Origin of the sequence: Adlercreutzia shanghongiae, assembly GCF_035830635.1 — a bacterium.
In the GTDB taxonomy this organism is placed as follows: domain Bacteria; phylum Actinomycetota; class Coriobacteriia; order Coriobacteriales; family Eggerthellaceae; genus Adlercreutzia; species Adlercreutzia shanghongiae.
In genome coordinates this window covers 1-57671 of record NZ_JAYMFI010000024.1, presented here as the reverse complement: position 1 = coordinate 57671, position 57671 = coordinate 1, and the positions used below count along the sequence as shown (strand labels likewise).

The following is a 57671-nucleotide window of genomic DNA, read 5'->3' as shown; positions in this document are numbered from 1 at the left end:
TTCGCCGAAGATCATGGCGAACTCGGTGGACATCCACCCGGCCCTTACCCTCATCGCCTTGATGGTGGGCTCGGCGCTGGGCGGCGCCATGAGTGGCCTTATGGGCTCGCTTGTGGGCATGCTTGCTTCCATTCCGCTCGTGGCGGTGGCCAAATCGGTGTTCGTGTACTACTTCGAGAAGAACACCGGCCGTCACCTGGTGGCCGAAGATGGCGTGTTCTTCAAGGGAACGCCCGCCGACAACGACGAGGTGAACCCCATCGCCGACGCCACCTCCCCGGGCACCACCACCGGGTCGCTGAAGCCTATCAAGCTGGAGGACACGCCGCTGTTCCGCAAGGGGCTGCCTAAGATCCACTCCCAGGCCCACGGCAAGGTGACGGCGCGCCACTCCCACGACGACGGGCAGTCTCCCAAAAAGTAGCGCCTAAGTAGCGCTATAATCTCCGACAACTGTTTTCTTTGACCGTAAAGGACGGGCAGGACACCTATGCACTATATGACCACCGCTGAAATTCGCGAGAAATACCTGAGCTATTTCGAGGAGAAGGGCTGCAAGCGCATGCCGTCCTCCTCGCTCATTCCCGACGATCCGTCCCTTCTTCTGACGAGCGCCGGCATGGTGCAGTTCAAGCCGTACTTCCTGCAGCAAAAGCAGCTGGAGGCGCCCTATATCGGCACCACCACGGTGCAGAAGTGCGTGCGCACCAACGACATCGACATCATCGGCACTACGGGCCGCCACTTGAGCTTCTTCGAGATGCTCGGCAACTTCTCCTTCGGCGCCTACTTCAAGGAGGAGATGTGCGCCTGGGCCTACGACTTCTCCGTGAACGTGCTGGAGCTTCCTCCGGAGCGCTTGTACTTCACCGTGTTCGAGGACGACGACGAGACCATCGAGATTTGGAAGAGCCTCGGGGTGCCCGACGACCACATCTCCCGCCTCGGCGAGGACGACAACTTCTGGCGCGCCGGACCCACCGGTCCTTGCGGCCCCTGCTCGGAAATCTATTTCGACCAGGGTCCCGAGTTCGGCTGCGGCAGCCCCGACTGCGCGCCGGGCTGCGATTGCGACCGCTTCCTGGAGTACTGGAACTGCGTGTTCACCCAGTACGACGGCCAGGAGGACGGCACCCTGCTGCCGCTTCCCAAGAAGAACATCGACACGGGCATGGGCTTGGAGCGCATGGCCGCCATCATGCAGGGCGTGCAGTCCAACTACGAGACCGACGTGCTGCGCAGCCTGGTGGCGGTAGGCGAGCGTTTGGCCGGTGTGACCTACGGCGATAACGCCGATACCGACCTGTCGCTGCGCATCATCGCCGACCATTCCCGCGCCGTCACCTTCATGATCGCCGACGGCATTCTGCCCTCCAACGAGGGCCGCGGCTATGTGTTGCGCCGCCTCTTGCGCCGCGCCATTATGAAGGCCCATCTCATCGGCGTCGAGGGACACTTCCTGAACGAGTACGTGGACGAGATCGTCCGCCTCATGGGCGATGTGTATCCTGAAATCGTGGAGAACCGCGAGCTGGAGCGCAAGCTCATCCTGGCCGAGGAGGAGCGCTTTGGCGCCACCCTGCGTCAGGGTCAGGCCTATTTGGAAGATGCCCTGGGCAAACTGGAGGGCACCACGCTTTCCGGCGAGGAGGCCTTCACCCTGCACGACACCTACGGCTTCCCCGTGGAAGTGACCCAGGAGATTGCCGAGGGTCGCGGCATCGCCGTGGACATGGAGGGCTTCGAGGCTGCCATGGAGGCCCAGCGCGAGCGTGCCCGTGCTGCCGGCGCCAAGGACGCCGAGGCTGCGTGGTCCACTTACGGCGGCATCTACGCCGACCTGCTGCGCGAGTTCGGCCCCACGAAGTTCACCGGGTACGCGGCCACTGCCGCCGAGGCGAAGGTGCTTGCCGTGCTCGTCGATGGCGAGCGCGTGGGCACCTTGGCTCCCGGCCAGACCGGCGAGGTGGTGCTCGATGGCACGCCCTTCTACGCTGAGATGGGCGGCGAGGTGGGCGACACCGGCGTCATCGAGAATGGTGAGGGCCGCATTTACGTGCTGGACACCAAGGCGCCCGAGAAGGGGCTGTTCGTCCACGCCGTGCGCGCCGATGAGGCGGGCCTGGCCGAGGGCGATACCGTGGTGGCCCGCGTGGACGCCAACCGTCGCGCCGCCATCGAGCGCAACCACACCGCCACCCACATCCTGCACGCCGCCCTGCGCCGCGTGCTGGGCGATCACGTGAAGCAGGCCGGCTCCTACGTGGGTCCCGACCGCCTGCGCTTTGACTTTACCCACTTCGAGGCCACTACGGCCGAGCAGCTGGCTGAGGTTGAGCGCGAGGCCAACATGCACATCATGAGCGCCACGCCCACCACCATTTACGAGACTTCCCTGGAAGAGGCCCGCGCCGCCGGCATTACCGGCCTGTTCGGCGAGAAGTACGGCGACGTGGTCCGCGTGGTGGAGGCGGGCGACTTGTCCCGCGAGCTGTGCGGCGGCTGCCATGTGTCCAACACCGCCGAGATCGGCTTTTTGAAGATCACGAGCGAGTCGAGCGTGGGCGCCAACGTGCGCCGCATCGAGGCCGTGACGAGCTACGGCGCGCTCGCCTACGTGAACAAGGTGGAGGCCGAGCTGAAGGAAGCGGCCGCCACGCTGCGCGTGCCGATGTTCGACGTGTCCGAGCGCGTGGCCGCCGACCAGAAGGCCATGAAGGAGATGCGCGCCAAGGCCAAGCGCGCCAAGGAGATGGTGGGCGACGACATGTTCGCCGCGCTGCTCTCCCAGGTGCAGGACGCACCGGCGGGCTACCCGGTCATCATCGCCCGCACCGAGGTGACAGACGGCGGCCAGATGCGCAACATGTGGGATATCGTCCGCAGCCGTATGAGCGCCCCGGGCGCGATGGTGGTGGCCGCGGTGAACGACGGCAAGCCCGTGCTCATGGCCGCCGGCACCGACGAGGCAGTGGCCGCCGGGTTCAACGCCGGGGCCATCATCAAGGCCATGGGACCGGCCATCCAGGGCGGTGGCGGCGGCAAGCCCACCATGGCCCAGGCCGGCGGCAAGAACCTCGACGGCATCGACGACGCCCTGGAAATTGCCCGCAACATGATTCTGTAGCGGCGGACGTCCATTCGGCCCGCTAGCCCCCGGAGGCCCGGCAGATAATCTGCCGGGCCTCCGTTTATGACTGCCCTTTTGAGGCTCACGCTGTAGAACAGTGTTAGTTATAATGAATCGATCTGCGCTGAGATTTGAAAGGGAACCGCATGAACAAGCAACAGCTCGCTGCGAAAATCTGGGAGTCCGCCAACCGCATGCGGGGCAAGGTGGATGCGAGCGAGTACAAGGACTTCATTCTCGGCTTCATCTTCTACAAGTACCTGTCCGAGAAAGAGGAGCAGTTCTTTCTGAGCGAGGGCATGACGGCTGCCGATATGGTGCAGTTGGTGGAAGAGGATCAGGAGACGGTGGGCTACACCCAGAACCGCCTCGGCTACTTCATCTCGTACCAGAACCTGTTCTCTACCTGGGTCAAGGCTGGCAACGACTTCGCCGTGTCGCAGGTATATGAGGCGCTCTCAGCGTTCAGCCGCCTTGTGAGCCCTCTTTACAAAAGGGTGTTCGACGGCATCTTCATCACCCTGCAGACGGGCTTGAGCAAGCTGGGCGACAACACCGGCTCGCAGACGAAGGCCGTGCGCGACCTCATCCACCTCATTCAGGCCATCCCTATGAGCACGCGCCAGGATTATGATGTGCTCGGGTACATTTACGAGGAACTGATCTCGAAGTTTGCTTCCAGTGCAGGCAAGAAGGCCGGCGAGTTCTACACGCCCCACGAAGTGTCGGTGCTCATGGCCGACATCGTCACGCACCACCTGCGAAGCCAGGACGAGATCCGTATCTACGACCCCACGAGCGGTTCCGGCTCCCTGCTCATCACCATCGGCGATGCGGTGAAGCGTCGCATGGGGGACGAGGACGGCATCGCCTACTATGCCCAGGAGCTCAACCAGTCCACGTACAACCTTACGCGCATGAATCTCGTCATGCGCGGCATCAAGCCGTCGAACATCACCGTTCGCAACGGTGACACCCTGGAAGAGGATTGGCCCTATTTCGACGATTCCGATCCTTCGGGAACCTACGACCCGCTCTACGTGGACGCGGTCGTTTCGAATCCGCCCTACTCGCAGCGCTGGGAGCCGGAGGGTAAGGAAAACGATATCCGGTTTGCCTACGGGGTGGCCCCTCGCTCGAAGGCGGATTACGCGTTCCTCCTGCACGATCTCTACCATCTCAAGCCCTCTGGCATCATGTGCATCGTTTTGCCCCATGGCGTGCTGTTCCGCGGAGGTGAGGAAGGAGCGATCCGCCGCAACCTTATCGAGAACGACAAGATCGCCGCTATCATCGGCTTGCCGGCAAATATCTTCTTTGGAACTGGTATCCCTACCATCATCATGGTTCTGCGCCAGAAGCGCGAGGAGAGCGACGTGCTCATCATCGATGCGTCGAAGGATTTCGAGAAGGTCGGGAAGAACAATCAGCTGCGCTCGTCCGACATCCGGCGCATCGTCGATACGGTAACGGCTCGCCAGACCGTTGAGGGCTACGCTCGCTTGGTGACGAAAGAGGAAATTCGGGACAACGGCTATAACCTGAACATCCCGCGCTACGTGGACTCTTCGGAGCCTACGGAAACGTGGGATTTGTACGCATCGATGTTCGGCGGCGTTCCGGTTCAGGAGATTGATGCTCTTGGCAAATATTGGGAGGCGCTTCCCGGCCTTCGCGGGGAGTTGTTTGATGCGACTAATGGACACTGCGCCCAGCCTCGCTGCGCCGATATTGCCGATGTCGTTTGGGGGCACGAGTCGGTTGTGGGCTACATGGGCCGTTACGAGGATGCTTTCTCGACCTTGCGTCGCCAGCTCGTCGCGACGCTTATCGGCAATTGGGAACAGGTGGATGCTCCCAGTGCGGAAGCCTCGGTGGCGAGCGAGATATTCAATCTGGTGGAGCCGTTTGCCCTGGTCGACAAGTACGATGCCTATCAGGTGCTCGATAACGCTTGGAGTGTCATCGCCGCTGATTTGGAGATGCTCCAAACGGAAGGCTTTGATGCCGCGAGGAAGGTCGATCCGGAGTACGTTCTTAAGAAGAAGGGTGGCAAGGATGTCGAAGTCCAGGACGGCTGGAAGGGCCACATCCTGCCCTTTTCCCTTGTGCAGGATGCCCTTCTGGGCGCCGAGGCTTCGCAACTGCGCGATTTGCAAGATGAATTGACTCGAGTAAATGGCGAGTGCGAGAGCCTGAAAGAAGAGCTACCCAAGGAAGACTCGGAAGAAGGCGAAGCGGACGACTCGTGTGAGCTGACCGAGGAGGAAATCGTCGCGAAGCAGAAGGAGCTCGCCTGCCTCCAGAAAAAGTTGAAGAGCCTGAAAAAAGAGGTTAAGGCGCAGGAGCTGTCGATGGAGGAGCGGACTCGCGAGCTTATTGGGGCTTTGACTGATGAGCAGGTGTACGAGCTGCTTGAGACAAAGTGGGTGACGCCCCTCATGGACAACTTGAACGCGCTTCCGCAGTCGTCTATTGAGCACCTGATCAAGAAAGTGAACGCTCTCGAGGAGAAGTACCGAGACACGTACGCAGATGTGGCGGAGCAGATTAGCGAGACCGAACGAGAGTTGGATGCCATGCTCGGTCAGCTTGTGGGTGATGAGTTCGACATGCTCGGCATCGCAGAGCTGCGTAAGCTTTTGGGCGGTGAGTAGCATGGGAGAGCAGCGTAAGTCAGAAAACGAGCTTATTCCCGCTCTTCGCTTTGAAGGATTCACCGACCCTTGGGAACAGCGTAAGCTGGGGGAGCTTATGCTGTTTCAGAACGGGTTCAACGGCGGTCGCGAATCATTCGGGAGCGGATTACCGCTAATTAGCGTCATGGATGTTCTGTCTGAATCATTCATCACATATGAATCGATTCGCGGCAAAGCGCTTGTTAGCTCTGCCGAGCGGGAGCGCTATCTTGTTGAATACGGAGACGTTCTTTTTCAGCGAAGCTCCGAAAACCAAGAGGATGCTGGCACGTCAAATGTGTATATTGACCAGGGTAGACCTGTCATATTTGGCGGCTTCGTTATCCGCGGGAAGCGGATTGCCGACTATGATCCTTTCGCAATGAAATACTTATTAACTTCGCGATTGGTGCGTATGCAGATTACATCCTGTGCCCAAGGCGCACAGCACATCAACGTCTCCCAAGACACTCTCCAAAACGTCGAGGTCTTCCTTCCCGCGCTCGCAGAGCAATCCCGCATCGGCGCCCTTTTCGCCAAGCTCGACTCGCTCATCACCCTTCATCAGCGTAAGTACGAGAAGCTGAAAACGGTAAAACAATCACTGCTTGAGAAGATGTTTCCAAAAGAGGGCGAGGATGTCCCCGAGCTTCGTTTCGAAGGTTTTACTGATCCTTGGGAACAGCGTAAGCTCATTGATCTTGTCGAAAGACGCAACCGCTACTCGGACAATCCTGAATTGCCACGTGTCGAATACGAGGATATCGTATCGGGTATGGGCGCATTAAATAAGGATGTTTCCAAGAAGCAGGATGACCGTGGTGGAATCGCTTTTGAGGCAGACGACGTGTTGTACGGAAAGCTGCGTCCCTATTTGCGGAATTGGCTTAATCCTCAGTTCAAGGGGATTGCGCTAGGCGATTTCTGGGTTCTGAACCCAACCAATATTGATTCGAAGTTCTTGTTCGCCCTCATACGGACTTCCGCTTTTGAGCGCGTTGCAAACGAATCGACTGGAACAAAAATGCCGCGTGCTGACTGGCAGAACGTCTCGAACACCGCGCTTGCCATTCCGGGCTCTAAGGAAGAGCAATCTCGCATCGGCGCCCTCTTCCAGAAGCTCGACTCGCTCATCACCCTTCATCAGCGTGAGTTGGATATTCTCAAAAACCTCAAGCAAGCGTTGCTTGAGAAGATGTTTGTCTAGGAGTTGTCATGACCCTCAAAAACAAATTGGGTATCCATAACGCTGTAGAGCTTTCTCGCCAAGAGGAGAGGCTTTCGAAGCAACGAGCACTGGAGTTGTTCGACGAGGGACTGCTCAATACCTTCGAAGTGGGAACTTTCGCTGGTTTACAAGCGATTCACGCGCATCTCTTTTGCGACGTCTATGACTTTGCGGGAGAGGTGAGAACGGGCAATATCGCCAAGGGGGGCTTCCGATTCGCTCCTTCTCTCTACTTAGATGCCGCTCTTGAGAGCATTAGCGCCATGCCGCAAAGTACGTTCGATGAGATCGTCGAAAAATACGTTGAAATGAACGTGGCGCATCCTTTTTGGGAGGGCAATGGCCGAAGCGCGAGAATTTGGCTCGACGCCATGCTTCGCCAGGAGTTGGGGGTTGTGGTGGACTGGAGTCAGATCGATAAGGAGGATTACCTTTTCGCCATGGAACGCAGTCCTGTGCGCGACAAGGAGATAAAAGCTCTTCTCGAAACGGCGCTGACCGATAAGGCAGCTGACCGCGAGGTGTTCATGAAAGGCATCGACGCGAGTTATCGCTACGAGGGGCTCGAGGAATACGAGACGGGAAACCTGCCCGAGGAGAATGAGGATTAATCCATGGTTTTCGATACGGAAGCGGCATTCGAGGAAGCGGTTGTCGAGAAGCTGAAGGCCTATGGCTGGGACGATGCGGGTGGGGTGATCAAGCGCCCGACCGAGCAGCAGCTCTTAGAGAACTGGGCGGCCATCCTCTTCGAGAACAACAAGCATCGCGACTGCCTCAACGGCGCCCCGCTGACGCAAACCGAGATGCAGCAAGTTGTGGAGCAGATTCGTGCGAAGCGCACCCCAGTGGCCATCAACGAGCTGATCAACGGCAAAGAGATTATCATTAAGCGAGATAATGCCGACGATGAGCTGCATGTTGGTAAGGAAGTGGCTCTCAAGATATTCCACCGTGACGAGATCGCCGGTGGTCAGAGCCGCTATCAGATAGCCCAGCAGCCGGTGTTTCCCTCTAAATCGAAGCTGGGCCACGATCGTCGCGGCGACCTCATGCTGCTCATCAACGGGATGCCCCTGTTCCATATCGAGCTGAAGAAGAGCGGGGTGCCGGTGTCGGAAGCCATCGGTCAGATTCGCAAGTATGCCGCCGAAGGCGTGTTCGAGGGACTGTTCTCCTTGGTGCAGATCTTCGTCGCCATGAACCCGGATGAGACGAAGTACTTCGCCAACCCGGGCCCCGACGACACCTTCAACGAGAAGTTCCAGTTCCACTGGGCCGACTTCAACAACAACCCTATCAACCAATGGAGCGAGGTGGTCAAGCACCTGCTGAGCATTCCCATGGCGCACCAACTCATCGGCTACTACACGGTGGCCGACGATTCTGACGGCGTGCTCAAGGTGATGCGTAGCTACCAGTACTACGCGGCGAGCCGCATTTCCGACCGCGTGACGGTGATCGACCGTGACAAGCTGTGGGGGACGAGGGGCTTGAAGGGCGGCTTTATCTGGCACACCACAGGCAGCGGCAAAACTATGACCAGTTTCAAGTGCGCCCAGCTCATTGCCAACTCCAAGGACGCCGACAAAGTGGTGTTCCTGGTCGACCGCATCGAGCTGGGCACGCAGTCGCTAGAGCAGTACCGTTCCTTCGCCAGCGATTCCGAGACCGTTCAAGCCACGGAGAGCACCGATGTCCTGAAGGCGAAGCTGAAGAGCGGCGATCCCTCCGATACGCTCATCGTCACGTCCATCCAGAAGATGGGCAACATCGACGAGGACGCTATGAATGCCCGCGATTTGGAAATGATTCGCAAGAAGCGCATCGTGTTCATTGTGGATGAGTGTCACCGCTCGACCTTCGGCAAAAATATGGAGACCATAAAGCGCACATTCCCCGATGCGGTGATGTTCGGGTTCACGGGAACGCCCATTCACGAGGAGAACCGCAAGAAGCTGAGCACTACGACGGACGTGTTTGGCGACGAGCTGCATCGCTACAGCATTGCCGACGGTATCCGAGACGGCAACGTGCTCGGATTCGACACCTGCCCGGTGGCGACCTATCCCGAGTTCGACTTGCGCCAGGCGGTGGCGCTGGACGAGGCGAAGGCGAAGACCGTGGAGGAAGTGATGGGTGACCCGCGACGCGAGCGTGTTTACTATCAGATCATGGACGAGATGCCCATGGCTCCGTTCCTCGACGAGATGGGAAACCGCTGCCACGGCGTCGAGAGCATGGTACCGGAGGGCCAGTACGGCACGGCCGACCAGCGCGACGTGACCGAGCATCAGCGGCAGGTGGTGGCCGACATCAAGAAGCACTGGCTCACCCTGAGCCGTGGCGGAAAGTTTCACGCGATTTTCGCCACGCATTCCATTCCTGAGGCGCTCGATTACTACCGCCTGTTTAAGGAGGTGGCGCCCGAGCTGGTGACGACGGTGCTCGTCGACCCCTCGATTGACAACGAGCAGGAGAAGATTGACCAATCTCTCATTAAAGAAGAGGCGCTGAAGGAGGTCATCTCCGATTATAACGAGCGCTTCGGTATGGAGTTCGCGCTGCCGACGTGGCCGGCGTTCAAGGCGGACATTTCCAACCGTCTCGCCCACAAGCGGCCCCATATGGGCATCGAGAAGACTCCTGAGAAGTGCGTGAACATCCTGATTGTGGTGGACCAGATGCTGACGGGCTTCGATTCGAAGTGGATCAACACGCTGTATTTGGACAAGATGCTGCGCTACGAGATGATCATCCAGGCGTTCAGCCGCACGAACCGCCTGTTCAACGAATCGGAAAAGCCGCATGGCACCATTCGCTACTACCGTCGCCCGCATACTATGCGCAAGAGCATCGAGGAGGCGATCAGCCTGTATTCGGGTGACAAGCCCTTCGGCCTGTTCGTGCCCAAGCTGCGCGTGAATCTGATCGGCATGAACCGGGTCTTCGACGATATGGCCAGCCTGTTCGAGGACAATGGCGCAAGCGATTTGTCGAAGCTACCGGACGGCCCCGAGGCGCGCGGCAAGTTCGCATCGCTGTTCCGGGAGTTCAATATGCTTCTCGAGGCGGCGAAGGTGCAGGGGTTCCAGTGGGACGAGCTGGAGTACGAGTTTCCCGTGGGTGATGATGTGGTCGAGGAAGCCGTCGCCGCTGGAGCGTGCGAGGAGGATTACGGTGCGGAACGCGAAGAGCTCTTCGAGGTGATTTCTGTTCCCTACGATGAAACCGCCTATCTCACGCTGGCCCAGCGCTACAAGGAGCTTTCGGGCGGTGGCGGTCGTGAGAGGGGAGGGGCGGACATTCCCTACGATCTGAGCGGGCATCTCATGGAGATCGATACCACCAAGATCGACACCGACTACATGAACGCCAACTTCACCAAGTGGCTCAAGCAGCTTGATCTGGAAGGCTCCGAGGCCGAGGCGACCGAGGCGGCGCTGGCGGCTCTGCACAAGAGCTTCGCCAGCTTGAGCCAGGAAGAGCAGAAGTTCGCAAACTTGTTCATCCACGACGTTCAGAGCGGGGACGTGTTCGTGGACCCGGGCAAGACGTTCCGCGACTACGTGACGGAGTACCAGCGCCATGCCAAGGACGTGCAGATCGGGAAGGCGGCCAGTTTGCTCGGCGTAGATGCGGCGCTGCTGTCTGAACTGCTGACCGCGGGCGTGGAGGAAGAGAGCCTTAACGAGTTTGGTCGCTTCGACAAGCTCATCGACAGCGTTGACTCGTCCCGGGCGCGCGAGTACTTCTCCGCGTTGGAGGGAGCGCCTATTCCCGCGTTCAAAGTACGTATGCGAGCTGACAATCTTTTGAGGAGATTCATCCTGGAAGGCGGCTTCGACCTGTAGATTGCGCTGTGCAAGCTGTACCTTTTCGCTCTGAAACCTTTACCTAGGAGCATACTGTGCTATAAGAAGTAAAGGAATGAGGTGAATGCTGTGATTTCGTATTCTGGCTTGTCGCAAAAACTGAATGAGAGGGGTCTGACGAGGACTGCATTGGCGAAGGAGCTGGGCATCTCTTCTCGCACCATGGCGAAGATTGGTCGAGAGGAGAAAGTCTCTGACCGTGTTCTCGGAAGGATGGCGACCTTCCTTTGCTGTCCGGTAGGCGAGTTGTGCCGAGCTATTTCGAGCAATAACTTGTTGCAAACGCTCAGGGATGAGAAATACGCCCAAATTTCAGGCGGCCTGTACCACGAACTTCAGGTGCGGATGACCTACAACTCCAACCATATCGAGGGAAGCAAGCTCAGTGAAGATCAAACCAGAATGATCTTCGAGACGAACACCGTGGATGTTGGCGAAGGCGTTCCCGTTGATGACATTATTGAGACGGTCAATCACTTCCGGGCCATAGATTACTGCATCGATACAGCGGAGGAGCCGCTTACTGAAGACATCGTCAAGCGGCTGCATCGCATGCTGAAGCAGGGCACGAAGGATTCCACGCTTGCATGGTTTGCCGTCGGGGACTATAAGAGGCGGCCCAACGTGGTCGGCGGTCGCGAGACGGTCAAGCCGGAAGAGGTTGCCTTCCGTATGGGTTCGCTGCTTTCCGAGTACGACCAGATTGTCGACGTTACGATTGACGACATCGTCTGGTTTCATTGCGAGTTCGAGCGCATCCACCCGTTCCAGGACGGGAATGGAAGGGTCGGAAGGCTTATCGTGCTGAAGGAGTGTCTGCGCTTTGGGCTTGTTCCGTTCATTATCGAGGACTCTAAGAAGATGTTCTACTACCGAGGTCTCTCCGAGTGGGATCGGGAGAAGGGGTGTCTAACGGACACCTGCCTGGACGGGCAAGATGCTTTTAAGAGGCTGATGTCGATGTTCGATGTTCGTCTTTGAGGCAAACACGCCGGCTCTCTGCCGATCTAACTCACGCTGATGAAGGGTGATGAGCGAGTCGAGCTTGGCGAAGAGGGCGCCGATGAGGGATTGCTCCTTAACCGAGGGCATCGCGATGCTACTCCTCAGAAGCTTGTCAAAGAAGAAGTAGAGGCGCACACCGCCTTCCTGCAATGCCTCAATCTGTCTGGCAAAAAGAGCCGTCTTCAACCAATACCAGAGAAAAATGTCATCGCACGTTTCGTCGGAGCGAAATACCTCATAGAGCGAACTGACGATGACGTTTTCGCTGGTGGCGAGATACCCTATCGAACCGACGTTAATTCTTGCCGGATTATACGCAAACGAACCTGGTTCGACGATCCAGTAGGCCGTTTTATTGGCATCAGCCACGGTTCCGCCATTCTCAAATTGCTCGCTCTGCGGCACAAAGCCAAACGAATTTGAAACTGAGTAGCTTTCAAGATTCAGGTTCTTCGAATTACGCATACCCGATGCTTCGACGAATTCCGCAAACTTACGCTGTTCCCAAGTTAGGGTTCCCAAGTTATTTTCTTCCCGCGCAACGGCTTGTGCACTATCGGGCTTCCCTAGACACAACACTGCCCTTTCCATGCTAGAATCTTCGAGAGACGAAAGGATGCCGGATGCCACGAAGCGCAGGAGCAAATACCAAGATCAATTCCGATGCCGCCAAGCTGCGCATCCCGGTAACTGTGCTTGAGTCAATGATAGACGCCATTACAGATGCGGTGCCCACTGACAGCATTTACATTTTCGGCAGTTACGCACGTCGCGAGGAGCGTCCTTCGAGTGATGTCGACATCATGGTCATTACCGAAAATGACAATGAGAGGCCCATCCGATACGCCACCAAGGCATCGACATCAATCTCGCGGTTGATGTACGACGCCGGTCTCGATTACGATCTGCTAGCCCGTTTTCGCGATGACTATCTGGATCGCAAAATCCGCCGCACAACAGTGGACTACGCCATCGCCAACGAGGGCGTGAAGATCTATGGCTAAAGAGCTCCGCGGCCTTCTCTATGCAGCATCCGTAGATGTCGAGACCATCGATGCCCTCGCCTCGTTGGGAGTCGCGAGCTACGCAGAGAGCATCGGATACCATGCGCAGCAAGCTGCCGAGAAACTGGTGAAGTCGGTGTTCGAGAAGAACAACGAAGCTTTCCCTTTTACGCATAATATCTCGTCGTTGTTGAACCGAGCCAATGATTTGGGCTTCCTCGACTTCGACGACGAGACCCTCGAACAGGCCTCTTACCTTTCGAGCCTCATATCGCTTACACGTTATGCGGACGCGCCGGATTTTCAGGAGGGTGAAGCTTTGGATGCCATGCGCGCCTTCGAGGCCATCTCCCGGATGATTTCCGACAATGGGTACGAATCCCTTGCCTTGTCGCCCTGCAAGGACGAGCCCAAAGAGGGTCAGTCCGTCCGAGAGTCCCTGTAGACAAAGGAAAGCGTTCTTCCGCTTTCGTCCACCCACTCGGTCCACCCGTTACAGCTTCCGCCAAGAACGAAAACGGCAGCGGCGCTCGGGCTGTCGAAGTGCAGTGTGCAGCCGAGTTCGTGCAGTCCTTCCCCCGTCGGTGCAAGCTCGCCGGAATCAACGAGCTTGCGCCTCAACGACTCAAGCTTGGCGTTGGGATGCAGCTTGGTGCCCGCGAGCGTGCCGAGGTCGATTTTCGATCCAGGGAGAACATCGAATGAGCCCTCCACTGCGTTGTATCTTCCAAGTCCCCTCACACCGCGTCGAAGAGTGTGGAATATCTGGCTGGACGCCCCCGGGGAGTCGTCGCCTACGGCATCGAGGCCAAACCCTAATAGGGCCATACGAAACAGGATATCATCGTGAAGTGCGTGAATGAACGCTTCGTTGTAAGGACTGATGTAGGGCTTCGGATCGTTAGTGTTTTCGACTTCGTACGCGCCGTGCTCTTTGATGTACTTGATGGCGATAGACTCCAAACCGCTCACTACGTCCATGCTGAACTCGGTGTCCGGCGCGAGAAACATCACGGCCTTGTTCCACCAGTCTTTCCTTTGGTTGTGGTCATCAAGCCGCTGAATTCCCTGGACAGTCTGTCCGGCATAGACGCGTTTCAGTCTGCCCTTGTTGTCGTCGAGGAGATAATAGATACCTCGTTTGGGGATCTCGGGGAGCCCTTTTGCCTCACTTAGCAATTCCCTCGGTATCACTATAGTGACCAGGGTAGACCCCGCGATGCGGCAAATTTTGATTCCGTCCGCGTCCCCGTTGATTACCTGCATTGTGAGAGTCTTGAGATCGATCATGGCAGCCCTTCCTCAACAAGCTCTTCAAGGATGATTCTATACCAAATGCGTTCGTGCGACTTCAGTAAGGCTCATCTTGCCCGAATGGGCGTCTATTAGCTCACGCTGATGAAGGGTGATGAGCGAGTCGAGCTTGGAGAAGAGGGCACCAATGCAAGCTTGCTCGCTAGATGGGGGAACTTTGACTGAGTTTGAAAGCAACTCATCAACGACCAGCTCGGTCATGAGTGTTCCGCGCTTGGTGCTATTGATGTATATTTTTCTAAAAACACCGTCAACTGTAAGGTAGTATTTCCAGAACCCGATGCATGGACTAGAGATTGCCGACATCGTTCGAAAACGTGACGACATAATGCCAGGTCCGATATCATTTATAACCAGTTTTCCATACGGGTTGCCCTTAGTGCGATTCCCCTCAAAAGCAAGATCGCCAAGACGAAGAATCTTGTAACCCGAAAGAGACTCTTTGGCGGCTCCGTTTCCTGCCGGGTTCCACCTCATTGACGCAACAGAAATCGTTCTTTCCACTCCAAACTCGAGAGAAGCGTTTTTCTCGTCACTTTCTTTGAAGAAGTCCCCCAGCTTACGCTGTTCCCAAGTTTTCGGGGCGCTAGTACAAGCCGATTCCCGAAAGGCGACCGCCTGGAAGCGACTCGAGGAGGCGGATAGCCAGCGTGCGGTCTTTGCCGCTTGCATTAGCGAGGACGCGCTCTTCGTCGTCGAGTTCTTGCAGGAAAGCGAAACCCCCGCAAACGCGCTCCGACAGTTCCTCCGGTTTTGGTGTCGGGACGGCGAGCGCTCCTATGTCCTCGATGTCGAACTCCTTGGCGCTCCGCTTTCGCAGCCAGTGGCTCGGATCGAAGGGCGATCCGGCATGAGCCGGCGGCCAGCAGGTTGCTCCTGCATGCAATCCGTTTGCGTCGACCCACATCTTCAGAACGCTGAGGCGCCTGACGAGCGACTGGTCGATCTTTCGCCAGAGAGCGCCATTGCCCGTAATCCATGCGAGATCGTACATATCTCGAGCGGTGGTCACTCGGTTGAGCCGGGCGATCTTCTCCGCAAGATTCTCCTCGAGCCTCACGGTCTTGATGCACGGTAGCGGCCCCCCGTATTGGGCATGGACAGGCATGGACAGGCATGGGCACCCAGCTGTCTGAAACAGGGGCAAGCCAAGGGGCCGCGGAGAAATCGAGCTTTGTCTGAAGTGTCGAGTCGGTCACGAAGCGACCGCCCAACGTCACGGACGGCTTACCACGCCGCTCCGTTATGCCATATTGAAAGGGTCCTATCTCGAGTCCGTCGACGGCCAGGGAGAATTCCAGTGCTGCCTCGTCACGATCTTTTGCGATGTCCGTTACAGCAAAATCGAGGTCGAGCGAGAAGCGCCCCTCGTTCCCGGCATAGAGCTTCCGGAGTGCCGTTCCGCCTTTTATGGCCAATGAATCAAGGAACCCCTCGTCGGACAGGTGGCGGAGCAGGAGATCCTGCGCGATGTCGATGACAGCGGCCTCGCGGCCTTGGGAACCTGCGCCCCGCGGAGTATTGGCGGGCGATATGTCCCGGCTGAAGCGGGATGTCGTAGGTCACTTTAGGGCCTCCAGTTCTCTGGGATCGAAGGGAAGGAGGGCATCCGATACCATCCAGTTCTGATCATAGCGAATTGGAGCCTCGGATGTTCCCATCTTGGCAACTGCTTGAGCCGCATGGGCGCCGGCCACGGCTGCGGCGAGATCAGGGCGCATCCCCTGCAAAAGGTAGCCTGTTCGCTGGGCGACAGAGTTCGGTCTGCCTTCGAGCTCCTTGAGGAGCTCGCTTCCGTCAATCTCGAAGGCGACATCGGGGAGCCATTCGACCACGCTTTGCCATGAGCGCACTGAACTTGGCCGCTCTGCCATTTGAGCTACAATGCTAGCGGGGCCGAGAGCGCTAACGCCTTTTGCGGACCTAACGGGAGCTTGAGCCGAGAAGGTGGCAGTCGCCAGCTCGGAAGGAACCTTTACCTTCGGTTGTTCTTCGAACGCTACACTTATCATCGAGGGTGCGCGGTCCGCAAGCCCCAATGCCCAGGCAGCAGACTGGCCACGAAGCGCGTTTCTGCATTCTGGATGGGCGACGTTGAAAGCCTTTAGCGCGAGAAGAGGATCGGCGCTTGAGTAGGAACCGGCGAGTTCGGCCGGAGCGAACTCCCATACTCCGCGTTGGGGCGTGGCAATCAGCCATCCCTTTTGCTTGAGCCGAGAGGCAACGACGCGCGGGTCTGTGCCGATGCGATGGCGCTCGCACATCGCCCGCAGATCAGCTAGCGAGACCAGCTGAGGACGATCAAGCTCCAGGTCTTCCAATATAGGAGAAAGGCTCTCGGGGATGGTTCTATGCATAGAAATTACCTTGTTTGTATCCAAATTTGATACATATAGTATATAAACTACAGCACTTAAGTCAAACAAAAAAATGAGACTCACCCTTCATCAGCGTGAGCGTCTTCGACCTCCCGCTACAGCATTGTCATTGTTGTTCGGCTGTTCGTGTCCGGAACGGCGGGAAATGACGGCTAGCCTAGATGCTCGCAGTAGAGCCGAAACGTGTCAGCGCGGGCGGGCGAACTAGCATCTTTTTCGATAAGCAGTCGATCGCCCCTTCCGATCAATCTCCAGCATCCCGCCTTCAACGAGATCAGCAAGATGTCTTCGGACAGTTCTTTGATTTGCTCCCAGGTACTCGGCAACCTCTTTTGCGGTGACAGTGGGCCGCGAGGCTAGCAACTCCCTCACGGCGTCTTCGGTCACTCTCGCAGGGCGGTCAGACTTTGCCGCTTCCCTCTCTCGTTCCTCAAGAGGGAGCCCGGCAACAATGGGTGCTGGAACGAACGCCTCGAAGAAATCGCCGTCAAAGAGAACCGGCTCCCTTCCCGTGTAAAGATGCGAGCATCTAAAGAGGTTACGCGTACCGCTCCCAAGCTCTTCGGCAAGCCCAATTTGCTTGAAAAAGTTGGCGATAATGGGGTTCTTGGGCGTCGGGGAGAGATTGTCGGGCGATATCCTGCCTGCAAACACGCATCTGCTTGCATTCTTCGTCCGTATTCCTTCGCGGTCGATGACAAGCTGAGAGACGAAAGGACTCGTGTACTCGCGATGGATGAGCGTGTTCGATACGAGCTCTCGAACGATGATATCCCGCGCGTCGACGCGCCTGTCGCCTTCGAGAGCGAAGGCGTCTGGCAGCCATTTCTTGCAGAAGTCGGACAACTGGTAATAGGATTCAATAAGATTTGCTGAGACCGTGGCCCTATCGTCATAACGATTGGTGTCTAATCTTTTCAGAATCGCGTCGGTCCGATATGCGGGACAAACCCCCAAAATGGTCTCGCGACGCCCCAGCAGCAGAACCGAAGCCAGGTTAAACCCTTCCTCCCCAGTTTGGAAATCCCTGGTCCTAAGCCGCGCCGCCCCAAGTAGCTCGTTGTCGGAGAGTGCGAGCCACGGATGCTCCAGCCTGTCGGCGCGAATCATGTCCCTTGCGCGATCGAGAAGTTGCAGATCGAGGTCGCCGACCTCGATGTAAGGGTAGATGCGCTGCTCCGTGTAGAGGTTCTGCTTTCGGAGATACAAGGCGCTCACCTGATCGTCGCCCTTTAGTCTCACATCCACGTCTGCAATGCGGTCATAGACCTCGCCCTTATACCGATAGACGCTCGGCCCCATGGGGACCCAAACGTCAATGACCTGCTTGCCCTGAATGCTGCAATGGCCGAGCTCAATGCCTGGCGCCGCATTGAATAGAGACGGATTGCTGGTCACATTCACGATGTTCCGCTCTATGTCTACAACTGCCTTCTCGTTTACACCCTCGACGGAGCCATCGTCATTTACCCCAAGAAGAATATGGCCGCCTTGCCTGTTGGCGAAAGAGCAAATGGTTTCGAACGTGTGTCTCTCTCGGGGAGAGCGCCGCACCTCTTGAATTCAACAGAGAGCCCCTCGCCTTGCTCGAGCACACTCATTATCTGGTTTCGGGCCATTTCTCTCACTTTCTGTCCATGTAATCTGGCCATTATAACGAACTGGCCAGATTACATGGACAGAAGAGACTCCCGCAAAATGAATCGGACGAAAGCAAAGCGGCTATTCCTTGAGGCAGTCCAGGCAACTTGGCAAGGCGCCAGTTTGCCAGGAGGCGGATATCGATCGGCGCCAGTCTGCCGTATTTCGGGAAAACTTGGGAACAGCGTAAGCTGGGGGAGCTGTGCTCGTTTACCAAAGGGCGAGGCTACAGCAAGCTGGATATCCGAGATTCGGGAACGCCTTTGATTCTCTACGGACGCCTTTACACGCAGTATCAAACCAGAATCGAAGAGGTTGATACGTTTGCCGCAGAGAAGGGTGGCTCGCTACTCTCGAAAGGCAACGAGGTGATCGTTCCAGCTTCGGGCGAGACGGCCGAGGATATTGCAGTTGCAGCATCTGTTCGCAGGTCGGGCATCATTTTTGGCGGTGACTTGAATGTTTTAACTCCTGAGGGTACGCTGGATCCCGACTACGTTGCGCTCGGGATAACCTATGGAAGCGCCCATGGTGATCTAGCTAAACGCGCGCAGGGAAAATCGGTCGTACATGTGCATAACGCCGACATCGAGATGACAAAATTAGCATATCCGAGTATCAAAGAGCAAAGAGCTATATCGGCTTTTGTATTAAGGGTCGACTCGCTCATCACCCTTCATCAGCGTGAGCGTTTTGCCGATCTAGATGAGACTTGAAATGGAACGCATTACGAGGTCGACATCCTGGTTCTCAAGTTCCTGGATGATGTGCAGGTAGGTTTTTTGCGTCGTGTTCATGCTGGCGTGGCCCAGTCGCTTGGCAACGCTTGCGATGGACACGCCGGCAAACAGCAGGAGCGAGGCGTGCGTGTGCCTCAGCCCGTGCACAGATATCACGGGTATTTGCGCGTGCTTGCAGTGGCGCTCCAGCACGTCGTTTGCGGTCGAGTTGTAGACCTTCCCGTTTACGAAGATGGGCTCATCGGGAGGAAGCGACTTGGTGAGCTCGGAAAACTGGATGACGAGCTGCCAGTCGAGTTGCACCTTGCGCACTGACGAGCGGTTTTTCGTGGGCACGAAGCCGCCGCCGCTCTTGTAGTCCCAGGTTTTGTTCACCGACACCACCTGCCTTCCGAACTCGAAGTCGGCGGGGGTGAGCGCGATGGCCTCGGAGAACCTCAGCCCGGTCTTGGCGATAAGCAGAATGAGCCAGTCCCACGAGATGCTCGCCCCGAGGTCAAGATCGTTGAGCAAGCGATGGAGCTCGAACTGGTTCAGGTATTTCTGCTTCTTGGCTCGCGGCGCCTTGCCCTTGATGATGGCCTTTCGCGTGGGATCTCTGTCGACAAGACCTTCATCTACGGCATCGAGCACGGCACCTTTGAGCTGGTGGTGGAAATCCATCGTAGTTTGCCGCTCATGGCTTTGAGCATAGTCGTTGAGAAGCTGCTGGTAGGTGATTCGGTTGAGCTCTGCCAAGGTGAGCAGCGGGATGAGCTTTTGCAGCCATGCGCAGGTGAGGTGGTATTTGTTGAGCGTCACGTCGCGCACGGCACCTTCCTTGTACATGGCAACCCATTGTCGATAGTAATCGCAGAAGGTGTCCTGGGGTGTCATCGCGTTGATCATGGCCTTCTCCTATCTTCGTTTCGGGGCTCGTTTGGATTGCTCACGCTGATGAAGGTCCTGCGAGCATAGGCGAAGGGAACGTGCGGGCGCAATGGCTCCGTGCTTGCTGATTGCGTGGGATGGCCGCATGCCGTAGGCGGTGCGTGGTATGATGGCCGCGAAATTACGGAAGGCGCCCGTGCCGGCGCCGCGCACGATGAGGATGGACGATGGCAGCGTATCGCACGGGGAGCTCGGGGCCGCAGCAGCCCCATGACAGTTGGGGGAGGCCCGCGGCCGAACCTCAGCAGCCGGGGCCCGACGCTACCTACGAGGTGCCCTGGGACGACCCGACCCCTGTGGGGCAGACGGGCGGCCAGTCGAGTTCTCGGCCCGGTGCGGCCTCCTCGTTTGCGCCCGGCGAGAGCCCGGTGCCCGGCATGTCGGCCAAGGACTTCGAGCGGATGTGCCGCTCGGTGGACAAGGCGTTCACTCAGTTTGCCAAGGCCGTGGAGAAGGGCGTGGACGAGGCCGCCGCGGCTCTCGGCCAGTCGCCCGAGAAGAACCTCAAGGCCCACAAGGAGCTCCAGGAGAAGCGCAAGAAGCAGCAGAAGCAGGTGCGGAAGGCCCAGAAGGAGGCCCGGCGCGCGGCGCAGCAGGCCGCCTACCGGCAGCCTCGGGGTGCCGAGCCGGCCGCGCCGGGTGGTCCGGCCCCGGGCTATCAGCCGACGGCGGCCTACGTTGCGCAGCAGACGCAGCAGTGGGCGCCACTCGCCCGGACCAAAGGACGGTTTCGCTCATCGGCGGGGCTGACGGTGTCGGGCACGCTGATGACGGCCGCCGGGGGCGTGGGCACCGCGTTCTTCGCGATTCCCACGCTGATCGCCGCCATCACCGAGGCGACCGCGGGAGTTGAGGGCGTGGCCACGACGGTGGTGCTCGGGCTGATCACCGCCGGCTTCGCCGCGCTGCTCGGCTTCGGCATCCGCCGGCTTTGCCGCGCCTCGAAGCTGAAGGCGCTCGCAAGGGCCGTGGGTGAGCGCGAGGCCGCTGCTTTCGAGGATATCGCCGCACGCATGCAGGTAAGCCCCAAGGCCGCCCTTGCTGCGTCGCGCAAGCTCATCAAGGGCGGCTACCTTCCCCAGGGCCGCATCGACGACGAGCAGACCACCCTCATGGTGACCGACAACGCCTACCGACAGTACCGCCAGCTGCAGATGGCCCAGCGCCAGTCGCTCGAGAACGAGCGCGCCGCCGAGGAAGCCCGTGCCGCCGAGGCTGCGGCCGCAGCAGCGCGCGAGCAGCACCTGTCCGAGAACCTCACGCCCGCCCAGCAAGCCTTCATCGTGCAGGGGCGCGATTACGTGCAGCAGATGCGCGCGCTGAACGCGGCCATCGCTGACGCGGCCGTGAGCGAGAAGATTGTCGCCATCGAAGAAGTGGTCGACCGCATCCTCGCGCGGGCCGAGGCCGAGCCGAAGGTCATCGCCGGGCTCGACCGCCTGAACGCCTACTACCTGCCCACCTGCGTGAAACTGCTCGCTGCCTACGACAACTTGGAGGAGCAGCCCGTCCAGGGCGAGAACATCTCCAGTTCGCGCCGCGAGATCGAGCACACCCTCGATGTGCTGCACGCCGCCTTCGAAAAGCTCTTCGACGACACCTATCGGGATCTCTCGCTGGACGTGTCTGCCGATATCTCGGTGCTGCACGCCCTGCTTGCCCAAGAGGGGCTCACCGAGGGACCCTTCGATGCGAAGCCCTGATAACCCCGAGCCGAGCTGCGTTCACGTGCAACCGACGTTTTCCGATTCCGCCCGCATGAAAGGATTCCCATGAACGAAGATATGAAGAACCTCGAGAACATTCCCGCCCCGAAGCTGACGCTTGAGCCTGTTGAGGACGAGCCGACGGCGGAGGCTTCCATCATCGAGGTGGAGACGCCGGCCGTCCCGTCTTTAGCCGACTCGCTTACCGCCGAGGAGCTCGCCCAGGTGGACGCCTTCGCCGAGCAGATCGATATCGCGAACTCCCAGCAGGTCCTTACCTTCGGCGCCGGTGCCCAGAAGAAGATGGCGACCTTTTCCGAGACGGCGCTCGATAAGGTGCGCACCCAGGACCTCGGCGAGGCGGGCACGCTCATCGCCGGCGTGGTCACCGAGCTCAAGAGCTTCGATGTGGATGACGACGACAAGGGCTTCTTCGGCCTGTTCAAAAAGTCGGCCAACAAGATCACCTCGCTGAAGGCCCGCTACGATACCGCCGAGGCCAATGTGGAGAAAATCGCGAAGGCTCTTGAGGGGCACCAGGTGCAGCTCATGAAGGACGCCGCCACGCTCGATAAGCTCTACGAGTTGAATCTCACCTACTTCAAAGAGCTCACGATGTATCTGCTCGCCGGCCGCAAGCGCCTGGCCGAGGTGCGCGAAGGCGATTTGGCCGAGCTGTCGGCGAAGGCCCAGGCCTCGGGCTCAACGGAAGACGCTGAAGCGGTGCAGAAGCTCTCTGCGGCCTGCAACCGTTTCGAGAAGAAGCTCTCCGATCTGGATCTGTCCCGCACAGTCGCTCTGCAGATGGCGCCGCAGATCCGGCTCATCCAGAACAACGAGATGCTCATGATCGAGAAGATCCAGACGACGCTCGTAAACACCATCCCGCTGTGGAAGAGCCAGATGGTGCTGGCGCTGGGTTTGGCCAACAACGAGGCGGCTCTGCGCGCCCAGTCCGCCGTCACCGACATGACCAACGAGCTTCTGCGCAAGAACGCCGAGAAGCTGAAGGCCTCCACGGTGGAAGTGGCCCGCGAGTCCGAGCGCGGCATCGTGGACATCGAGACGTTGAAGGCCACCAACGAGAACCTTATCCAGACCTTCGACGAGGTCATGCAGATTCAGGCCGAGGGCCGCGCCAAGCGCGCCGAGGCCGAGGTGGAGATGCGCCGCATGGAGGAGCAGCTCCGTCAGAAGCTGCTGGAGGTGCGCTAGCTCATGCGCGTCATGGCTCTGGACATTGGGGAAGTGCGCGTGGGGGTGGCGGTGAGCGACCCGGCAGAGCGGGTGGCCTCTCCGGTATGCGTGCTGCCCGCCGCCGAGGTGCTCGCCGGGGCGAAGTCCTTCCGGCGCGTGCTGGAGGATTGGGAGCCGGAGCTTCTCGTCTGCGGGCTGCCCCTCACCCTTGCCGGCGAGGAGGGCCCCCAGGCCGCGCGTATCCGCGCCAACGCGGCCGCTATTGGCGAGGCTGCAGGCATTCCCCACGTTTTCGCAGATGAGCGCCTTAGCTCCGCTGAAGCCAAACGGAGTTTGCGTGAAAAGGGCTTGAGCGAAAAGGACATGCGGGGAAAAGTCGATATGATAGCCGCTAGTTTGTTTCTGCAATCTTGGCTCGACGAGCGCGCCCGCGCTTGAGGTAGGCGCGGGGCCATCGTCGGTTGCCCTCTAGAGAAAGGCCGCATCTTGGCTCTTCATGGCAAGAATGTTACCTACTCGTCCCATTCCACCCGTGCCGCTCGGGCGGCTCACGCCAAGGGTGATCGGGAGTTTCGCACCTACGATACGAGCGCCATCATGCCGAAGAAGTCCCCGGCGCCGTTCATCTGCCTGGGCATTGTGGCCGTGGTCGTCGTCGCGGCCGTGTGCTTCTTCGCGTTCCGCAGCTGCGCGGGCTCCCAGGTGGAGCTTCTCGCTCCCGGCCAGAGCGCGCAAGTGACCATCGAGGAGGGCGAGAGCGCTTCGGCTATCGGCGACGCGCTGGTGGCGGCGCGCCTTATCGGCAGCACCCAGGAGTTTACCGATGAGGTGACGCGCCTGGAAGCCGCCTCGGCGCTCATTCCCGGCACCTACACCTTCGAGGGCGGCTCGACGCCCGAAGAGCTCGTGCGCGCCATCATGGCCGGTCCGGCCGCCGCGGGCGATACGCTGACGGTGCCCGAGGACATCACCCGAGCCGAGGCGGCCGAGCTTGTGGCCGGTGCCACGGGCGGCCGCATCACCGCCGAGGACTTCCTGGCCGCTTCCGAGAACGCGAGCGCGTATGCGGCCGATTACGCCTTCTTGGAAAGCGCCGGCGAGAACAGCCTCGAGGGCTTTTTGTTCCCCAAGACCTACGCGGTGACCGAGGACATGAACGCCGAGGCGGTCGTGCGCATGATGCTCGACCAGTTCGGCACCGAGACCGCCAGCATCTTCGGCGATTATGCCAACAGCTATCCGGCAAGCCGCGATTTGTCTTTGTACGAAGCGGTGAACCTGGCCTCTATCGTGGCCAAGGAATCTACGGGAGACCAGGAGATTCGCGATCATGTGGCCGGCGTGTTCTACAACCGCCTCGCCTCCGATCGCCCCTATCTCGAGTCCGATGCCACCACGGCCTACGAGGTGGGTCGCGAGCCCACGGCCGAGGAGGTGCATGCCGAGACGCCCTACAGCACCTACGCCAACCCCGGTTTGCCGCCGACGCCTATTTGCTCGCCGGGCATCGAGAGCCTGACGGCGGTGTGCGAGCCGACTGAGACCGAGGATATGTTCTTCTACTTCTACGCTGACGAGAGCGGCGCGATGCAGGCCGCCTTCAGCAAGACCTACGAAGAGCACCAGCAGGCCATCGCCGATCACTCCAGCAACGCCTAGCGGCCCGCCGCGTTTTGCCCGCGATCATGGATTTGCTCACCCCCGACCGTTACTTCTCGCGCATCACCGATGTGGATATCGAACGCGATCTTCTGGGCGCGGGGCTGACCCATGTGCTGTTGGACATCGACAACACCATCCGCGCCCGCGACACCGGCCAGGTGCCGCGCGATGTGGGGATGTGGCTCGGCCGCGCTCGCACGGCGGGAGTGGCATTTTGCCTGCTGTCGAACAACTGGCACAAGGACATCTACCGGTTCGCCGGCGAGCTTTCGCTGCCCATCGTGGCCAAGGCCATGAAGCCTCTGCCGCCCTCGTTTCTGCGCGCCATGGGCAAAATCGGCGGCAAGCCGGCCGACACGGTGACCATTGGCGACCAGCTGTCTACCGATGTGCTGGGCGCCCATGTCGTAGGAATGAAAGCCTTTATGCTGCAGCCTCTGGCGGAGCAGGATCTGCACCACACCCTGGTGCTGCGCAACATCGAGCGCGCCATTTTGGGCGACCGTAAGCCGGAGCCTGCGGTGAATGTCATGGAAGGGGAATCGTTGTGACCGAACATCTTTATGTCCTGGGACATCCGGTAGGGCATTCGAAATCGCCCGCCATGTACAACGCCGTCTACGAGAAGGTAGGGCTCGACTGGCGCTACGAGCTGATGGACATTCCCGAGAAGGCCGCGGCCGAATCGTTTCTCGCTCAGCGCGACTTTCTTTCCGTCAACGTCACCACGCCCTACAAGCCCGAGGCCTTCGAGGCCGCCGATGTGCGCGCCGCCTCGGCGATGCTGGCCCATGGCGCCAATGTGCTTGCGAACAAGAACGGCACGCTCATCGCCTACAACACCGACGGCCAGGGCTGCGTGTCCTATCTTGAGCGGGCTGGCGTGAAGTTTCGCGGCACCTCGGTGGTGGTGTGCGGCACGGGACCCACGTCGCTTTCCATTTTGCACGCCGTGGCTCAGACAGGACCGGCCGAGCTGATCTTGATGGGGCGCGACAAGGTCAGGGCTCGGAAGGTCATGCGCACCTACGCCGACGAGTTGGGGGCGCTGGTGGGTCACACCGTGGACATGCCCGCCTTCAAGGAAGGGCACCTGAGCTTCGCGGAAATGTACCGGCAGGTGGCCTTCAAGTTCGGCAGCTATGAGACGAGCCGCCAGGCCATCGCTGCTGCCGACGTCATTATCGACGCGACGCCCCTTGGCATGAACGAGGGCGATTCGGCTCCCTTCGACACGGCGCTTCTGCACGGGGGCCAGACGGTCTTCGATGTGGTGTACGGCCATGGCGAAACGGCTCTGGCGAAGGCGGCCCGCGCGGCCGGCTGCCGGTTCATCGACGGCGCGGGCATGCTTGTCGGCCAGGCCGTGGTGACCGTGAACATTCTGCGCGATATCTCCGAGGAAGCGGCTCTGGATATACCTGAGGACGAGCTGTTCGACATCATGGCCCGCGCGGCCGGCTTCAATCTCTAGCGCTTCGTTGGCGTTGGTTCATGACGGGATAAGTGAGATAGCCGTATAGGCTGACACGGTATTGAGGGGGCGGTGTCGACCGCTCGCCTCAAAATAGCTGCCGCTTGCGGAACATACATACACAAATGTATTTTACTCTTGATGTTTTCGAAGAAGGCGAGTACTTTACGGTTTGAGGAAAGGAGAACTGTGGCAAAGCAGAGAGACACCAAGGAAACTCGCGAGCTTATCATCAGCTCTGCCGTAGATCTCTTTTGCGAAAAAGGTTACTCCCGCACGACCTTGGAGGATATTGTGCGACGGGTCGGTTTGACGCGGGGGGCGTTCTATTGGAACTTTAAAAGCAAGAAGGATATCCTTGACGAGATTTTGAAGCGCTACGAGGATTTCTATCGCGACATATACCGCGATTTCGCTCACTGCGAATCGGCGTATGAGACACTCCGCAATCTTCTCAATTCGAACTTGATGAAGAAGAATTTAGTGAACCCTTACGCGAGCATCATCCTGTACAAAGTCGAGTCATGTGACGAGTTTGCCGATATCACCAACCTTCAGGTTCGGATGGATAGCGAGTCGCTGCGCGCGATCGAGGAGGAGATTCGTCGTGGGCAGAAGCAGGGGGAGTTTCGTGCAGACAAAAAGGCCCGTACGCTTGCATTGTCGGTATATATGAGCCTGCTGGGTTTCGACGCCTATAAAACGCCCTATGAAACCAAGGAAGACGGAGGCTTTTTCAGCAAGAGCGAGATTGAGGACTTTGTCGACCTTATCCTGGACAGCCTGACCTGAGGGACGGCTGGCGACGGATTGCCGAGGGGCATATTTTTTTACCCATAAACATACATACGCGTATGTTTATAAAGAAAAGGAGGAAATCATGCTGGAAGGTTCGTTCAAGGGAAAGCATTTTTTGGCTCTGGAGGATTTCGAGCCCGAGCAGATTCGCTACCTGCTCGATCTGTCGGCAGAGATGAAACGACAGAAGAAGGAGAAGGTCAATCAGCAGCGCAATATCGGATCGAATATGCTGATGCTGTTCGAGATGGAGTCCACGCGCACGCGCTGCGCTTTCGAAACCTCGGCTCAAGACCTGGGAATGGGCACCACTTATCTTTCTAATTCCCATTTTGGCTCCAAGGAGACCATCAAGGACTCTATGCGCGTTTTCTCTGAGATGTACGACGTCATCGCCTACCGAGGCACCGACCACGCTCAGCTCGTGCAGATGGCTGCCGAGTCCGAGATTCCCGTCATCAACGGCTATACGATGCATGAGCATCCCACCCAGATGCTCGCCGACTTCATGACGCTCGACGAGGCGTGGGGTCGCGAGGGGTACCGCGGAAAGACCTTCACTTACATCGGACGCGGCGGTGCATGCTGTGCCTTCTCTTACGCGGTGGCTTGCGCCATGCTGGGTATGAACTTCCGCTTCATTACCTCGTACATGACGCTTGAGGAGGCGGTGGCGCTGCTGAGCCCCGAGGAGCAGGAAATGTTCTATCGCGAGGTGCCGCGCGGTTCCCGTGTCGATGGTTGGTCCGGCGCTCTTCCCGACGAGCAAAAGGCGCTCATCCTCGACCTCTACGCGCGCTACAACCCCGATTGTACCTTCTTGGAGACTGAAGACGTGGCCGCTATCGAGGGCACGGATGTTGTGTCAACTGAAAACTGGGGCTTCTTCACCAACAAGGCGATTACATGGCTGCCCGGCATCATGAAATACCGAGACTACCAGGTTAATCGCGAGCTCATGGCCCGTACGGGCAATCCCGATGCGATCTTCCTGCATATGCTGCCGGCCACTCACAACGGCGGTCATGCGGCGGCTCGCAAGCTTATTGACTCCATAGCCGATCCCGAGATTAAGGCGCTGCTCGAGCGCGGCTTCGAAGTGACCGATGAGGTGTTTGAGGATAACGCTGCCCACATCTTCCGAGAGGCGGGCAATCGTCAGCACACCATCAAGGCCGTGACCTATGCCGTCATGGGCAACGATGTCGTCTAGCAACTGATCGGTAAGGAGCAACTATGTATGCGCTCAGCCTTATTCCCATTATTGTGGCGTTCGTCGGCGTTATGGTGTCGAAGCGCGCATTCGAATCGTGTATTTTGGGCATCATCGCAGCCATCCTTATCTATGGAGCGCAGGCGGGCGATTGGAATGTCCCTGTTATGTTCTATGATTTCCTTGCAGAGACAAGCAGTACTCCGGGCAATATGTGGGTCATTGTGTTCACGCTCGCCATCGGCGCCGTGACGCAGTTGCTCTTCGATTCGGGTGCGACAAGTGCTTTCACTGGATGGGTTACCAAGCGTTTCGCGAACAACGAGAAGAAGTCTCTGCTTTCGGTCATTATTCTGGGTGTCTTGGTGTACGCCGATGAGTTTCTTAAGGCCGCTGTGCTCGATTCGTACGGCAAGACCATCGGCCGCAAGAACAAGATTCCCGTCGAGACTATTGGCATGCTCGTAGTTGTGTTGGGCATTCCGCTGGTTTCATGGACCCCCATGGCCACCTGGTCGGTGTATTTCTCGCAGCTGATGGTGGACGCGGGCTTCTCGAGCGGCATGGGCGACTTTGTTACTCAGGTTATGCCGGTCATGGTTTTCCCGATCATTTTGACAGTCGTTGTGGTGCTGTTTGCTCTCGGTGTGATTCCTGCGATGGGAGAGACCAAGCGCGCGGCCCTCGAGGCTAAGGCGGGCAGCTACGACTTCTCATGCTATGGAAGTGACGAGGCCGCCTCGGCTGGCGCCGCCAAGGCGCGCCCAATGGACTTTGTCGTGCCGCTTGTTGTGTTGCTTGCGCTCGGCATCTGGTTCAACGGCGATCTCGCCATTGCCTGTCTCGTAGTCATTATGTTCGAAATCGTGTGGTTTATTGCTCGCGGCATCATGTCGTTCGCGGAGACGATGGATAGCTTCTGGAAGGGCCTCCACAGCACGTTCAAGCCCACGGTATACCTGATGTGCGGATTCACGTTTACGGCTATCTTGCAGCTTATCGGCTTCCCCGAGCTTATCCAGGCAATTTCAGGGCTTCTCGTGCCTGGCGTGGTCTTGGCGTTCTTCTTCGTGGCCGCTGCGGCGGTGGGCACGCTGACGGGTATGTTCTGGCCGGCCACCTCGCTGTTCTTGGTGTCGTGTCTGCCGGTGGCTGAGAGCATGGGCATCAGCCCGTTCCTTCTCGCAGCTGTGCTGTTTTCCGCAGCTACGTTTGGCGCGGTGATCAGTCCGCGAGGAGCGCTTGTCATGTTTATCGGAGAAGAGCTGGGCACCAATCCCGTCGACCTCACGCGTAGCGCTCGACCTTATGCGCTTATAGCTGGCGCCGCTACGCTGGTTGTGTATCTCGTTCTTGGATTTGTATTGGTTTAACATAAGAAAGAAGAAGGAAAGGGAGTGACTCTCATGAATGGTAATACCTTTCGTTATGCAGGAGAATTCGAGGAGCAGCGCGCGGTGATTCTTGGTTGGCCGCGTATCGTCGAGCCTGTAAAAGGGATGTTCACTGAGGGCGTGATGCACGATGTGGTCAAAAACCTCATCGACCACGTGGAAACGCTTGTCATCAACTGCGGGTGGCCTGGCACTTACGAGCGTTGTCGGGAGATTCTTGCCGAGGGGGGTATCGACCTGGATCGGATTACTTTCACGCAGATTCCCGACATGATGCACTGGATGCGCGATTATGGCCCCGATATCATGGTGGACGACGAGGGAAAGATGCGTCTTGTGCACTTCCGATTCGATATGTACGGTATGGGCGAGGAAGACAGCGAAATGTCGCAGCTTTGTAGAAAGTTTGCCCCGCATATGGCTGTTGAACTCGGCTGCTTCGGTATCGAAGAATCCTGCCTGATTTCCGAAGGAGGCGACAAGGAGTTCAACGGTGCCGGCGTGATGATGGCTATCGAGGAGACCGAGGTTGCCAAGCGCAACGGCGCTATGACCAAAGAAGAGGTTGAGGCTGAGTTCAAGCGCGTCTTCAACCTCGAGAAGATCATTTGGCTGCCTCAGTGCCATTGGGAGGAGGAGCCTTCGACTCTCGGGGTGCTTGATTGGGTTGATGGAACCCCGGTTTATCGATCGGGATCGGCAAATGGGCATATTGACGAGCTGGCGCGCTTCGTGGATGAAAGAACGGTGCTTCTGCTCGAGGTCAGCGACGAGGAGGCTCAAGAACTCGAGTCGGCCCGCATCACCAAGGAACGTTGCGACCGGGCTTTCGAGGTACTGAGCCAAGAAACCGATGCTCAGGGAAGGCCCTTGCGCATACTGCGCATCCCCGCGCCGATTCCGGAATATGTGGTGACGACTCCCGAGGATTGGACAAATCGCACCTGGGGGAAGCGCTTTGCCGAGAACGAGGAAGCGCTGCTCGACGATGGCACGCCGATGCCCGAGGGGACTATCGTCATGCAGCCGGCGATGAGCTATATCAACTACCTTGTATGTAACGATGTCGTTATCGCCCAATGCTATTGGAAAGAAGGGAAGCCGGACGATATCAAGAAGCGCGACGAAGAGGCCATGAACGTTTTGCGTGAGGCTTATCCGGGCCGAACCGTTGTGCCTATCTATTCCATGGATTTAAATATTCGCGGTGGCGGCATTCACTGCGCGACTAAGAATATCCAGAAGTAGCGTCTGAGGCGGTCTGGGTCGCATTCGACCCAGACCGCTTTTCGTTCTATACTGCAAGCAGCGGATAAATGCAGGTGGGGCAATGAAAAAGACAAAGATATATGCGATCTTGAAGTGCGTGGCACCCTCGCTGCTAGGTATTGTCCTCTTCCTTGTTCCCATCCCATCTCAGAATGGGCAGATGGTCGCCGGCATCGTGGTGGAGTGGCTGAAAGCGATGCTTGGCGAGACGCTTGTACCGGCGCTTGTGACTGTGGTGGTGGCCTCGGCTCTTCTGACGGTGGTTCACAGGGTCGCTCCGCTGGGGTTCATAGCGAGGCGAGAGCGTCTTGACGCGATTTTTTCCGTAAGCATCTTCTGGCTTGCAGTGCGCGTTGCGGGCGCGGTGCTCATGGTGCTTATCTTGATGCGTTGCGGCCCAGAGGTGCTGTGGGCGGAGGACACGGGGGGCAATATGCTATATACCGTGGTCCCAACGTGCTCCATGTGGTATGTAGTCGGGGCGTTGCTCCTTCCGCTCCTGACGGATTACGGCCTCACCGACTTATTTGGGGCGTACTTGAGCCGATGGGTAAAGCCCCTGTTCAAAATACCGGGCCATTCGGCGGTCAGCTGTCTATCCTCGTGGCTGGGCTCTAGTGTGTGCGGCGTTTACCTCACGATTTCCCAATACGAGAAGGGTGCCTACACTGGTCGTGAGGCGGTTATTATCCTGAGCTGCTTCTCGCTGCTCAGTATTAGTTTCTGCTCGATGGTAGCCTCACTGCTGGGGCTTGGCGCACATTTCGACGCATTTTACGGCACTATCGTCATTGCGGGGCTTTTGTGCGCACTCGCTATTCCCAGGCTTTGGCCCGTTTGTCGCATCGCGGATGACTTTTACGATTCGGCTGAAACAGGTTGTTCGGAGGATGCGGCGTCTTTCGCGAATCGTCCCGCTAGGGCTTGGGACCGCGCGCTAGAGCGTGCGAGTCGGGCGCCTGGCGTAATCGAGACGGCGAAACTCGGAGGGCTGAGCGCTTTCAATATGATTGTGAGCACGCTCCCGAGTATCGTTCTGTTCGGGACACTTGCGCTTGTGCTGGCCACTCGAACAGAAGTGTTCACCTATCTCGGGGCCCCTCTGGGAGCCTACCTGTCTCTTTTCGGGGTGCCAGGGGCGATGGAGGTTGGCTCGGCGGTGCTCGTGGGTTTCGCGGACCAATTCGCTTCAGTGGTGCTCGCCTCGGCTATGTCGTCCATAGAGGCGCGATTTCTTATCGGCTGTTTGAGCATTCTGCAAATATTGTATATGACGGACATAGGCGCATTGATCCTCACTTCGAAAGTGCCCTTCTCCTTCTGGCAGATTTTCGTCGTTTATTTGGAGCGCGTGCTCATCTGCACACCCGTAGTAGTTGGATGCGCGTATCTGTTCGGCATCTTATAAGTCGATAAGGGGCGCAATCTCTGGCGCTTCACCTTCTCGAAACACCGCGTGCGCGGTGCCTGCGCTACAATGGGGCGAGTTTATCGTCGAGCGAAAGTGCGCACTACCATGGAATACATCACAGCAGGGGAGAGCCACGGGCCGGAGCTGACGGCCATTGTGACCGGCGTGCCGGCGGGCCTTTCCATCTCCGAGGAGCACATCAACTCCGATTTGGCGCGGCGCCAGGCTGGCTACGGGCGCGGCGGGCGCATGGCCATCGAGAAGGACAAGGTGCGGGTCACGAGCGGCGTGCGCTTCGGTCGCACCATCGGCAGCCCCATCTCGCTTACGGTGGTCAACCGCGATTGGGAGAACTGGACCGGGCGCATGGCCGCCTTCGGCGAAGCGCCGAAGGATTTGGCGCGCGAAGTGACGCCGCGACCGGGCCATGCCGATTTGGTGGGGGCGCTTAAGACCAACACCGACGACTGTCGCAACATCCTCGAGCGGGCGAGCGCCCGCGAGACGGCGGCGCGGGTGGCCGCGGCGGGCGTGGCCCGCGAGTTTCTGGCGGCTTTGGGCGTGGAAGTGATGTCGTATGTGGTATCGGTGGGCGATGCCGCCATGCCCCGGGAGTCCATGGTCGACGTGGCCGAGCACAAGCCGCTCGATATCGAGCTGTCGGATATGCGCTGCCCCGACGCCAAGGCGACGCTGGCCATGAAGAAGGCCATCGACAAGGCCAAGGCCGACGGCGAGAGCCTCGGCGGCACCTTCCGCATCGTGGCTTGCGGCTTGGTGCCGGGGCTGGGGACCTATGCCACCGGCGCCGACCGTCTCACCTCCCGCTTGGGAGCGGCGCTGTTTTCCATCCCCGCCATCAAGGGCGTGGAGTTCGGCCTCGGCTTCGAGGCGGCCCGTCGTCCCGGCTCGCGCGTGCACGACCCCATCGTGCTGAAGGACGGCGAGTTTCTGCGCGCATCGAACAACGCCGGCGGCCTGGAGGGCGGCATGACCAGCGGAATGCCCCTCGTGATCACGGCGGCCATGAAGCCCATCCCCACGCTCATGACGCCCCTTGAAACGGTGAACCTGGACACGCTGTGCGTGGAAGAGGCTTCCAAGGAGCGCTCGGACGTGTGCGCGGTGCCCGCCGCTGCGGTGGTGGCCGAGGGCGAGGTGGCCTTTGCGCTGGCCAACGCCTATCTGGAGGCTTTTGGCTGCACGTCCATGGCCGATATTAAGGCGAACATCAAGGCCTACAAGGCGCGCCTGCGCACCATAGGGCGCTAGCATGGGCGCCTTGATGCGTGCCAAAGCCCGCCGACGCCCGCCGGCTTTTGTCCCCGATGGCCCTATGGAGCTTGCGCGCCCGGTGTTCTTCGTCGGCTTCATGGGTGCCGGCAAAACATCGGTGGCCCGGCGCATCGCCCGCACTTGTGGCGTGGCCTCGGTGGATATGGACACCTACATCGAGCGGCGCGAGGGCAAGAAGGTCAAGGAGATTTTCGCCCAGTCCGGCGAGGAGGGCTTCCGCGCCATTGAAACGCAAGTGCTGCGCGAGCTGGGCGCCAAGCCCGACCCGCTGCTCATCTCCTGCGGCGGCGGCGTGGTGGTCACGCCGGCCAACCGCGAGGTGTTCAAGGAGGCCGGCTTCGTGGTGTATCTGGAGGTGACCGCCGACGAGGCGGCCGGCCGTATCAGCGACACCTCCACCCGGCCCCTGTTCCAAAATTTGGAAGCGGCCCGCGCCCGCTGCGAGGAGCGCCTGCCGCTGTACGAGGCCGTGGCCGACGTGCGCGTGAGCACGGCCGGCAAATCGGTGCCCGCCATCGCGCGGGAGGTCCAGCGCATTCTGGAAAAGGAGGGGATCCTGTGCCCGCAACAAAGATAGTGGTCAACATTCCCGGCGAGGTGCCCTACGACGTGCGCATCGGCGCCACGGTGCTTGCCGGGCTCGGCGAATCGGTGCGCAAGCTCGAGAAGGTGGGCGAGGCGCCGCATTTGCTCGTCATCACCGATTCCAACGTGGGGCCTCTGTATTTGGAAGAGGCGAAGGCGTCGCTGAAGGCGGCGGGCTTCCGTGTGAGCGACATCGTGGTGCCGGCCGGCGAGGATGCGAAGTCGGTGGAGGTGGCCGGCGAGATCTGGTCGGCCATGGCGGGCCTGGGGCTGACGCGCGACTGCGCCGTGGTGGCCCTGGGCGGCGGCGTGGTGGGGGATCTGGCCGGGTTCGTGGCCTCCACCTACATGCGCGGTATCGCGTTCGTGCAGGTGCCCACCTCGCTTCTGGCCATGGTGGATTCCTCGGTCGGCGGCAAGACCGGCGTGAACCTGCCTGCGGGGAAGAACCTCGTGGGCACGTTCAAGCAGCCGGCCTACGTGTGTGCCTCCACGACGGCGCTCGCCACACTCGACGACCGCGAGTGGGCCTGCGGCTGCGCCGAGATCGCCAAGGCGTCGGTCATCGATTCCGACGAGTTCTTCTTCTGGATGATGGACCATGCCGAGGCCCTGGCCGCCCGTGACGGGGTGGTGGTCACCGAGGCCATCGCGCGCTCGGTGGTGTTCAAGGCCAACGTAGTGGCCGAGGACAAGACGGAGAGCCGGGGCGTGCGCGAGTGTCTGAACTATGGGCACACCTTGGGGCATGCGGTGGAATCTCTGGCCGGCTATGGGACGTTTTCCCATGGCGCTGCCGTGGCCGAGGGCATGCGCTTCGCGGCGCGGCTCGGTGCGCCTTTGGTGGGCACGTCCGACGAGCTGGTGAGTGCCCAGGACGAACTTCTGGACGGGCTGGGGTTGCCGGCCCTTGCGTGGTCGGCGCCGGCAGAGGACATGCTTGCGGCCATGAAGCGCGACAAGAAGACCCGCGCCGGCGAGGTGCGCTTCGTGCTGCCTCGCGACATCGGCGATTGGGAGCTGGTGGCAGTGCCCGACGAGGTGATTCTGGAACAGCTGCGGCAGTGGGAGGCGTCGAAGTGAAGAAGATTTTGCTGATGAACGGACCGAACCTGAATATGCTGGGTGTCCGCGACCGGGCTATTTACGGGTCGGACACGCTGGCCGATATCGAGGAGATGGTGCGCTCCTATGGGGCCGAGCGCGGCGCGCAGGTGGACTGCTTCCAGTCGAACCACGAGGGCGCGCTCATCGACCGGCTGCATACGGCCCACGGCAACTACGACGGCATCGTGTACAATCCGGGCGCCCACACGCACTACTCCTACGCCCTGCACGATGCGGTGGAGACCATCGATGTGCCGGTGGTGGAGATTCATATCTCGGATATTTCCCAACGCGAGGAGTTCCGCCGCACGTCGGTGATCGCGCCGGCCTGCATCGCCCAGGTGAAGGGCTTGGGCAAGGATGGCTACCTGCGCGCGCTGGATATACTGTTGGAAGAGGAAGCGAAGTAAGCCGCCCGCCCCGCCGCCGGCGGGACGAGGACATTCGTGCTCAGACAGTCCTCGCTCGGCGGGACAGTCCACCGGACTGTCCCGTTCGCTGCGGAACTCCGCGCGAACGCCCCCGCCCCGCAGCCGGCCTGCCTGCACTCGGTCGAGAAAGGAAGACCTATGACCGTCTTCGATGAACTGCACAACCCGGTCGCCTGCGAGTGGCATATCGGCCAGCTTCTGCGCACCATGAACCAGCTGCGCGACGGACGCCCCTCGCCCATGGTGGTGCGCGACACCTCGAACATCCGCTGGCTGACGGCCTTCGACGGCGTGTTCGACGACGAGCAGGCCCATGCCCTGTATGTGGCCCCCGACCGCGTGGTGCTGCATACCGATTCGCGTTACGCCAAAGCCTGCGAGCAGGCCGCGCGCCGCACGCCGGTGCGCGTGGACGAGACGCGCGAGAGCCATGCGAGCTTCGTGGCGCGCCAGTGGATGGGCTCGTGGCTGCACGGCATGCCCGGGGCCGAGCTGCAGATCGAGGACGCCATCACCCTGGCCGAGTACCGCGCCCTGCAGAAGGCCTTCCCAGCCGAGTTCTCCATCGGCGAGACCGATGGGGTGGTGCGCCGTCTGCGCGCCGTGAAGGAGCGCTACGAGGTGGCCCGCATGAAGGGCGCCCAGTCCATCACCGATGCGGCCTTCTCCCATATCGTGGAGTTCATGCGCCCGGGCATGATGGAGCGCGAGGTGCAGCTGGAGCTGGACGAGTGGATGCTGCGCCACGGGGCCCAGGGCCTGGCCTTCGCCACCATCGTGGCCACGGGCGAGAACGCGGCGAACCCCCACGCGGTGCCCGGCATCGCCATGCTGGAGGCCGGCCAGTGCGTGGTGCTCGATTTCGGCGCGAAGTCCTACGGCTACTGCTCGGACATGACCCGCACGGTGTTCCTCGGCGAGCCCGAGGGGCAGATGCGCGATGCATGGCGCACGGTGCGCGAGGCCAACGAGACCGTGGAGGCCATGCTCGCCCCGGGCGTGACGGGCAAGGAAGCGCACGAGCGGGCCGAGGCGGTGCTTGCCGCGGGCGGCTTCGCCGGCGCCATGGGCCACGGGCTCGGCCACGGCGTGGGGCTCGACATTCACGAGGAGCCGGTGCTCTCGACGCGCAACGACGAGCCGCTTGCGGCCGGCAACGTGGTCACCGTGGAGCCGGGCATCTACCTGCCGGGCAAGTTCGGCATGCGCTTGGAGGACTTCGGCGTTATCACCGACGACGGCTTCGAGGTGTTCACGAAGTCGACCCACGACCTGGTGGTTATCTAGCCTCGTGCTGGCGGGCGCGCGCATACTGGTGGTGGAAGACGACGCGGCCATCAACCGCGTCGTCTGCTCCTATGCGGAAAAGCAGGGCGCTGTGCCCACGGCGGCCTTCTCCGGCACCGAGGGCCTCATGCATCTGGAGGGCGGCGCTTCTTTTAACCTGGTCATCACCGATCTTATGCTGCCCGGGGAAAGCGGGGAGGCAGTGGTGAGTGCTGCCCGCGCGGGCGGTGTTCCCGTCATCGTGTTGTCTGCCCGGACTACGGTGGCTGACCGGGTAGGGCTTCTGCGTCTCGGCGCCGACGACTATCTCACGAAGCCCTTCGATTTGGAGGAGCTGGCGGCCCGCTGCGAGGCGGTGCTGCGTCGGGCGACGTCCGCGACGCCCCCGGCCTCTTCGGTGCCGGACATGCTGCGGTTCGGGGCATGGGAGCTTGACGAGGATGCCCGCAGCTTCGCGGCCGCCGGCACGCCCGTGCGCCTGACACGCACCGAGTACGAGATCGTGCGCGCCCTTATGGCCGCGCCCCGCCAGGTGCACACCAAGCGCGCCCTATCGGCGGCGGCCGGCGGGGATGTGGCGGCCCTGGAGGACAAGACCGTGGCCACCCACATCGGCAACATTCGCGCCAAGCTGCGCGGCACCGGCACCGAGGACTACGTGGAGACCGTCTGGGGCGTCGGCTTCAAGCTGCGCGACGGTGTTTGAGGCCTCGCCTCCGCGGGTGGATGTCTGAGAAACGTCATTTCTGCACCAAGCTTATGACCTGCGGAAACAATGAGAAACCGCAGGTCATTTCCTCTGTCTTGACGCGGAAAAAAACCACGCTTCTCAGACATTCGGCCCGTCTTGGCACTTTCTTGGAGCTTCCTAGGAGGTTTCTGGGCACGCGCGTCCTAAGATGGAAATCGCTGGTTCTCAGAGAAAGGACGTGCTCATGGAAGCACTGCGCTGCGACCGCCTCACCCGCGCCTTTCGCACGAAGCGAGCGGTGGACGATGTGTCGCTTTCCCTTGCGGCGGGGGACGTTTACGGTCTTGTGGGGCGCAACGGGGCCGGCAAGTCCACGCTGCTGAAGCTTATCGCGGGCTACCTTGCGCCCACTGCCGGCACGGTGGCGGTGTGCGGTGAGATTTTGGGCCCCTGCCAGACGAGCGCTCGTCTGGGCTGCCTCATCGAGCATCCCGCCGTGAATCCCGGGCTTACGGGGTTCCAGAACGTGATGGTGCGGGCGCTGGCCCAGGGGCTTGCGAATCCGAAGGCCGAGGTGGCCGAAGTGGTGGAGGCCGTGGGACTCGGCTTGGTGGCCGACAAGAGCGCGCGGGGCTATTCCCTTGGCATGAAGCAGCGCCTCGGGTTGGCCCTTGCGCTGGTGGGGCGACCGGATGTGCTGCTTTTGGACGAGCCCTTCAACGGGTTGGACCCGGAGGGGGTGCGTCAGGTTCGATGTCTGCTGGCCGATCTTGCCTTGCAGCGGGGGTGCGCCGTGCTCATCAGCTCTCATGTGCTCGATCAGCTTGAGCGTTTGGTGAACCGCTACGGAGTCCTTCGCGATGGACGTCTGGCGATCCAGATGACCGCAGAGGAAGTGGAAGATGCCTGCGCCGACTATCTGTGCGTGGAAACGCCGGAGACGCCACGAGCCTTGGCGGTACTCGAAGGGGCATTCCCCGATGCCGTCTTTACGGTGATGCCCGATGACGCCATCCGGGTGGCCGGCCTCGACGCCGAGGCAGTAGGCCGTGTCCTTCTTACGGCCAATGTGCCCGTGAGCGGGCTATACGTCCACGCTCGCGATATCGAGGATTATTTCGTCGACCTCATGGGAGGTGCGGAAGTCGTCGATGGTCCGTCAAGGTATTCCGACACGAAAGGGGGCGGGAGCCATGCTTAATGTCTTGCATGCCCAGTGGTACCGCATTGCTCGCAATCGCGCGTTCTGGGGGCTGCTCATCACGTTCGCCGTCATCATGGCGTGGGATATGGTTTCCGTTGGGCAGAACTACCATGGGCAGGAGGGCTATTTCGACGGCATCCCGCCGATCGGTCAGGACGGCGTGAAGGTGAACTTGGATGCAGGGGCGTATTTGGGCAAGGGCGGCGTCGTTTACTTCCTGCTGACGCTCGTGCTGCTGCTCGTGGCATCGCTGTTCGCCGAGGAGTGGCGGGAGGGCGCGTGCCGGTCGCTGGCCGCCGCACCTTCGTTCCGGCGCGATTACGTGCTGGCTTCGGCGCTTACGGTGGCGCTGATTGCGCTGCTGTTCATCGGCGTGGCCTGGGCGGCGGTGTGGGCGGTTATTCCCCGGTTTCCGCTGTTGGGTGTGGGCGACGAGACGGGACGCTTTGCGCGGTGGGCTGCGCAGATGGTGCTCGTTCTGGAAGGATACGGGATGCTCACGATAGCCGTGGCGGCAGCGACGAAGCGGCTCGGGCCCACGCTGCTGGCAGCCCTTCTGTTGGGAACGGGCCAGTTCGAGATACTGCTGGCGAACGGGTACGTGATCGCGGACCAGGTGGCGCAGCTGGCGGGACTTCCCGCGCTGCCGGGCGCGTCGGGGGTGGCAGCGGCGTTCTTCGACAGCCCGGCGATGCTGCCCTCGTGGTTGCCCGCGGCTCAGCTGCAGTGGATGATGGGCGAGGGCGCTACCCCGACGGCGGCCGATGCGGCTCCGGTGGCCCTGCTGGCAGCAGTGGCGATTGCGGTGGCGTGGTTCGCGGTGAGAAGGAGGGCCCTGTGATCTGGCTGGGCGCGCTTTGCCTGCTGCTGGCGGTGGCGCTTGCGGGGTACGTGGCGGCCACCGAGCGTCAGATGCGGGCGATGGCCGACGCACTGGCTGTGCGCGGGCGCGATTTGCGGCGGCTGCGGCTCAGGTTTCCCACGCCGGCAGCCCGGGCCTTGGCGCGGGAGGCCAACGGGCTTATCGACGAGGCCGATGCCGCGCGTCGGGAAGCGGCCGAGGAACGGCGGCTTCTAGGAGAGAACCTGGCGTCGTTTTCCCACGACGTGCGCACGCCCCTGGCCGGTGCCCAGGGCTTTTTGCAGCTGTACGCCGTAGCGTCCGGCGACGAGGAGCGCAACGAGTGCGTGGCGGCCGCCGCCGAGCGTCTGGGCGCGATGCGGCGACTTGTGGACGCACTCTTCGAGTTCGCGAAGGTGGACGACGGTGGTTGCGAGCCGGCGCGGGAGCCGGTGGATGTCGGCGAGGCGGTGGCCGCGGTGCTGGCCGAGCTGTACCCCTCTTTCGTCGCGCGCGGCTGGGAACCCGCGGTGTCGCTGGCCGAGGGCGTGGTGGTCGAGGCCGACCCCGGGGCCTTGGGGCGCATCGTGGAGAATCTGCTCGCGAACTGCCTGCGCCACGGCTGCGCCGCGCCCGTGATAGAGCTGAGGTTGTGCGACGCGGCGACGGTTGGTGACGATGCGGAGTCGATGTTGCCTGGCGACGCTGCGGCGGCCGACCGTCGGTTCGTGTTAGCGGTGTCGAACCGCGCCGAGGGCTTGGACGGGGTGGACGAGGGCCGTCTGTTCGAGCGCTTCTACCGCGGCGACGCCTCACGCCGCGCAGGCGGCAGCGGGCTGGGACTGGCCATCGCCTTCGGCCTGGCACGTGCTTCGGGTCTGGCGCTGGAAGTCTCTGTTGTCGATGCCACCTTCGCGGTGACGCTGTCCGGCAGCTGTCGCTGAGCGGGGGCTAGCGGACCTGCGCGGCCGGGTATTGCTCGGCTACCCATTCCCGGGTGACTTCGGCGAAGGCGCGGGTGGCCGCCGAGGCGGTGTCCTGCGACCGTACCGCCAGCGATATCTCGCGGGCGCATTCGCGCTCGGCCGGCAGCACGGCCAAGGGAAACAGCGTGCGCCGCAGGATGAGGCTTGGCAGCACCGAGAAGCCCAGGCCGGCGCTTACCATGGACATCACGGCATAGTCGGAGTCCACCGTGAAACGCACGTTGGGGGTCACGCCGTTGGCCTCGAACAGAGCCTCCATTTCGGAAGGGCGCGCGTTGCCCTGCAACTGGATGTAGGGCTCGCTTGCCAGCGCCTCGGTGGGGAAGACGGGCTCGCCGGCCAGGGGGTGACCCGGCGGCAGTACCACAAGCAGGGGGTCGGTGTGCAGCGGTACCGCGTCCAGCCCGCGCTTCTGAGGGGCAACGGAGAACGCGCAGTCGGCGCGGCCCTCCCAGGCGGCATTCAGCAGCTCCTCCTCGTCGTCCACGCACAAAAGCTTCAGGTCGATTTTCGGATACCGGTCCAAGAACGCCTTGGCGATGCCGGGGAACCACTCGATGGCCACGCTCGTGAACGAGCCCACGCGCACGAGGCCCCCTTCGAGGTCGTTCAGCTCGCGCACGCGGGTGGCAAGTGCGTGCTCGTCGGCGTTGATCGCCTGCACAAGGCCGAGCACCTCGCGCCCCTCGCCGGTCAGATGCACCCCGCCGTACTCGCGCACGAACAAGGTGAGGCCGAGCTCCTTTTCCAGCGCGTTCACCAGATAGCTGATTCCCGCCTGGGTATAGCCCAATTCCTCGGCGGCCGCCTTGAAGCTTCCGAGGCGCGCCACCGTCAGGAACGCGTCGTATTTCTGATTGGCCACAGCGGGCCTCCTTGTCGCCTCGTTTTGTGGTGCAGTTGCACCAGTATAAGACTTTCTTGAAAAGTTTTACAAGAAGTCTCGTTTTACTTTCATTGGTGACGAGATTAGTATGTCAATCGTTCCTAATCCAGAAAGAAAACGCCCTTGCGGGGGCTTGGAATCGTGCGCTTTGGAGCGGGCGGCTGCCGGGATGGCGGCCCTGCGCCGACGAGGTGCCCCGCACGATGAGGCCGAAAGGAGGAGCCATGAGCCATTGGAAGCAAGCACGCTGGCCGTTTGTGGCCTTCGTGCTCATTGAAGTGGTCATCTTCGGATCGGGAAGCGCTGTGACGAAGTTCGCCTACGAGTCCATCACGCCCCTGTGGTGTCTGGCCGTCCGCTTCGGCCTGGCCACGGTGGTGTTCGCCCTCTTCTTCGGCCGTCGCATGGCGCGCGGTCTGCGGAAGGTGCGCGTGCGCACGTGGCTGCCCCAGGCTGCGTGCATGGCGGTGTCGTATCTGTGCTGCAACGTGGCGCTCGACCTTACCACCGCCACCAACGTGGGCTTCCTGGTGGCGCTGCCGGTGGTGTTCGCGCCCTTCCTCTCCACGCTGGTGGAGCGCGGGCGCTACCCGCGGGCCGTCATTCCCTTCCAGGTGGGCGTGGCCGGCGGCCTGTATTTGCTGTGCAGCCAGGGCGGAAGCCTTGCGGTGGGCCCGGGCGAGCTGATGGCGCTGGCGTCGTCGGTGGCGCTGGCCGGTGCGCTCGTGTTCGGCAAGCAGGCTCTGTCCGAGCTGGACGCCGTCACCGTGGCGGGCACGCAAATTGTCGTGGCCTTCGCGCTGTGCCTGGGCTGCGCGCTTCTGTGGGAGCCGGCGCTGGACGTGGCGGCGGTGCAACCGGTGGCCTGGGGCATCATCGCGTTTTTGGCGCTGCTGTCCACCTGCCTGGCGTTCTTCCTGCAGAGCCTGGCGCTGAGCCGCCTCACCTCTACCACGGTGTCGCTGCTGCTCACGGGCGAGCCGGTGTTCACAGCCCTGTTCGCCTACTTGTTCCTGGGCGAGACGCTCACGCCGGTGGGCCTGGCCGGCGCGGCGCTCATTGTGGGCACGGTGGTGGCCGCCACCTATGTGGACGGCCGCAAGGCTGCGCCGGCTGTCCCCGCGACTCCCGTGCCGTCTCCGACATCTGGCGCCCTGGCGGCCGCTCCTGCCGCTGTCTCCCCGCGCGTCATGCCGCGGGCGCGGCTGCTCGTACCCGGCCGCCGCAAGGACCGTATGGCAGCTTAGATTGCCTATTCCGCCACGATGACGCCGAGGCGCTGCGCGAGGGCGGCGGCTTGGTAGACGTTCAGCTTCGTGCCGTAGATCTCGCTCATGGTGTCGGAGAGGGCCACGCCCTCCAGCTGGCAGGTGGTGAAGTCGATGCCGAGCAGGCGCGTGCGGAAGAAGCTCGTGCCGATGAAGCGGTTGTCATCAAGCATCACGTAGTGCAGCTCCATCTCGGCCATATCGGCGCCGGAGAAGTCGCACCGCACCGCTTCCACGCCCCACCAGCGGCACTGGTTGAAGGCCCCGTAGGCCAGTATGCAGTCGGCAAGCGATACCTGCTCGAAGTTCGCCTCCATGAACGAGGCGCCGGTGAGCTTGCAGTTCTTGAAGGTACAGCGCGTGAAGCTCGCACCGTCGAAGTAGGCGTTGGCGAAGTCGCAGCCCTCGAACACGGTGTCGGTGAACAGCGCGCCGGAGAAGTCGCAGCACGAGAGAAAGCAGTTGGCGAAACGGGCGTGAGCGGCTTCCAGTTCCGAGAAGTTTGCGTCGGCGATGATGAGGTCGCGGGCATCGATGGCCTCCAGCGCATCCCCTGCGCTCTCAAGCAGCTCGTCGGCCTCCAGGGCGCGCAGCTCTTCGGGAATGGTGGGCAGCACGAGGGCACGCTGGGATGCGGCTTTATCGAAGGCGGTCTGAACGGTATCGGCGGGAGCGGCCACGGAGCAGTCCTTTCGCAGTGCGGGAAGTGAGCTCCATTGTACTACGCTTCCAGCCTCCCTCCTGTGAAGTGTGTTGTTAGGAACTCAGTATGCCGGCATTAATCAAATACTGGAGAAGAAGGTCGGTGCGGTCGATCTCTGAGGGAATATTGAGGCGAGAGAAATCCAAGGCTGAAGTCACATCGAAAAAGTGCAGAAGGGATACCACGTCCATGACATCTTGGGTGCGAAGTTCTGCTGCAAGGGCTTCGTCGTTGGCGGGGTACCCGGCAAACTCCAGTGCCTCGCACACCGCACGCATCTTCATGAGCAGGATGCCCTCGAGGTTTGCCACAAGCAGCGTGATGTGGCGAAATCCATATTTTGTAGGCTCCCATACGATGAAGCGCTCGAGCTCTTCATTGAAGTTATGGTTGGCATACCAACGATTGTTGAGCCAGTCGCTCGGCGCTCCGTTGTTGACGGCAATGATGTCTACCATGGTGGCCACGTTGCGCGGAAGCTTCGTCAAGGTGTCAATGTCGGAGCTTCCCATGCGCAGCATGGTCAGGGAGGTCTCTTGCTCGTGGTACATGAGGGAGAAGCCGCCGATCGCGCGAATGGTGAGATGGTGCTCGGGGTCGCGAGCGTCGAGGAAGTCGTCTAACTGACTGAGAAGATCGATGAAGTCATCAACGAGGAGAAGATCAGTGCGGCTGTCCATGGCTAGCCTAATAGCGAATGTTCATGTTGGCGTAAGCGGGGAACAGATCCAAGGGCCTTTCGTTGAGGAAAAGGGGGGTTTCCAGGGGCCGCCAGAGCTCTTTCGAGCGGAGGTTGGGGAATTTGGCGGGCGTGCTTGACCTCTTGCCATACTGTGTGAGGATAGCGCCAATGAGAGCTATCGTTTCGCGCGTCATGCGACCAAGATCCATGGAGGCGATGCGAGCTGACTTTTCGTCGTCATCCTCATACAGGAAAAGACGGTTGAGATACGAGTTCAAATGATTGAACTCGCGGAAGCCCCATTGTGATTGGTCGGCGTAGTACAGGGGAATGCGGTCGGTCAAGGAAATCACCTCCTCCGCGTATTCTATCGTAGATGGGAAAGAGGTTCGGGCGAGATTGGCCATTCTGACAGAAGCCCTCCTGTGAAGTGTGTTGTCACGGGCGGTTCGACAGCGCGAGGCCGGCGATGGTGAGGACAAGGCCGGCGGCTATGGGGGCGGTGAAGGGCTCGCCGAGCACGATGACCGAGGTGACGGCGGTGACGGCCGGCACGAGGTAGATGTAGGTGCTCGTGGTGACGGCTCCCAAGTGCTTCACGGCGAATCCCCAGGTGGCGAAGCAGGCAGCCGAGGCTCCCAGACCGAGGAAGGCCAGATTGGCCAGATTGACGGGATCGATAAACGCCGCCATGTTCGGCACCGGCCCCCCGAAGGGCAGCGCCGGCAGCATGAACAGAAGGCCCCAGGCGAAGATGCGCTTGGTGGAGGCCAGGGTCTCGTAGCCCGCCTCGGCGATGCGCGCGACGATGGTGGAGTAGGCGGCCCATACGAGTGCCGCGCCCAGCGCGAGGGCGCACCCCGCGAGGTTGGCAAGCGGGCTGCCGCCGATGGCGCCCCCGCTCGCGAAGCTGACGAGCGCGATGCCTGCCATGGCCAGCGCGAAACCGACAACGAAGCGAACGGTGAGGGCCCCGCGATTTCCGCGCGCCCAGCTCATGAGGGCGCAGAAGAGCGGAGAGGTGGCCACGATGACCCCCACGGCGGTGGCGCTCGTGAAGGTGAGTGCTACGTTCTCCATGAGGAAGTAGCAGGCCACGCCCGCAAGTCCCGCCAGGGCGAAGAGCCGCTCGTGGTGCCGCTCTTGCAAGCGCAGCAGGTGCGGGCGCGCGCAGCACAGGGCGAGAAAGCCCAGGGCGAAACGGACGAACAGGATCCATACGGGTGCGAAGTCGACGAGGAGCACCTTGGTGGACACGAAGGTGATGCCCCACACGAACACTGTGAGCGCCGCCAGCACGTGGGCCTTCATCGCGCGTTCCCTTTCTGTGTCGCGCCGATTCGGTATAGGGCGCGGAATGCTTCCATAACGTGACCATGATAGGCGTTCCGCTGTCGATTTCTTGTACGAAATTGCAGGGTGTCGGGCGGTGAGGGGCGCCCGGTGCGCATCCGGCTGGCAGCCGCGGGGGCCGGGGGCACCCGGCTGACGGGTGCTGGGATGGCGCGGCGGAGGCGGCCGGGCTGACGGGCGCAGGGGCCGAGGTGACGGCTCGCCGCTAGCGCCACCAGGCGATGGCGATTTGCGTACGGTTGCGCAGGCCGCATTTCTGCAGGATGGCCGAGATGTGGTTGCGCACGGTTCCCTCGGACAGGTACAGCGCGGCGGCTATCTCGCGGTTGTCGAGCCCCTCGGCAATAAGCTCGGCCACCTCGCGCTCGCGCTCGGTTAGGCTGCCGGCCAGGGCGCTGCCGCCTTCCAGGCTGCGGCCCGCGAGCGCCCCCACGCGCCCGCTCACCTCGGCGCCCATGACGATCTGGCCGTCCATTACGGCATGCAGGGCGCCTTCCAAAGTGGCCACATCCTGCTTGATGAGGTAGCCGCGGGCGCCCAGGGCCAGGGCGCGCACGATGTAGTCGTCGTCGGCGAAGGTGGTGAGGAACACGACACGGGCATGGGGGTCGTCGGCCAGGATACGCTCGGCCGCGGCCAGGCCCGACGTACGCGGCATGCGGATGTCCAACAGCGCGATGTCGGGGCGGCACGCGGCGTATAGGTCGGCGGCCGCGCTGCCCTCAGTGCTCGTGCCTGCCACGCGCACGGCGCCGCGGGCCTCCAGGATGGTGCGCAGCGACTGCACGATGAGCGGGTCGTCGTCGACGATGATCGCGGTGATGGCGCCGGTGTTGCCGATGCGGTTGGGGTTGGCGCGGTCGGTGTTGCTGGTGTCGGCGCTCATGCGTCCTCCTGGGGCTTGGGGAAGGTGGCGAACACGCGGCTGCCCGTGCGCGGAGCGGCAAGCGGCGTGAAGGAGAAGGTTCCTCCGAGGGCGTGCGCCCGCTCGGCCATGGAGGTGAGTCCGAGGCCCGCGCTGGCTGCGCCCGCATCGGTCGAGACCGCTCGGCCCGCCAGGCCCGCGTCCGCGTTGCCCGCGCGACCGTCGTCTTCCACGACAAGCTGGTAGAAGCGGGGAAATTCCGTGACGCGCACCGTGGCATGGCGCGCCCGTCCGTGGCTTGCGGCGTTGGAGAGCGCCTCGCGGACGATGGCGAGCACGGCGAGGCCTATGGGCCGCGGCAGGGCGTCGGCCTGAAACGAGAGGGTGCCGGCGACGCCTGGGAACTCCGTGACCAGCGTCTCCAGGGCCGTGCGCGTATCGAGTGCCGCGTCGTGCAGGTCGTGCACCGAGGCGCGCACCGTGTCCAGGGCCTCGTGCAGGGTTGCCGCCACGGCATCCAAATCGCGGGCCACGGGTGCGGCGGCACCGTGGGCCACGCCGGCGGCCTGCACCTGCAGCACCGAGCGGGTGAGCAGATGCCCCACGTTGTCGTGAATCTCGCGCGCAATGCGCGCCCGCTCGTCGAGCACCGCGCAGTTAACTTCCAGATCCTGCCGTTCGGCCAGGTCGCGAGCACGCTCGGCGAGGACGAGCCGTTCTTCCTGCACGGCATCGCGCAGCGAGCGTAAACGTTCCCGCTCCTCGGCGTTTCGCCGGGCGCGCCATCCCATAAGGCAGGCGAGCAGTCCTAAGGCCAGCGCGGCTGCGGCCAGGGTGAAATGCCCCGCCGCCGCAGTGCAGGCGAGCGGAAGCGGCCACGCCCAGCGCAGGCCGCGCAGGCGGAAGGCCCAGGCAGCGTAGGCTGCGATCGCTGCGAAAGCGCCCAGCGGGGGTACGACCGCCGCTGCTGCGAGCAGGGCGACGGCCGCGGCGATGCGCGCCGGCGCGCACCTGACAAGCTCCAGGGCGCAGGCCGCGCATACGGCCGCGAGCAGCGCGGCGACGCTTTCGGGCCCGACCGGTGCCAGGAGCATGACGGGAATGCCCAGGGCCAGAAGAACGGTGTTGTCGATGGCGCGATCCATGGGGCCATTATAAGGGCGCGCCGCCGAGCCGGGCGAAAACCGTGACATTTGGCACTTCTGCCGCCACCGCTCCCTTGGAATAATGCAACCAGTGAACCTGACGAAGGAAGGAGGCCCCGTGGACGAGCGCGCAGCATCCGACGGCGCACGGGCCGCAGACGATATCGTGGTGGTGGAGAACCTGGTGAAGCGCTACGGCGACGTGGTGGCCTTGGACCACTTCAACTTGGCAATCGCCCCGGGCGAGATATTCGGGCTGCTCGGGCCCAACGGCTCGGGCAAGACCACGGCCATCAACTGCATCCTGCAGCTGCTCACCTACGACAAGGGCTCCATCTCGCTGTTCGGGCAGCCCATGGGCCCCACTCGCTACGACCTGAAGCGCATGATCGGCGTGGTGCCCCAGAACGTGGCGCTGTTCGAGGAGCTCACCGTGCGCGAGAACATCGACTTCTTCTGCGCGCTGTACGTGGGCGACCGCCGCGAGCGGGCGCACCTGGTAGACGAGGCCATCGCGTTCGTGGGACTTGAGGACTACGCGTCGTTCCGCCCGCGGAAGCTGTCGGGCGGCCTGCTGCGGCGCCTGAACATCGCCTGCGGCATCGCACACAAGCCCCGCCTTGCGTTTTTCGACGAGCCTACGGTGGCCGTGGACCCGCAGAGCCGCAACGCCATCCTGGAGGGCATCCGCGCCATGAACGAGGCGGGCTGCACCGTGGTGTACACGAGTCACTATATGGAAGAGGTGGAGGAGATCTGCTCGCGCATCATGATCATGGACCGGGGCCGCTCGGTGGCCGTGGGCACCAATGCCGAGCTGAAGGCCATGGTCGGCGCCGGCGAGCGCATTCTCGTGGAGGTGGCGGCCCTTCCCGACGGAGCGCGCGGCCAGCTGGAGGCGCTGCCGCATGTACGGCGCGTGACCTACACCGAGCCGGAGCTGGTCGTGCAGTGCGAGCAGGGCGCGCACAACGTGGGCGACGTGCTGGCGGTGCTCTCGGCGGCGGGGCTGTCGTTGGGCCGCGTGTACGCCGAGCCGCCCACCTTGAACGACGTGTTCCTGGAAATCACCGGCAAAGCGCTGAGAGACTAGGGAGGCGTTATGGGAACGCTGTTTGCCGGCACCTTGCGCGCGCTGCTGCGCGAGAAGGGGCTGTTCATCTGGTCGCTCGCCTTCCCCATGCTGATGGCGACCATCTTCATGTTCATGTTCGCGGGCATCGAGGACGCCACCGCGTTCGACCCGGTGCCCACGGCTGTGGTGGCCGATGAGGCGTGGGAGGCGTCGCCTTTCGCGGGGGTGGTGGAGGAGCTCGGCGAGCCGGGCGACGACCAGCTGCTGGACGTGCGCCCTGTCGCCGATTCCGAGGAGGCCCTTCGCGCTCTGACGAGCGGGGAGGTGATGGGGGTGCTTTCGGTGGACGGGGGCGGCGAGCCGGAGCTGGCGCTGTCGCCGGGGCTCCAGATAGGGGCCAGCACCTCGGCCGATGCCGTCAACCGCAGCATCTTGGAGTCGGTGGTGACGGCGTATGTGCGCGATGCCGACCTCATGGCATCCCTTGCGATGGCCGACCCGGCCCTGCTCGCCGACCCCGACCGTGTTGCCGCGGCCTTCAGCGGGGGAGATGTCACCGAGGAGGTGTCGCTCACCCGCAGCGCCCCGGCGCAGACCGTGCGCTTCTACTACGCGCTCTTCGCCATGGCCGCCCTGTTCGGGGCCCAGATTGCCGTGTTCGCCATCTGCTGGACCCAGCCGAACCTGTCGCCTTTGGGCGCGCGCCGGGCGCTGGGAGCCATCGGGCGCACGCGCACCCTGACGGCCACGCTCGCGGCCTGCTGGCTCGTGAGCTTCGGCTGTCTGGTTATCGCGTTTCTGTACACGCGCCTGGTGGTGGGAGTCGATTTCGCCGGCCGCGAGGGGTGGTGCATCGCAGGGCTGGGCGCCGCCGCGCTTCTGGCCTGCGCGCTGGGTACCGCGCTCGGGGCCCTTCCCAAGATCGACCTGGGTTCGAAGACGGGCATTCTCACGGGGGTGGTGTGCCTGCTGTCGCTGTTCACGGGGCTCTACGGCGAGCCCTGCATGGAGCTGGCCGATCTGGTTGCGCGCGAGTTTCCCGTGTTGGCGTCGCTGAACCCCGCCAAGGCCATCTGCGATATGTTCTACAGCCTGTACTACTACGACGGGCTGGAAGTGTTCGCGGCGAACGTGGCCGAGATCGGCGTCTTTGCGGCGGTGCTGTTCGCCGTGGGAGCCCTGTTCATGAGGAGGCAGCGCTATGCGAGCCTGTAGGTATGCGTTGGAGATAGTGGCGAAGCATCCCATCTACCTCATCATATACGTGGGGTTCCTAAGCCTCATGGGCCTGTTCGTGACGAGCGGCCTGTACCCGCCGACGGCATCGGACGAGTACGAGTCGGCCGAGATCCCCTTCGCGGTGATCGACCGCGACCAGTCCGACCTCTCGCATTCGGTGGCGGCGTTTCTGGCCGAGCAGGGGCCTTCGGTGGAAGTGCCCGACGAGCTGCAGGCGTGCCAGGACGCCGTGGCCACGGGCGAGGTACGCTACCTGCTCATCGTGCCCGAGGGATTCGAGGAGAGCTTTCTTAAGGCAGCCCGCGAAGGTACCGCCTCGCCGCGCCTCGAGACGGTGTTCAGCTTCGAATCGATGGGGGCGACGCTGGTGGATACCCAGGTGAGCCAATATCTTCAGCTGGTTCGCGCCGCTGCCGCCCTGCAACCGGCGGCCGACGCGGAAGCGGTTGTGGCCCAAGCCGAGGCCGCGTCCGAGAAGACCGCGACCATCCGCGAGGTGGCCGCGCCCGGCGAGGTGTCCGGCTGCGAGGCCTTCATCTTCTACTTGCAGTGGAGCGCGTACCCCCTCACGGTGGCCGTGGTGGTGTCGGTGGGCATTCTCATGGGCGCCTTCAACCGCACCGACGTGCGCCGGCGCGTTGCCGTATCGCCCGCATCGGGGCTGTCCATGGGCCTGCAGAAGGCTCTGGCGGGGCTCGTGGTTGCTCTCGGGGTGTGCGCGGTTATCGTCGGCATCGGCCTGGTGTTCTTCGGCGATGCGGCCGCGGCGCTTCCCGCGGGGGCGTTGGCCTTCGTGCTGGGGCTCGTGCTGGCGTTTCTGCTGGTGCCGCTGGCCATCGCGTTTCTGCTGGGGCAGCTGGGCTGCGGCGAGAACGTGTCGAACACCGTGGGGAATATCACCGGCATGGTGCTGACGTTTCTCGGCGGCGTGTGGGTCAGCACCGATCTCATGCCCGAGGTAGTGCGCACCGCATCCATGTTCACGCCGGTGCACTGGCTCGGCACAGGGCTGAACGCCGCGGCCGTATCGGCGCCCGCAGACGAGGTGCTGCTCTGCATGGGCGTGATGGTGCTGTTCGCGGCGGCCATCTTCGCCGTGGCGCTGGTGGCCGGCCGCCTGCGCGCCCAGACAAGCGAGGCCGGCGGCAACGCGGCTGCTGCGACCCCGCGCTAGGGGAGGGCCGCACCGCTATTGGAGGTCTCGGGGCGCTCGAGGAAAGTAGAAGAGCCATGCGCCCCGTCCTTCCCCTCCTTCGCGTAATCGTGCCCGCGGGCGTTCTTCTCGCAGTGCTATAACTGTAAGAGTCATAGTAAAACGTAAGCGAGAGGACGGTGATGACATGGCGATACGGTCTGCGATCAATCGGGGAAGCGAGATTCGGACCAAGGGCAAGTCCATGGGGCGTGACCGCTCTGGCGCCCCGCTGCGCCTGTCGTCGCGTTCTGTCTCGATGAGAGCCGCCCTGTTCATGACCGGGCGCATCGCCCTTATGCTGGCGGGCATTGCGGTCATGGCTTTGGGCATCGATGTCGTGGTGAAGGCCGATCTGGGCAACTCTCCCATCTCGGCCACGCCCAACGTGCTCTCGATCGGCTTCACCGCCGTGAGCTTCGGCACCTTCATGCTGGGCTGGCAGTGCTTCCTCGTGCTGGTACAGGTGGCCATCTTGCGGCGCGAGTTCCGCCTGGTCGATCTGTGGCAGATTCCCATCTCGGTGTTCTTCGGGGTGTGCATCGACGCGTTTATGGCCCTCATCGGGCAGGCCGGGCCGGGAAGCTACGCGGCGTCGTGGCTGTGGCTTGCCGTCGGCATGGCGGTGCTCGCCCTCGGCATCGTGATGACGGTGGTGTCGGGCACGGTGATGAACTGCGGCGAGGCTGTGGTGCAGGCCGTGGTGCGCAAGACGGGCATCCGCTTCGGCACGGGCAAGGTGCTCTTCGACCTGGCCTGCGCGGCGCTCGCCTGCCTGTGCGCGTTTCTGTTCGTGGGGCATCTGGCTGGTGTGCGCGAGGGCACCGTGGTCTGCGCCGCGTTCACGGGCGTCATTGTGAACGCGTACATGGGCCTCTACGGAAAGCTGCGCGAGGGCGTCCGCCGACGCCGCGCGTCCTTTGCAGGATGCCCGCAAGACGGCTATAATGAAACGGTTTGAGTCAGGCGCGACGTGCGAGCATGAGACTTCCGCGGCGCGTGAACATGAAAGGAAACACCCGTGGCAAGCATTTCCACCGCCGATTTCAAGAACGGCATGTGCATCATCAACAACGGCAAGATGTGCACCATCGTCGAGTTCCAGCACGTGAAGCCGGGCAAGGGCGGCGCCTTTGTGCGCACCAAGCTGAAGGACATCAAGACCGGGCGCGTGGTGGACTACACCTTCAACGCCGGCACGAAGTTCGACTCCGTGCGTCTGGAGTCCAAGAAGATGCAGTACCTGTACAACGACGGCGCCGACTACTGGTTCATGGACAACGACACCTTCGAGCAGATGCCCATCGCCGCCGACGTGGTGGGTTCGGTGTCCGACTGGCTGAAGGAGAACGACGAGGCCACGCTGCTCTACGCCGGCGATGAGCTGATCAGCCTGGAGCCGCAGATGTTCGTCGAGCTGGAGGTCACCCACACCGAGCCGGGCTTCAAGGGCGACACCGCCACCAACACGCTGAAGCCGGCCACTCTGGAGACGGGCAAGGAGGTGCAGGTGCCGACGTTCATCGAGATCGGCGATGTCCTGCAGATCGACACCCGCGACGGTCGCGTCATCAAGCGCGTCTAGCCAAGCGGGCAGCGGCCTGGCTCGCGCTGCGGGGCGGGCGGCCGACGAGGTTTCTGGGAAGCCCCCGAGTCGAAGCGCTCGGGGGCTTTCTCGCGTCCAGGGGCATTCTCCGCAGATCTTGCGGGGGCTGTGCGGGCGGCGAAGCAGGAAACGGGCCCGCGACGGGGCCCGTTTCAAGAGGGAGGGCTGGAGTGGGGCTGCTGCAAGCTAGGCGCTGGCGTTGGCCATGGCGCCTCGGGCAGCGATGCGGCCGAACACGCAGCATTCGCCGATATTGCCCGTGCCTTGGTACATGGCGCCCCAGATGCTGCCGAACTCGCCAGCGGAATACAAATGGGGAATGGGGTCGCCGTAGGGGTCGAGGATGCGCGCCTCGGCGTCATGCACCGGCCCGCCGTCGGTATTGAGCAGGGTGGGCGTGCAGAGCATGGCGTAGAACGGGCCGGACGCCACGGGGGTCATGTGATTGCTCGGACGGTAGAAGGCCAGATCCTCGCCGCGCTCGCAGAACTCGTTCCACTGGTTCACGGTCTTAACGAGCTCCTCGGCCGGCACCTCGATCTTCCCGGCCAGCTCTTCAAGCGTTGCGGCGGAGTGGGCCCAGCCGTCAGCGACTGGATCGCTTGTGAGGCCCTCGGGCAAAGCGCCTGCGGCAAGGCCCGCGGCGTCGAACACGAACCACGCCTTCGGGGGAAGCTGGAGGTGAATCCAGCGGCCGCCCCACTGGGTCTGGCCGTGGCGATAGCCGACATTGGTGGCCAGATTGCCGCCGATGGGGAGCACGTCTCCCGCTGCGCAGGCATCCCAGTCGTTGTAGAAGCGGCGCCCGTTCACGCCGACGGTGATGCCGAACTCCTTGGTGAGGCCCGTCTGCTGGGTCTGCGTGAACTGGGTGTTGTCGAGGTTGCGCGGGGCGAGCCAGAAGCAGGCGCCGCCGTGCATGTGCCATAGGGCGGCCCCGGCCTTCTGGCAGGCGCGATGTCCGTCGGCTGTGTTCTCGAGGGCCGCGGCAGGGGTGACGCCCTGCATGCCCATGTACTGCTCGAGGTACTCGGGATCGTTTTCAAAACCGCCCGTGCACATGACCACGCCGCCGGTGGCCTTGTAGTACTTGTTGCCTCCATCATCGGCGACAACGCCCAGGATGGTGCCCGTGGCCGGATCCTGCACGAGGGCGGTCATGGGCGTGCTCAGCTTGTAGTCGATGACGTCAGCGTGCTCGCGCACATAGTTCTGCAGGAAGACGGCGATGTGGGTGGGGCCGGTGCCGTCCTCTCCGCCGTTGAACTTGAAGGCTCCCTGCAGCTCGGCGCCCTCGATTTCGGGGTACTCGGGAATCTGGTTCGTGCGCGACTCGTCGTCGGCCCAGCCGATGGGGAACACGCTCATGTAGGGCTCGCCGCCGAGGTCTTTGGCCCACTGCACGTTTTCGGTGATGCCCTGGGCGTAGGCGCGCAGAACATCCTCGGGCGTGCAGTTCGTATCGCCGCTCAGGCCGCTGATGTAGGTGCTGTAAACAGCCTCGGCGTCCTCGGCGTGCATGCAGAAGCCGGACGAGGCGAAGCTGTTGCCGCCGCAGTTCGCGGATTTCTCAAGCAGAAGGCAGCTCTTGCCCTCGCCCTCAAGGGCCACGGTGGCCGCCGTGGCCAGGCCCGCGATGCCGCCACCGACAACGATGACGTCGTAGGTGGCGTCCCAGTTGATGTTGTCTACGATCTCAGCGGCGTCGTTGCCCGTTGCGGGAAGGTCGGCTTCTCCCTTCGTCTTGGGCGCGCAGCCGGTGGCTCCCAAGGCGGCGGCGCCCAGAAGAGCGACACCGGCGGACTTGATGAAAGAGCGACGGGATGCGGTCAGGTTCAGATCTTGCATGGCTTGTCTCCTTTGGTTCGGACGTCGGATTGGCGTCTGCTGCCTCCTTGGCCCAAACCTTACGAAACCGCGCCTCGGCCGTCATGCTCCGTTGCGGGGGAGGGGACTACCCGTTACGGGTGATATCGGAGAAAGGCCAGGTGAACGCCTTGTAGTTCCGGGGGAATCAAGATTGCCCCATGCCAATCGGAGAGAAACTCTCTATAATGCGCTGTATGGGAACCTATCGTGAACAATTCGCCGTATCGTCGGGTGGCGCCTTCTCGGCCATCGCCCTCACGGGACTTTGGACGCAGCAGGTCTGGATCTTCTGGCTCAACACCGCCGCCGCGGCTCCCACAGGCTTTTTTCCTTGGCAGGGCGTCTACCTGATAACGGGCCTTGCCATGCTGGCTTTTGCGGGGCTTGCGCTGTTTTGGAGGCCCGAGGGGCCAAAGCTGTGGGCCCTCGACGGCCTTGCGGCCGCGGCCGGTTCGGCCGGTACGCTCATCGTCGTCTTGTTCCTTGTGGGGGTCGTCGACGGCGAGCTTGCCGGCGTGGCGAAAATTGCGGCGACGGTGGGCTATGCGTGGGCCTACCTTCGGTGGGGCCAGTTTTACGGCGCTCTTCATATTCGCCAGGCGGTGGCCTATCTCTTCACGGCGGGCATCGCGGCCGCTCTCCTTAAATTCGTGCTGCTGGTTGTCCCCCTGACGGCTGCCGGAGTGGCGGTCGTGGCTCTTCCGGTGCTCTCGCTCGTGCTGTGCCGCCGGGCGCTTGCCCTGGATGCCGGCTCGGCGGCTCCCAAGGTGAGCGCGCCGTACCTTTCGAAGGGCAATGCCGGGGCGCTTTGGAAGGTGGTTGCGGTAATCGCCGTCTTCAGCTTCGCCAATGCTTCGATGCTGTCCTTCCAGGCGCCGGGCGAGAGCTTGGGCGGCCCTGCCGTGTTCGCGGCGGCTCGACTTGTCGATGCCGCGCTGTGCGCGGGCATTCTGGTGCTGGTGTTCGGGCTGAGGAAGTCGTTTGACTTTCCCCAATTGTGGAAGATTGTCCTTTTCGTGCTGGCAACCGATTTCCTCTGCGAGCTCATCGTGCCCGATGCCGGCATGCAAGCCCTGTTCTCCGGCGTATCGCTGAACTTCATCGTACTGTTCGTCTGGTTGACTTTGGCTGATGTGGCGCGACACAGCGCCTTTTCGAGCTCGGCGGTCTTTGGCGTAGGCTGGAGCTGCTATGTGCTGTCCTTCTACGTCGGCTCTCTGGCGGCCTCGTCTTCTCAGCTGCAGGGACTGGGCGAAAGCTATGTGGTGGTCCTTTTGTACGCGGTGGCGATGACGCTGGCTTTCTGCCTCGAGTCGCGCGATCCCAACATCGCCTATATCTTCGACGACCTCGCCAATCGCCCCGCGGCAAGTCCGAGCGATTTCGACGACATCGACGGCCGTTGCGAGGCTTTGGGAGCATCGCGGGGCCTGACGCCTCGAGAAATCGAGGTCATGCAGCTTTTTTGCAAGGGCCGCACGAAAGCCTACATTGCGGAGACGATGTACGTGACCGAGAACACGGTGCGCAGCCACATCAAGCACATCTACACCAAGCTCGACGCGCACAGTCGCGAGGACATCCAAAAGCTCATCGATGCCTTTTAGGTTTCTGGCGGGGTGTTGAGGATCTGGCGGGTGCTTCAACCGAGCGAGTTCCGCAGCGAACGAGAAAGCCCGCTGGGCTGTCTCGCAGAGCGAGGACTGTTTGAGTGAGTTGAAGCACCCGCCAGATCCCCCGGGAGGGGAGCTGCGACTAACTAGTCCCTCGCGAAGAAGGCGAAGGCCACGCCTCCGGGGCCGACATGGGTGCCGATGACGGCACCGACCTGGGTGAGGGGCAAGTCGCTTGGCGCGGTGGCCTCGTCGGCGGCAGTTTCCTCGGCCGCTTTCGCCTGGCTCAGGCTATCGGCGATGTACTTGCGGGCCGTCTTGTCAGAAAGCCCCGAGTAGGCCACCCAGATGGGACGGGTGAAATCGATGCCGCCAGCCTCGTCGATCTTCTCGAACACGAGGTTCTTCGACTGCTTCGAGCCACGGGCCTTCCCCAGCATGACCACATCGCCTTCCACGACGCCCACCACGGGCTTGATGGAAAGCATGCCTCCCACGAGCGCCGCCGCACCCGAGATGCGGCCGCCGCGGCGCAGGTATTCCAGCGTGTCCAGCGACGCCACAAGGCGGATGTCTTTTTTCTCTTGATCGAGGCAGTAGGCGATATCTGCCGCCTCGAGTCCCTCGTCGCGCAGGGCCCAGGCGCGCTCGGCTAAGATGCGCTCGCCCACGGTGGCGTTCTCGCTGTCTACCACGAACACCGACTCCTTGAAGGGCGCTGCGGCGATGCAGGCGCTTTGGTAGGTGCCCGAGATATGGCTCGACAGCGTGATACACACCACGGTATCGCCCGCATCTACCGCTTCCTGGAACAAGTCCTGGAACACCATGGGGGGAATTTGGCTCGTGCGGGGCAGCTCGTCGGTCTCCATGAGACGCTCGAAGAACGTCTGGCGCGAGATGTCCACGCCTTCCGCGTACTGCTCGTCGCCGAAGATGATGGTCATGGGGATGATGGTGATGCCGTGCTCGGCGGCGTATTCCTCTTCCATGTCCGCCGACGAGTCCACGATGATGCGAATGGCCATGCTGCCTCCAAAGTTGCGTTTGCTTCCCTGTATTTTATAGTGCAGGGGCGCTGGGCAGCCAAATCCTCGAAAAGGCGAGTAAATTGTTCATAATTTGCCGACGGTTTCTCGATTGACGCGCCCGTAGAAACATGGCCGCTGGGAACAGTTCAGCGCCGCTGCATCTCGCGGGCAACTAGGGCGCGCACGGCTGACGTTCATGGGGCAATCGGCAGGCATCCGTTTCTGCTCCGATAGCTCCATCCTTCCACGAGAGCGGCCTTTGTCCGAGCCGCTCTTTCTGCGTCAAGTCAGGTTTTTCGCCTTTCGTGCAGGGAAAAGCACGATTGTGCGAGTGATTTGGGCTCTTGGGAGTTTTTCGGGCAGGGAAAAGCGCGATTGTGCGAGTTTTCCGCCATTTAGAACTCGCACAATCGCATGTTTATCTGCATCAGAAGGCAGAAAACGTGCGAGAGGGCCGGAGAGGGGGGAAAGACGGGAGGAAGAAGAATGCGGGGAAGTGCGCCGGAGGGGAGGCGAGCGGCATGGGCGGTGCGCCGGAGGGGAGGCGAGCGAGAGGGGTGTTCCTATAGTTTTGTCAACTGATTTCCTCGATTGATTTTCACCAAGAAGGCAATGCTGGCGCAGGACCCACGAGCCCTGCGCTTTTCTATGGGGGAGGGCCGGCTAGGC

At 61.7% G+C, this 57671-nt stretch carries 53 protein-coding genes and 1 pseudogene (1 of these 54 running past the window's edge); 37 read left to right on the top strand and 17 right to left on the bottom strand.

All coding sequences use genetic code 11. From position 1 onward, the window contains the following. The 7 genes from VJ923_RS10255 to VJ923_RS10225 all read left to right on the top strand — a co-directional run. Window positions 1–424 carry the 3' end of an AI-2E family transporter gene (locus VJ923_RS10255; protein WP_326441145.1) on the top strand. 1010 nt of this gene lie to the left of the window's left edge, so only the last 424 of its 1434 coding nucleotides appear in the window; its start codon lies beyond the left edge, outside the window; it ends in the stop codon at window positions 422–424. 66 nt (window positions 425–490) lie between these two features. After that, window positions 491–3127: an alanine--tRNA ligase gene (gene alaS, locus VJ923_RS10250; protein ID WP_326441144.1), complete on the top strand. Its 2637-nt coding sequence runs from the start codon at window positions 491–493 to the stop codon at window positions 3125–3127. Window positions 3128–3276: 149 nt separating this feature from the next. After that, window positions 3277–5787 carry a type I restriction-modification system subunit M gene (locus tag VJ923_RS10245; RefSeq protein WP_326441142.1) on the top strand — a complete coding sequence of 837 codons (2511 nt, stop codon included), beginning with the start codon at window positions 3277–3279 and terminating at the stop codon, window positions 5785–5787. Window position 5788: 1 nt separating this feature from the next. Further along, window positions 5789–7015, top strand: a complete 1227-nt coding sequence (locus VJ923_RS10240) for a restriction endonuclease subunit S (protein ID WP_326441140.1) — start codon at window positions 5789–5791, stop codon at window positions 7013–7015. A gap of 8 nt (window positions 7016–7023) precedes the next feature. Beyond that, the gene (gene fic / locus VJ923_RS10235) at window positions 7024–7647 is read left to right on the top strand and encodes a protein adenylyltransferase Fic (protein ID WP_326441137.1); all 624 of its coding nucleotides are present in this window, start codon (window positions 7024–7026) and stop codon (window positions 7645–7647) included. A gap of 3 nt (window positions 7648–7650) precedes the next feature. Further along, the gene (locus VJ923_RS10230; RefSeq protein ID WP_326441135.1) at window positions 7651–10890 is read left to right on the top strand and encodes a type I restriction endonuclease subunit R, EcoR124 family; all 3240 of its coding nucleotides are present in this window, start codon (window positions 7651–7653) and stop codon (window positions 10888–10890) included. Between the two features lie 81 nt (window positions 10891–10971). After that, complete coding sequence (locus VJ923_RS10225; protein ID WP_326441133.1) at window positions 10972–11892, top strand: Fic family protein; 921 nt, start codon at window positions 10972–10974, stop codon at window positions 11890–11892. Here VJ923_RS10225 and VJ923_RS10220 read toward each other — a convergent pair. After that, window positions 11821–12507, bottom strand: a complete 687-nt coding sequence (locus tag VJ923_RS10220; RefSeq protein WP_326441132.1) for a restriction endonuclease subunit S — start codon at window positions 12505–12507, stop codon at window positions 11821–11823. The genes VJ923_RS10225 and VJ923_RS10220 overlap by 72 nt on opposite strands. Window positions 12508–12539: 32 nt before the next feature. Here VJ923_RS10220 and VJ923_RS10215 point away from each other — a divergent pair, with 32 nt between their 5' ends. Together VJ923_RS10215 and VJ923_RS10210 are read left to right on the top strand one after the other, a co-directional pair. Beyond that, window positions 12540–12920: a nucleotidyltransferase domain-containing protein gene (locus VJ923_RS10215; protein ID WP_326441130.1), complete on the top strand. Its 381-nt coding sequence runs from the start codon at window positions 12540–12542 to the stop codon at window positions 12918–12920. After that, entirely contained in the window at window positions 12913–13365 is a 453-nt protein-coding gene (locus tag VJ923_RS10210) for a HEPN domain-containing protein (RefSeq protein ID WP_326424345.1), read from the top strand. Before VJ923_RS10215 ends, VJ923_RS10210 begins: the two co-directional genes overlap by 8 nt. Here the strand turns inward: VJ923_RS10210 and VJ923_RS10205 are convergent. The 6 genes and pseudogenes from VJ923_RS10205 to VJ923_RS10185 all read right to left on the bottom strand — a co-directional run bounded on the left by VJ923_RS10205 (window position 13341) and on the right by VJ923_RS10185 (window position 18166). After that, window positions 13341–14210, bottom strand: coding sequence for a GIY-YIG nuclease family protein (locus tag VJ923_RS10205; RefSeq protein ID WP_326441129.1), 870 nt, complete (start codon window positions 14208–14210; stop codon window positions 13341–13343). The genes VJ923_RS10210 and VJ923_RS10205 overlap by 25 nt on opposite strands. 36 nt (window positions 14211–14246) lie before the next feature. Then, window positions 14247–14906: a restriction endonuclease subunit S domain-containing protein gene (locus tag VJ923_RS10200; protein ID WP_326441127.1), complete on the bottom strand. Its 660-nt coding sequence runs from the start codon at window positions 14904–14906 to the stop codon at window positions 14247–14249. Next, window positions 14821–15342: a nucleotidyl transferase AbiEii/AbiGii toxin family protein gene (locus VJ923_RS10195; RefSeq protein ID WP_326441126.1), complete on the bottom strand. Its 522-nt coding sequence runs from the start codon at window positions 15340–15342 to the stop codon at window positions 14821–14823. Before VJ923_RS10195 ends, VJ923_RS10200 begins: the two co-directional genes overlap by 86 nt. Window positions 15343–15403: 61 nt before the next feature. Next, window positions 15404–15679: pseudogene (locus VJ923_RS12285) on the bottom strand (nucleotidyl transferase AbiEii/AbiGii toxin family protein); the annotation flags it as partial. 117 nt (window positions 15680–15796) lie between these two features. Further along, window positions 15797–16591, bottom strand: a complete 795-nt coding sequence (locus VJ923_RS10190) for a type IV toxin-antitoxin system AbiEi family antitoxin (RefSeq protein WP_326441124.1) — start codon at window positions 16589–16591, stop codon at window positions 15797–15799. Window positions 16592–16816: 225 nt separating this feature from the next. Continuing rightward, complete coding sequence (locus tag VJ923_RS10185) at window positions 16817–18166, bottom strand: RNA-binding domain-containing protein (RefSeq protein ID WP_326441123.1); 1350 nt, start codon at window positions 18164–18166, stop codon at window positions 16817–16819. A 194-nt stretch (window positions 18167–18360) separates the two neighbouring features. Between VJ923_RS10185 and VJ923_RS10180 the strand changes: the two genes are divergently transcribed. After that, entirely contained in the window at window positions 18361–18969 is a 609-nt protein-coding gene (locus tag VJ923_RS10180; protein WP_326441121.1) for a restriction endonuclease subunit S, read from the top strand. On the opposite strand, the gene VJ923_RS10175 is transcribed toward VJ923_RS10180, so the two are convergent. Next, window positions 18955–19881, bottom strand: a complete 927-nt coding sequence (locus tag VJ923_RS10175; RefSeq protein WP_326441120.1) for a site-specific integrase — start codon at window positions 19879–19881, stop codon at window positions 18955–18957. The genes VJ923_RS10180 and VJ923_RS10175 overlap by 15 nt on opposite strands. A gap of 209 nt (window positions 19882–20090) precedes the next feature. On the opposite strand from VJ923_RS10175, the gene VJ923_RS10170 reads away from it, so the two are divergent. The 20 genes from VJ923_RS10170 to VJ923_RS10075 all read left to right on the top strand — a co-directional run bounded on the left by VJ923_RS10170 (window position 20091) and on the right by VJ923_RS10075 (window position 40433). After that, the gene (locus VJ923_RS10170) at window positions 20091–21626 is read left to right on the top strand and encodes a 5-bromo-4-chloroindolyl phosphate hydrolysis family protein (RefSeq protein ID WP_326441118.1); all 1536 of its coding nucleotides are present in this window, start codon (window positions 20091–20093) and stop codon (window positions 21624–21626) included. 69 nt (window positions 21627–21695) lie between these two features. Further along, complete coding sequence (locus VJ923_RS10165) at window positions 21696–22844, top strand: toxic anion resistance protein (protein WP_326441117.1); 1149 nt, start codon at window positions 21696–21698, stop codon at window positions 22842–22844. A 3-nt stretch (window positions 22845–22847) separates the two neighbouring features. Then, window positions 22848–23264 carry a Holliday junction resolvase RuvX gene (ruvX, locus tag VJ923_RS10160; RefSeq protein WP_326441115.1) on the top strand — a complete coding sequence of 139 codons (417 nt, stop codon included), beginning with the start codon at window positions 22848–22850 and terminating at the stop codon, window positions 23262–23264. A gap of 48 nt (window positions 23265–23312) precedes the next feature. After that, window positions 23313–24485: an endolytic transglycosylase MltG gene (gene mltG, locus VJ923_RS10155; RefSeq protein WP_326441114.1), complete on the top strand. Its 1173-nt coding sequence runs from the start codon at window positions 23313–23315 to the stop codon at window positions 24483–24485. A gap of 14 nt (window positions 24486–24499) precedes the next feature. After that, a complete protein-coding gene (locus VJ923_RS10150) occupies window positions 24500–25039 on the top strand; it encodes a YqeG family HAD IIIA-type phosphatase (protein ID WP_326441112.1) in 540 nt (179 codons plus the stop codon). After that, window positions 25036–25962 carry a shikimate dehydrogenase family protein gene (locus VJ923_RS10145; RefSeq protein ID WP_326441111.1) on the top strand — a complete coding sequence of 309 codons (927 nt, stop codon included), beginning with the start codon at window positions 25036–25038 and terminating at the stop codon, window positions 25960–25962. The genes VJ923_RS10150 and VJ923_RS10145 overlap by 4 nt, the downstream gene beginning before the upstream one ends. A 189-nt stretch (window positions 25963–26151) precedes the next feature. Then, on the top strand, window positions 26152–26754 hold the full coding sequence (locus VJ923_RS10140) for a TetR/AcrR family transcriptional regulator (RefSeq protein ID WP_326441110.1): 603 nt from the start codon (window positions 26152–26154) through the stop codon (window positions 26752–26754). Window positions 26755–26842: 88 nt separating this feature from the next. Next, a complete protein-coding gene (locus VJ923_RS10135; protein WP_326441108.1) occupies window positions 26843–27973 on the top strand; it encodes a Rossmann-fold NAD(P)-binding domain-containing protein in 1131 nt (376 codons plus the stop codon). Window positions 27974–27996: 23 nt separating this feature from the next. Further along, window positions 27997–29346, top strand: coding sequence for a Na+/H+ antiporter NhaC family protein (locus tag VJ923_RS10130; RefSeq protein WP_326441107.1), 1350 nt, complete (start codon window positions 27997–27999; stop codon window positions 29344–29346). Window positions 29347–29379: 33 nt separating this feature from the next. Continuing rightward, a complete protein-coding gene (locus VJ923_RS10125) occupies window positions 29380–30615 on the top strand; it encodes an agmatine deiminase family protein (RefSeq protein ID WP_326441151.1) in 1236 nt (411 codons plus the stop codon). Between the two features lie 82 nt (window positions 30616–30697). Continuing rightward, the gene (locus tag VJ923_RS10120; protein ID WP_326441106.1) at window positions 30698–32044 is read left to right on the top strand and encodes a YjiH family protein; all 1347 of its coding nucleotides are present in this window, start codon (window positions 30698–30700) and stop codon (window positions 32042–32044) included. Between the two features lie 108 nt (window positions 32045–32152). Further along, window positions 32153–33319 carry a chorismate synthase gene (gene aroC, locus VJ923_RS10115; protein WP_326441104.1) on the top strand — a complete coding sequence of 389 codons (1167 nt, stop codon included), beginning with the start codon at window positions 32153–32155 and terminating at the stop codon, window positions 33317–33319. A gap of 1 nt (window position 33320) precedes the next feature. Then, window positions 33321–33920, top strand: coding sequence for a shikimate kinase (locus VJ923_RS10110; protein ID WP_326441103.1), 600 nt, complete (start codon window positions 33321–33323; stop codon window positions 33918–33920). Further along, window positions 33902–35011: a 3-dehydroquinate synthase gene (aroB, locus tag VJ923_RS10105; RefSeq protein WP_326441101.1), complete on the top strand. Its 1110-nt coding sequence runs from the start codon at window positions 33902–33904 to the stop codon at window positions 35009–35011. Before VJ923_RS10110 ends, aroB begins: the two co-directional genes overlap by 19 nt. Next, the gene (gene aroQ, locus VJ923_RS10100) at window positions 35008–35445 is read left to right on the top strand and encodes a type II 3-dehydroquinate dehydratase (protein ID WP_326441100.1); all 438 of its coding nucleotides are present in this window, start codon (window positions 35008–35010) and stop codon (window positions 35443–35445) included. The genes aroB and aroQ overlap by 4 nt, the downstream gene beginning before the upstream one ends. A gap of 159 nt (window positions 35446–35604) precedes the next feature. Further along, window positions 35605–36753 carry a M24 family metallopeptidase gene (locus tag VJ923_RS10095; RefSeq protein ID WP_326441098.1) on the top strand — a complete coding sequence of 383 codons (1149 nt, stop codon included), beginning with the start codon at window positions 35605–35607 and terminating at the stop codon, window positions 36751–36753. Window positions 36754–36757: 4 nt separating this feature from the next. Beyond that, a complete protein-coding gene (locus VJ923_RS10090; protein WP_326441097.1) occupies window positions 36758–37459 on the top strand; it encodes a response regulator transcription factor in 702 nt (233 codons plus the stop codon). A gap of 229 nt (window positions 37460–37688) precedes the next feature. Further along, window positions 37689–38645 (top strand): ABC transporter ATP-binding protein, encoded by a 957-nt coding sequence (locus VJ923_RS10085; RefSeq protein WP_326441096.1) that lies wholly within the window; start codon window positions 37689–37691, stop codon window positions 38643–38645. Then, the gene (locus VJ923_RS10080; RefSeq protein WP_326441094.1) at window positions 38638–39489 is read left to right on the top strand and encodes an ABC transporter permease; all 852 of its coding nucleotides are present in this window, start codon (window positions 38638–38640) and stop codon (window positions 39487–39489) included. The genes VJ923_RS10085 and VJ923_RS10080 overlap by 8 nt, the downstream gene beginning before the upstream one ends. Further along, complete coding sequence (locus VJ923_RS10075; protein ID WP_326441093.1) at window positions 39486–40433, top strand: sensor histidine kinase; 948 nt, start codon at window positions 39486–39488, stop codon at window positions 40431–40433. The genes VJ923_RS10080 and VJ923_RS10075 overlap by 4 nt, the downstream gene beginning before the upstream one ends. Window positions 40434–40440: 7 nt before the next feature. On the opposite strand, the gene VJ923_RS10070 is transcribed toward VJ923_RS10075, so the two are convergent. Then, complete coding sequence (locus VJ923_RS10070) at window positions 40441–41340, bottom strand: LysR family transcriptional regulator (RefSeq protein ID WP_326441091.1); 900 nt, start codon at window positions 41338–41340, stop codon at window positions 40441–40443. 245 nt (window positions 41341–41585) lie between these two features. Between VJ923_RS10070 and VJ923_RS10065 the strand changes: the two genes are divergently transcribed. After that, window positions 41586–42608 (top strand): DMT family transporter, encoded by a 1023-nt coding sequence (locus VJ923_RS10065; RefSeq protein ID WP_326441090.1) that lies wholly within the window; start codon window positions 41586–41588, stop codon window positions 42606–42608. A gap of 5 nt (window positions 42609–42613) precedes the next feature. On the opposite strand, the gene VJ923_RS10060 is transcribed toward VJ923_RS10065, so the two are convergent. From VJ923_RS10060 to VJ923_RS10035, 6 genes are all read right to left on the bottom strand, one after another. Continuing rightward, window positions 42614–43309 (bottom strand): pentapeptide repeat-containing protein, encoded by a 696-nt coding sequence (locus tag VJ923_RS10060; protein WP_326441088.1) that lies wholly within the window; start codon window positions 43307–43309, stop codon window positions 42614–42616. A 76-nt stretch (window positions 43310–43385) separates the two neighbouring features. After that, entirely contained in the window at window positions 43386–44012 is a 627-nt protein-coding gene (locus VJ923_RS10055; RefSeq protein ID WP_326441087.1) for a hypothetical protein, read from the bottom strand. A 7-nt stretch (window positions 44013–44019) separates the two neighbouring features. After that, complete coding sequence (locus tag VJ923_RS10050; protein ID WP_326441085.1) at window positions 44020–44358, bottom strand: hypothetical protein; 339 nt, start codon at window positions 44356–44358, stop codon at window positions 44020–44022. A gap of 94 nt (window positions 44359–44452) precedes the next feature. Further along, window positions 44453–45325: a DMT family transporter gene (locus VJ923_RS10045; protein WP_326441084.1), complete on the bottom strand. Its 873-nt coding sequence runs from the start codon at window positions 45323–45325 to the stop codon at window positions 44453–44455. 247 nt (window positions 45326–45572) lie between these two features. Continuing rightward, a complete protein-coding gene (locus VJ923_RS10040; RefSeq protein WP_326441082.1) occupies window positions 45573–46253 on the bottom strand; it encodes a response regulator transcription factor in 681 nt (226 codons plus the stop codon). Beyond that, complete coding sequence (locus VJ923_RS10035; protein ID WP_326441081.1) at window positions 46250–47425, bottom strand: sensor histidine kinase; 1176 nt, start codon at window positions 47423–47425, stop codon at window positions 46250–46252. Before VJ923_RS10035 ends, VJ923_RS10040 begins: the two co-directional genes overlap by 4 nt. 70 nt (window positions 47426–47495) lie before the next feature. Between VJ923_RS10035 and VJ923_RS10030 the strand changes: the two genes are divergently transcribed. The 5 genes from VJ923_RS10030 to efp all read left to right on the top strand — a co-directional run bounded on the left by VJ923_RS10030 (window position 47496) and on the right by efp (window position 52468). After that, window positions 47496–48470, top strand: coding sequence for an ABC transporter ATP-binding protein (locus tag VJ923_RS10030; protein ID WP_326441079.1), 975 nt, complete (start codon window positions 47496–47498; stop codon window positions 48468–48470). Window positions 48471–48479: 9 nt separating this feature from the next. Beyond that, complete coding sequence (locus VJ923_RS10025) at window positions 48480–49667, top strand: ABC transporter permease (protein WP_326441077.1); 1188 nt, start codon at window positions 48480–48482, stop codon at window positions 49665–49667. Further along, complete coding sequence (locus VJ923_RS10020; protein ID WP_326441076.1) at window positions 49654–50865, top strand: ABC transporter permease; 1212 nt, start codon at window positions 49654–49656, stop codon at window positions 50863–50865. Before VJ923_RS10025 ends, VJ923_RS10020 begins: the two co-directional genes overlap by 14 nt. 166 nt (window positions 50866–51031) lie before the next feature. Beyond that, the gene (locus tag VJ923_RS10015) at window positions 51032–51844 is read left to right on the top strand and encodes a YczE/YyaS/YitT family protein (protein ID WP_326441075.1); all 813 of its coding nucleotides are present in this window, start codon (window positions 51032–51034) and stop codon (window positions 51842–51844) included. A gap of 60 nt (window positions 51845–51904) precedes the next feature. Beyond that, on the top strand, window positions 51905–52468 hold the full coding sequence (efp, locus tag VJ923_RS10010) for an elongation factor P (RefSeq protein WP_326441073.1): 564 nt from the start codon (window positions 51905–51907) through the stop codon (window positions 52466–52468). Window positions 52469–52675: 207 nt separating this feature from the next. Here the strand turns inward: efp and VJ923_RS10005 are convergent, their stop codons facing one another. Then, entirely contained in the window at window positions 52676–54337 is a 1662-nt protein-coding gene (locus VJ923_RS10005; protein WP_326441072.1) for an FAD-dependent oxidoreductase, read from the bottom strand. Between the two features lie 215 nt (window positions 54338–54552). Here VJ923_RS10005 and VJ923_RS10000 point away from each other — a divergent pair, with 215 nt between their 5' ends. Then, window positions 54553–55965, top strand: a complete 1413-nt coding sequence (locus VJ923_RS10000) for a response regulator transcription factor (protein ID WP_326441070.1) — start codon at window positions 54553–54555, stop codon at window positions 55963–55965. Window positions 55966–56117: 152 nt separating this feature from the next. On the opposite strand, the gene VJ923_RS09995 is transcribed toward VJ923_RS10000, so the two are convergent. Next, window positions 56118–56999: a DegV family protein gene (locus VJ923_RS09995; RefSeq protein WP_326441069.1), complete on the bottom strand. Its 882-nt coding sequence runs from the start codon at window positions 56997–56999 to the stop codon at window positions 56118–56120. Window positions 57000–57671: the final 672 nt, after the last annotated feature.

Excerpts from the sequence above, each read along its gene's own strand:
- VJ923_RS10190 (WP_326441124.1), bottom strand. The coding sequence starts at position 16,591 with ATGCATAGAACCATCCCCGAGAGCCTTTCTCCTATATTGGAAGACCTG.
- VJ923_RS10195 (WP_326441126.1), bottom strand. The coding sequence starts at position 15,342 with ATGCCTGTCCATGCCCAATACGGGGGGCCGCTACCGTGCATCAAGACC.
- VJ923_RS10245 (WP_326441142.1), top strand. The coding sequence starts at position 3,277 with ATGAACAAGCAACAGCTCGCTGCGAAAATCTGGGAGTCCGCCAACCGC.
- VJ923_RS10165 (WP_326441117.1), top strand. The coding sequence starts at position 21,696 with ATGAACGAAGATATGAAGAACCTCGAGAACATTCCCGCCCCGAAGCTG.
- VJ923_RS10095 (WP_326441098.1), top strand. The coding sequence starts at position 35,605 with ATGACCGTCTTCGATGAACTGCACAACCCGGTCGCCTGCGAGTGGCAT.
- VJ923_RS10085 (WP_326441096.1), top strand. The coding sequence starts at position 37,689 with ATGGAAGCACTGCGCTGCGACCGCCTCACCCGCGCCTTTCGCACGAAG.
- VJ923_RS10210 (WP_326424345.1), top strand. The coding sequence starts at position 12,913 with ATGGCTAAAGAGCTCCGCGGCCTTCTCTATGCAGCATCCGTAGATGTC.
- VJ923_RS10040 (WP_326441082.1), bottom strand. The coding sequence starts at position 46,253 with ATGAGCGCCGACACCAGCAACACCGACCGCGCCAACCCCAACCGCATC.
- VJ923_RS10065 (WP_326441090.1), top strand. The coding sequence starts at position 41,586 with ATGAGCCATTGGAAGCAAGCACGCTGGCCGTTTGTGGCCTTCGTGCTC.
- VJ923_RS10215 (WP_326441130.1), top strand. The coding sequence starts at position 12,540 with ATGCCACGAAGCGCAGGAGCAAATACCAAGATCAATTCCGATGCCGCC.
- VJ923_RS10110 (WP_326441103.1), top strand. The coding sequence starts at position 33,321 with ATGGGCGCCTTGATGCGTGCCAAAGCCCGCCGACGCCCGCCGGCTTTT.
- VJ923_RS10000 (WP_326441070.1), top strand. The coding sequence starts at position 54,553 with ATGGGAACCTATCGTGAACAATTCGCCGTATCGTCGGGTGGCGCCTTC.
- VJ923_RS10230 (WP_326441135.1), top strand. The coding sequence starts at position 7,651 with ATGGTTTTCGATACGGAAGCGGCATTCGAGGAAGCGGTTGTCGAGAAG.
- VJ923_RS10025 (WP_326441077.1), top strand. The coding sequence starts at position 48,480 with ATGGGAACGCTGTTTGCCGGCACCTTGCGCGCGCTGCTGCGCGAGAAG.
- VJ923_RS09995 (WP_326441069.1), bottom strand. The coding sequence starts at position 56,999 with ATGGCCATTCGCATCATCGTGGACTCGTCGGCGGACATGGAAGAGGAA.
- VJ923_RS10240 (WP_326441140.1), top strand. The coding sequence starts at position 5,789 with ATGGGAGAGCAGCGTAAGTCAGAAAACGAGCTTATTCCCGCTCTTCGC.
- VJ923_RS10045 (WP_326441084.1), bottom strand. The coding sequence starts at position 45,325 with ATGAAGGCCCACGTGCTGGCGGCGCTCACAGTGTTCGTGTGGGGCATC.
- VJ923_RS10035 (WP_326441081.1), bottom strand. The coding sequence starts at position 47,425 with ATGTCACGGTTTTCGCCCGGCTCGGCGGCGCGCCCTTATAATGGCCCC.
- alaS (WP_326441144.1), top strand. The coding sequence starts at position 491 with ATGCACTATATGACCACCGCTGAAATTCGCGAGAAATACCTGAGCTAT.
- ruvX (WP_326441115.1), top strand. The coding sequence starts at position 22,848 with ATGCGCGTCATGGCTCTGGACATTGGGGAAGTGCGCGTGGGGGTGGCG.
- VJ923_RS10205 (WP_326441129.1), bottom strand. The coding sequence starts at position 14,210 with ATGATCGATCTCAAGACTCTCACAATGCAGGTAATCAACGGGGACGCG.
- VJ923_RS10170 (WP_326441118.1), top strand. The coding sequence starts at position 20,091 with ATGGCAGCGTATCGCACGGGGAGCTCGGGGCCGCAGCAGCCCCATGAC.
- VJ923_RS10130 (WP_326441107.1), top strand. The coding sequence starts at position 27,997 with ATGTATGCGCTCAGCCTTATTCCCATTATTGTGGCGTTCGTCGGCGTT.
- VJ923_RS10055 (WP_326441087.1), bottom strand. The coding sequence starts at position 44,012 with ATGGACAGCCGCACTGATCTTCTCCTCGTTGATGACTTCATCGATCTT.
- VJ923_RS10120 (WP_326441106.1), top strand. The coding sequence starts at position 30,698 with ATGAAAAAGACAAAGATATATGCGATCTTGAAGTGCGTGGCACCCTCG.
- fic (WP_326441137.1), top strand. The coding sequence starts at position 7,024 with ATGACCCTCAAAAACAAATTGGGTATCCATAACGCTGTAGAGCTTTCT.
- VJ923_RS10005 (WP_326441072.1), bottom strand. The coding sequence starts at position 54,337 with ATGCAAGATCTGAACCTGACCGCATCCCGTCGCTCTTTCATCAAGTCC.
- VJ923_RS10020 (WP_326441076.1), top strand. The coding sequence starts at position 49,654 with ATGCGAGCCTGTAGGTATGCGTTGGAGATAGTGGCGAAGCATCCCATC.
- VJ923_RS10080 (WP_326441094.1), top strand. The coding sequence starts at position 38,638 with ATGCTTAATGTCTTGCATGCCCAGTGGTACCGCATTGCTCGCAATCGC.
- VJ923_RS10200 (WP_326441127.1), bottom strand. The coding sequence starts at position 14,906 with ATGCAAGCGGCAAAGACCGCACGCTGGCTATCCGCCTCCTCGAGTCGC.
- aroC (WP_326441104.1), top strand. The coding sequence starts at position 32,153 with ATGGAATACATCACAGCAGGGGAGAGCCACGGGCCGGAGCTGACGGCC.
- VJ923_RS10125 (WP_326441151.1), top strand. The coding sequence starts at position 29,380 with ATGAATGGTAATACCTTTCGTTATGCAGGAGAATTCGAGGAGCAGCGC.
- VJ923_RS10220 (WP_326441132.1), bottom strand. The coding sequence starts at position 12,507 with ATGGAAAGGGCAGTGTTGTGTCTAGGGAAGCCCGATAGTGCACAAGCC.
- VJ923_RS10175 (WP_326441120.1), bottom strand. The coding sequence starts at position 19,881 with ATGATCAACGCGATGACACCCCAGGACACCTTCTGCGATTACTATCGA.
- VJ923_RS10135 (WP_326441108.1), top strand. The coding sequence starts at position 26,843 with ATGCTGGAAGGTTCGTTCAAGGGAAAGCATTTTTTGGCTCTGGAGGAT.
- VJ923_RS10015 (WP_326441075.1), top strand. The coding sequence starts at position 51,032 with ATGGCGATACGGTCTGCGATCAATCGGGGAAGCGAGATTCGGACCAAG.